Here is a 56,892-nt window from a genome sequence, read left to right on the forward strand (position 1 = left end):
AGGCCTCGTCGCGGTAGAGCATCCGCTCCTGGATCGCGGCCCGGAGGTACTCGGCGACGACGAACGGGTTCCCCTCCGACTGCTGGAAGAGGTACCGCACGAACGCCTCGGGCGGCTCGTCGAGGGCGAGCATGTCGCGCACCATCCGGCCGACCGACGGCCGGTCGAGCCGCCCGAGCGCGATGCGCGAGGCCCACGGCGCCGCGAGGAGCGACGAGAGCGCGGAGGACGTCTCCTCGGTGCGGTAGGTGCCGAGCAGGACGACGGGGTGGGCGGCGAAGTAATCGGCGTCGAGGTGCTCGAGGACGCCGCGCGAGTTCTCGTCGGCCCACTGGAGGTCGTCGAGCACGAGCAGGACGGGCCGCGTCGCCGCGAACGCGGCGAGCGTGTCGGCGAGCGCGGTCCGCAGCCGGTAGCGGGCCGCGTCCGGGGGCAGCTCGGGCGGCTCGGGGTAGCGCTCGTGGCCGCGGAGCTGGGCGAGCGACGGCTCGTACGGCGCGAGGACCCTGCCGCGCGGGCCGAGCAGCGCGTCATAGCCGCCGGGCCCGAGCTCGTGGCACCTGTCGGCCACCGCGAGCAGGAGCGGGCGGAACGGGTGCAGCGGCGCGGCCTTGACAGCGCCCGCGCGCCCGTCCGCCGCCGACACGGCCGCGCACGCGCCCGCGACCACGGTCATCTGGATGAGCGCCGCCTGGTGCGCCGCCTCGACGGCGAGGCGCGTCTTGCCGACGCCGCTCTCGCCGCCCACGAAGACGAGGCCGCCCTGCCGGCGCTCCTGGGCGCGCTCGAGCGCCTCGCTGAGCTGCCGCAGCGCCTCGCCGCGCCCGGCGAGCCGCGGCCGGTAGAGGTACGGCTGCGCCGCGGGCGCGCGCGCCTCGCCGCGCGGCGGCGCGTCGTCCGCGCCCAGCCTGGCCAGGGCGGTCGCGACGTCGTCGGCGTAGCCGAGCCGCTCCTCGGGGCGCTTCTTCAGGAGCCGCGCGATGAGGGCGTCGAGCTCGGGGGGCACGTCGACGACGAGCTCGGAGGCCGGGAGCGGCTCGGCGTAGAGGTGCATGGACAGCACGACAGAGCTCGAGTCGCCGAGGAACGGGACCGCCCCGGTCACGGCCTCGTAGAGCATGCAGCCGAGCGCGTAGAGGTCCGCGCGCGCGTCGACGAGGTCGCCGCGGATCTGCTCGGGGGACATGTAGTCGGGGCTTCCCATCAGCCGGCCGCCCGGCTGGAGCTCGTCGCGCCCCTTGTGGCCCTCGAACTGGAAGGCGAGGCCGAAGTCGAAGAGCACCGGCGCGCCGTCCTCGCGGATGAAGACGTTGTCCGGCTTGAGGTCGCGGTGGACGAGGCCGCGGCCGTGGACGTACGCGAGCGGCCGGCAGATCGCGCGGAGGAGCGTCAGCGCCTGGCGGAGCGCCCCGCCGGCCGCGCGGTGGAACGGGCGCGGCGCGAACGGCTGGTACGAGCGCGGGATGATCGAGACGGGGGACATCTCGGCCGTCGCTGTCGCGGCGAGGGTCTGCGCCGCGTACCCCTCGGACACGCTCACGGTGGGCTCGCTGTTCATGCTCGCCCCGCCGCGCCAGCGCTCCTGGTTGTGGTCGCGGAGCGTGCGCCCCTCGAGCAGCTCCATCGCGTACCACGGGATCCCGCCCTGGATGCCCTCGTCGAGGATCCGCACGACGCCCGGGTGCTCGACGCCGCGGAGCGCGTGGATCTCGCGGCGGATGCTCGAGACGAGGCTCTCGTCGCCCACCGAGACGGTCTTCAGCGCCGCGAGCGCGCCCGTGGCGCTGTGCTGGGCCCGGTAGACGACCCCCATCCCGCCGCGGCCGAGCGGCTCGAGCACCCGCCACGGCCCGACGGAAGCCGGGACGTCCGGGGAGGGCCTGGCCTGTGACGAGCTCGGCGTCGTGATCATCTGGGGACCGAGGCGTCCCTGGCCTGGGCCGGGATCCGCTCCAGGTGGTAGGCCCGAGGCGAGTTCCCCACATCGCCGCTGAGGCTGAGTACATCCACCCGTACGGCCTGCCATGATGTCACGGAGCGGCCGACCGTACAACAAGTCTGTATCGAGCCCCGATCATCGCACGGGCGCCGCGTCAAGGGCTCTTGCACCGACAGGGGACCACACGCGGCGCGGCGTGAGAGTGCCTGTCTTCATCGCGTGGTCCCGCCTGCGCGCCTTGCGCTCCTTGCGCGCCTTGCGCTCCTTGCGCTCCTTGCCGTGATTGCCCCGCGGACGGCGGGGCGAGGCGCGCGCCGCCCTCGCCGGCGCGCGGCGCGGGCGGCGCGTGCACGGGAGGGAGCCCCCGGTGGAGAGCGCGCCTCGGGCGTTCAGGGGCGCGAGGCGCGGTGGAGCCGGGACTCGGCGGACCGCCGCTCCGCCGCCAGCGTGAGCCGCCGCCGGCGGCGGGCGGCGAGCCGCGAATCCGCGGCGAGGCTGGCGGCGCGGCGCTCGGGCCAGAACGTCTCGATTCGTCGGCGCGCTCGGCGCGCCAAGAAAGGTTTGCTTTCCCCGCTTGGTGGATCCGGCGTCTCCGATGGGATTGTCCTGCTTCGCCGGGCGCGCGGCGCCGCCGCGCGGTCCGATCGTGCACAGCTGTGCTCGCGGTACATGCCTTGCTCCCGAGTGCCGCCACGGCCGCGCACGCGGCCGGACTTAGAAAGGGAGACAACGAATGAAGCGTACGATTCATCTCGGGGCCCTTGTGACCGTCCTGTCCCTCGCCGCGTGCGGCGGCGAAGGTGCAGATGCCGCCCCGACGGACACCGCCATGAGCAGCAAGCAGCTCAAGGATCTGACGGCCGATGACGTCCGATCCACGTGCGAGTCGCTCAAGGCGAGGGTGAAGCTCTCCAAGGAAGATGCCTGTGAGTATCTAGGCCTCATGGCCGGTCCCGCCCTCGGGAAGCCGTGCAGCGAGCTGAAGGACGAGTGCGTCTCCGCGGCCGACGAGTCGACCCAGGGGCAGGCCCCCGACGGCGACTGCTTGCCTCCGGACGACCAGCGCGCGGGCTGCACCGCCACCCTGGCCGAGTACGAGGTCTGCCTGATGGCCCAGACCCAGATGATCCGGGCGCTCACGTGCGACTCGACGCTGACCACGCTGGACACCGCTCCTCCGGATTGCGACGCAGTGGCGCGGAAGTGCCCGCAGATCGTCGCCACGGACGACGGCGAGGGGCAGGGCACCGAGAGCCCTTGATCGCGGCGCGGCGGCGCGGCTGAAGGAAGCGGCGCGCGACAACGCCGACTGTTCGCCGACTGAACGAATTGCGGGTAGGCGCGTCACGGCCGCTCAGCGGCCGTGAGCCCCCTTATCCCACCTCTGTTCGCCTGGATCTTTCGATTCCCACCGATATTCGCGCTCGTCCGCGCCTCCGACGGCATCTCGTCGTATGATGAGCGCCGAAGCCGGGGCGCCCGGGGAGGTTTCAACCTCGGCGCGCCGGCTCGAGCGAAGTCGCGGCTCCCGCCGAGGGTTCGCTCGAACCGAGGAGGATTTCATGAAGATCACCAAGCTTTCCGGAGTGTTTGCCATGCTGCTGATCGCCGCCGCGGCTGGATGCGGCAAGGGCGAGCAGCAGGTCGAGGCGAACGCGACGGCCGAGGTGACCGCCACCGCCGAGTCGGCGATCGGCGAAGGCGCCTACGTCGAGGAGCACGAGAGCGGCAAGGCCGCCTTCAACGTCGCCGCGGACGGGAACGTCAAGGCGGCCGTGACCGGGCCGGACGGCAAGCCGATCCAGGAGGACATCGGCGGCACGCTGCTGTGGAAGGACGCGTCCGGCGAGGAGAAGACCGTGCCCCTCACGTTCGACGCGAAGACCGGCCTGCTTGTCGCCGCCGGACCCAAGCTCGAGGCGGACCTCACGCAGATCGGCTACACGCTGAACGTCGCCGGCAAGCCGTGGAGCGGCACGCTGCACGTCCCCGCCGGCGGCACCGCCGAGCTCCACGCCAACGCCAAGGGGGCGGCGGATCTCGGGCTCCCGGAGGGGAAGCTCGGCCCGCACGGCGGGCGCATCGAGATCGTCGGCGACGACCGCCTGGAGCTCCTTGTCGACGAGGCGACAGGCGAGGTCCGCGTCTACGTGCTCGACGTCGACCTGAAGCCCGTCGACATCGGCGAGCGCAAGGTCACGCTCGGCGTGGTGGCCGAGGCGCCGCAGGTGGTCGTGCTCACGCCGGTGGCCGCGACCGCGACCGCGGGCGTGGCCGCGGGCGCGTACCTGACCGGCAAGCTCGCGCTCGCCGCCGATCCGCTGAAGGTGACCATCGCGGTGCGCAACGCGGGCCGCTCGGCGGTGGCCCTCTGCGGCTACCGGGCCGGGGCGGCGTTTGCCGTCCACGCGCGCGCCCCGCGCGTGAAGGTGCGCATGAAGACCGACTGGCACGCGCACGCCCACGCGCACGCCGACCTGAAGGCGAGGGCCGACATCGACCCGAAGATCCACGTCCACGCGGGGTCCGGCGCCGCCGCCAGGGCCAACGCGAAGGCCAACGTGCACGTCAAGGCGCCGAGCGTCCGCGTGACGCCGCCGAGCGTGAACGTGCAGATCAAGGCGCCCAGCATCTCGATCCCCAAGCCGAGCTTCAAGGCGTCGGCGTCGGCCCGCGCGAGCGCTGGCGCGAAGGTCGGGACGCACTGACGCTAGCGGGGGAGGGGGCCGGGCGGCGCGCGTCGCCCGGCGGGCCCTTCCCCCGGACGACGCCCCGGGCGCCGGAAGGCGCGATCTCCGGCGCTCAGGGCGCTGGCTCGACGACGGGCTTGCCCGGCTCTGTCACGAAGAAGACGAGCAGCTTTGCCGGCGCGGTGGCGCTCTCGTTCCGCGAGACGCTGTGGAGCTGCCCTGGCGCCTCGGACCAGGTCTGCCCCTGCGTGTAGCGGACGGGCGGCTGACCATCGAGGCCGGTCAGCACCGTTCCTTCCAGCACGTAGGCGAAGATCTGGCCGGGATGACGGTGCGCCGGCGACGAGCTGCCGGGCGGGAGCTCGACCGTCAGCACCCGCGCCTCGAGCCCCGGAGCGGCGGCCAGGGGCTCCGTCAGGAGGGTCGTGACGCGCGCCTGCCCGCCGCCCTCGTGGCCTTCCTCGCCGGCGTGCGTCCCTGCGGACCCCGGGGCGTCGGCGCACCCTCCGAGCGCGACAGCGGTCAGCGTGACAACGACGGCGATGTCCTGGCGCAAGCTCATGGCGACGTTCCTCCTCGTTCGGGATCGGGGCGACGGTAGAATCCCCGGTGGCCCCGGGCGAGGGCCGGTCCTGGCCGATCGGATGGATCCACTTCGGGGAGCGCACAGGTGACGCGGAAGACCTCGGCGAGGCGGCCAGGGCGGGGAGCTTCGCCCGCCGGCGCGGTGACGGCCGTCGTGCTCGATCCGACCTCGAGCGCGCCGCTGCACCGGCAGGTCTACGAGGCGCTGCGCGGCGCGATCTTCGCCGGGCGGCTGCGTTCCGGGAGCAAGCTGCCGTCGACCCGGGCGCTCGCCGCGCACCTGAGCCTGTCGCGCAACACGGTGCTGGGCGCGTACGCGCAGCTCCTCGCGGAGGGGTACCTGCGCGGCCGGATCGGCTCCGGGACGTACGTCGCCGACGCGCTGCCGGAGCGCCTCCTGCTCGCCCGGCGCGACCCCGCGCCGAAGCTGTCGCCCGCGCCGGACGGCGCTGCCCTGTCGCAGCGCGGCGCCCTCGTGGCCGGCGCGCCGTCGCCGTTCCGGCGGGGCTCCGAGCCGCTCGGGCCTGCCGGCTGGGCGTTCCAGGTGGGCGTGCCCGCTTTCGACGCCTTCCCTGCCGCCACCTGGGGCCGCCTGATGAGCCGGCGCTGGGATCGCTCGTGGCGGGCGCTCTTGCCGCGCCACGAGCCGCAGGGCCACGCGCCGCTGCGCCGGGCGATCGCCGACTACCTCGTGACGGCGAGGGGGGTTCGCTGCACGCCGGAGCAGGTCGTCGTGGTCAGCGGCGCGCAGCAGGCGATCTCGCTCGCGGCCGAGGTGCTGCTCGATCCCGGCGATGAGGCCTGGGTCGAGGACCCGGGCTACACGGCGGCGCGGAGCGCCCTGGTCGCGGCCGGGGCTGTCGCGGTCCCGGTCCCGGTGGACGGGGAGGGGCTCGACGTGGCGGCGGCCGTCCGGCGCTCGGCGTCCGCGCGGCTCGCCGTTGTGACGCCGTCGCACCAGTTCCCGCTGGGCGTCACGATGAGCCTCGGGCGCCGGCTCGCGCTCCTCGACTGGGCGCGGTCGTCGGGCGGGTGGGTCTTCGAGGACGATTACGACAGCGAGTTCCGCTACGCGGGCCGGCCGCTCGCCGCGCTGCAGGGCCTGTCGCCCGACGCGCGGGTGATCTACGCCGGCACCTTCAGCAAGGTGCTCTCGCCGTCGCTGCGGCTCGGCTACGTCGTGGTCCCGGAGGGGCTTGTCGACGCGTTCGCCGCGGCCAAGGCGCTGGCCGACGTGTCGTCCCCCTCGCTGGAGCAGGCGGTCCTGGCCGACTTCATGGTCGAGGGCCATTTCGCGCGCCACGTGCGCCGCATGCGCGTGCTGTACGAGCGGCGCCAGGCCGCGCTGGTCGAGGCGGCGGCGCGGGAGCTCCCGGGGCTCCTCGAGGTCCTCCCGGCGCCCGCCGGGATGCACCTCCTCGGCTGGCTGCCGCCCGGGCGCCCCGATCGCGCCGCGGCGGAGCGGGCCGTGGCCAATGGCGTCCGGTGCGCCGCGCTGTCCGATCTCCGCGTCGACGCCGCCGGCCGCGGCGCGCTGCTGCTCGGCTATGCCGCGGTGCCGGAGGACGCGATCGACGAGGGCGTCCGGCGGCTCGCGACGGCCTTGCGCTAGCGCTCCTGCTCGCTGGTGGATCCAGCGGATCGGCGCCAAGTGGCTCTCGTCGACGTGGCGCGGGCCGTCTAGACGTGCGCTGTGGACGCCCGCGCGCCGTCGCGGGGAGGGATATCACAGAGGATGAGGTGAGTATGCAGTCCGGCATCAGTTCACGTACCGAGGAGCGCATTGACTATGCGGGCGTCGCCCCCGAGGCGTACAGGGCGATGCTCGGGCTGAGCGCCCTCGTGAAGCGCTCCGCGCTGGAGGAGGCGCTGAAGCACCTGGTGCTCCTCCGCGCCTCGCAGATCAACGGCTGCGCGTTCTGCATCGACATGCACTGGAAGGACGCGCGGGCCGCGGGGGAGGGGGAGCAGCGGCTCTACGGGCTCAGCGCGTGGCGCGAGGCGCCCTATTACAGCGAGCGCGAGCGGGCCGCGCTGGAATGGACAGAGGCGGTGACCCTGGTGGCGGAGGACCAGGTGCCCGATCGCGTCTATGACGCCGTGCGCCCGCATTTCTCGGAGCGGGAGCTCACGGATCTGACCTGGCTCGTGGCGACGATCAATGCGTGGAACCGGATGGCGGTCGCGCTCCGGAAGGTGCCCGGCTCCTACAAGGCAGGGGAGCGGGCGAACGCTCACCCGGGCAGCGCGAAATAATCGATCTTCCCTGTCGAGGTCCGCGGCAGCTCGTCCATCGCGACGATCTTCTCCGGGACCATGTACGGGGGCAGCCGCTCCGCGAGGTACATCCTGAGCGCGCGGTCGTCCGCGTCGCCGCTGTCGGCCGTGAGCGCGACGAAGCCGTGCAGGGTCTTGCCGAGGCGCGGGTCCTCCACGGCGATCACGGCGGCCTGGCGCACGGCGGGGTGCGACGCGAGCGCGGCCTCGACCTCGCCCGGCTCGACGCGGTAGCCCCGGACCTTGACCATCCGGTCGATGCGGCCGCGGAAATAGAAAAGCCCATCCGCCTTGCGCTCCACCCGGTCGCGCGTCCGGTAGGGGCCGCCGTTCACCGTCGTCGGCCCCGAGACAACGAGCTCGCCCGTCCCGGGGCCCTCGATGACGCCGCCGCCCTCGTCCTCGGCGAGCAGCGCGCAGGCGGCGTGGGGGCACGCGAGGCCGATCGGGATCTCGCTCGCCCCGTCGAGCGCCGCGCGGTCGACGCGGTGGAACGTGCAGACGTTCGTCTCGGTCGGCCCGTACAGGTTGTAGAGCGCCGCGCCGGGCGCGCGCGCCGCCAGCGCGGCGAGCTCGCGCGGCGGGAACACCTCGCCGGCGAACAGGACGGCGCGCACCGGAGGGGAGAGCGCCGCGGCGGGCGCGCCCGCGTCCGCCGCGGGCAGCGCCGCGGCGAGCTTCATGAACATCGACGGCACGCCGTAGATGACAGTCGGCGCGAGCGCGAAGACAGCGTCGCGGAGCGCGCGGCCCGAGGCGAGGTCGCGCCGCGTCATCGTCGCGAGCGTCGCGCCGGCGCGGAACGTCGCGAGGTGGTCGAACCAGGCGAGATCGAAGACGAGCTCGGCCACGCGGAGGACCCGGTCCGCCGGCGAGAGGCCGATGAGATCGATGCAGAATGCGGTGAACGCGTCGAGCCCTGCCCAGGTGATGGGGACCGGCTTCGGCTCCCCGGTGCTGCCCGATGTGTGTAGGATGCACGCGACTTCCTGCGCCCCGCCACCGCCCCCGCCGCCCGAGCCGCCCGCGTCGCGCGCGCCGCCCGCGTTGGAGGGCGCCGTCGCGCGCACCACGCGGCCCTCGGCGTCGAGCTCCACGCGCGGCAGGCCTGCGCCAAGCGCGGCGTCGATGCCGTCCGCGAGGCCGGCGGCCGCCGTGTCGAGCACGAGCGCCCGGCAGCCGCGGGCCCGCGCGATCCGGCCGAGCCGCGCGGGCGGCGCGGTCGCGTCGAGCGGGACGGCCACGGCGCCGGCCGCGAGCACCCCGGCGAGCGCCGCCGGCTCGTCGTGCGCGCGGCCCGACGAGAGCAGCGCCACCGGGTCCCCCGGGCGCGCGCCCGCCCCGGCGAGCGCCGCGCCCACGGCCGCCGCGCGCGCGGCGAGCTCGGCGTAGGTCACCGCGGCGCCGCGCGACGCGAGCGCGACGGCGTCGCCGCGCGCGGCCAGGTCCTCGGCGCGCAGCCGGTAGGGGCCGGCCATCGCGGCCCCGCTAGCCCTGCGCGGCCGCGATGCGGCCGGCGACGAAGCGCGCCATCCTGTCGACCGTCGACACCTCGTCGAGGTCCACCTCCTCGTCCGGGATCGTCACGCCGAAGCGCTGCTCGATGAACACGAGCACCCGCGTCAGCGACATCGAATCGAACCCGGACCCGCCGGCGAAGAGATCCTCGTCCAGCGCGAGCGGCGCCTTGCGGAGCAAGATCTCCTTCACGATATGGTCGTGCAGCGCGCGCCGCACCGTGTCGACATCGACCGTCACGCGAACTTCCTTTCCTGTCCAGACGCTAGCTGGCCGCCGGCGTCGCCTTGCGAGCGAGGTAATCGATGAGATCGATCTTGGACACGACGCCGAGCACCGTCTCCTCGTCGACGACGAGCGCGATCCTCGCGTCGCTGAGGACGCCCTTCAGGAGCTCGACCTTCGTCGCCGGCGTCACCGTCGCGTAGTCGCTCTCGACGAGCCCGCTGACGCTCGAGTCGAGCGTGCCGCTCCCCTCGACAAGGTGCCGCAGCAGGTCGACCTCGTGGACCAGCCCGCGCAGCTTGCCGTCCTGGATGACCGGGAGCTGGCTTATCCCGTGCGACTTCATCATGTCGATGACCTCGCGGACACGCGCGTTCGCGTCGGCGGTGACCACCGACGCGCCGGGCTTGCCGGCGAGCAGGTCGCGCACAGTCCCGAGGCTCTTTTCCTCCTCGAGGAAGCCGTTCTCCCGCATCCAGTCGTCATTGAAGATCTTCGAGATGTACTTGGACGCGCCGTCGGGCAGAAGGACGAGGATGTTCTCCTTCTTCCCGCTCTGGCGCGCATACTTGATCGCGCCGGCGACCGCCGCGCCCGCCGAGCCGCCCACGAAGAGGCCCTCGAGCCGCACGAGGTCGCGCGTCATGAGGAAGCACTCCTTGTCGTCGACCCGGATGATCTCGTCGATGATCTGGAGGTTCATCGTGCTCGGGAAGAAGTCCTCGCCGATCCCCTCGACCTTGTACGCGAACGGCTTCGTGATCCGCTGGGTCTTCACGTAGTCGTAATAGAGCGAGCCCACCGGGTCGACGCCGACCATCTTGAGTTCGGGCTTCCTCTGCTTGAGGAACTTGCCGACGCCGCTGATGGTGCCTCCCGTCCCCATGCCGGCGACGAAGACGTCCAGGTCGTCCCCGCACTGCTGCCATATCTCGGGGCCGGTGGAGCCCACGTGGGCCTCGGGGTTCGACGGGTTGTGGTACTGGTTCGCGTAAAAGCAGTTCGGCGTCTCGTCGGCGATGCGCTTCGCGACCTGGTAATAGCTGCGCGGGTCGTCGGGCTCGACGGCGGTCGGACAGACAACGACGCGGGCGCCGTAGGCGCGCAGGGTCGCGATCTTCTCCTGCGACATCTTGTCTGGCATGACGAAGACGCACTTGTATCCGCGGATGGCGGCGACCATGGCGAGGGCGGCGCCTGTATTGCCGCTGGTCGCCTCGACGATGGTGCCGCCCGCCTTGAGCCCGTGCGCCTCGGCGTCGCGGATCATGTTCAGCGCGACCCGATCCTTGTGGCTGCCGCCCGGGTTCAGGTACTCGCATTTGACGTAGATGTCGCTCTGGAGCCCCTCGGTGACCCGGTTCAGCTTGACGATCGGGGTGTTGCCGACCGCCCTCGTGATGTCGCTGAGCGCGCCTCGCATCATGGGGGACCTCTTACCCGCCGCGCGCCGCAGCGACAAGGGGAGCAAGCGGCCGCGGCGGGCCGCGTTACATCGCCCCGCGCGTCGGTGGTTCTAGGCTTCACGGGCGCTCTCGCGGTGGTTGGAGAGCGCATGGTAGAGTGCCTTATCCATGGTCTCCCGCCGCGCCTTGCTCGCCACGGCCGGCCTGCTCTCCGCCGGCGCGCTCGCCTCGAGGCTGGCCCGCGCCGCGGGGCCCGCGGCCTCGCCAGTCCCTGCGTTTCCCCTGTCGATCGCCGTGGCCGAGGGCGAGGTGGGGCAACCGGTGCGCGACGAGGCCTGGGTCGACGCGCAGATCGCCGAGGCGGCCCGGCTGTTCGAGCCCGCCGGCGTGGCGCTGCGCAAGGTCGCCTCGCGCGCGCTGTCCCCGGGCTCCTCGCGGATCGAGACGCGCGAGGACCGCGACGCCCTCGCCTCGGCCATCGAGGCGCGCCGGATCAACGTGATGGTCGTCGCGTCGCTGCGGGACGTCGACGATCCGCGGCGCTTCCGGATGGGCGTTCACTGGCGCCGACGGGCGACGCCCGAGCGCCGGTTCGTCATCCTGGCGGCGAACGCGCGGCCCACCGTGCTCGCGCACGAGCTCGGCCACTTCTTCGGGCTCGGCCACAGCGGCACGGACGACAACGTGATGAGCTACACGCGCACCGGAGCGCCCGTCTCCTTCGACGCGGCGCAGATCGAGAAGATCCGGGCCACCGCGCGCAGGTACGCGGCGAGCAAGGCGCTCGATCCCGCCTAGCGAGGACGGGGCCTCGCCGAGGCCGATCGGGCCGCGGTTCCCGCTGCTGTCGAGTCGGTCCGTCCGTCAACCACCGCACGCGAGGACAGGGAAGGAGCATTTACAATGAAGCCCATGATGACCCACGTCGCGCTCCACGTTGGCGACCTCGACGCGACGATCGCCTTTTATCGCGAGTTCTGCGGGCTCAAGGTGGTTCACGATCGCAACGACGCCGGCACGCGGGTCGCATGGCTGGCCGAGGAGGGAAAGGAGCGGACGTTCGTCCTGGTGATGATCGAGGGCGGCCGCCGCGCGCCGCAGGCCCCGGAGGACATGAGCCACTTCGGGTTCGCGCTCGAGAGCCGCGCCGCCGTGGACGAGGTGGCGAGTCGGGGCCGAGCGCACCTCGTCTGGCCTCCCCGGGAGCTGCCTTATCCCGTCGCCTATTTCTGCGCCCTCAGGGATCCGGACGGCAACTATGTCGAGTTCTCCTATGGCCAGCCGCTCGGGCCCGGGGCCGAGGGGTGGGACGCCGAGCTGCTCGGCGCGCCGGGATGAGCCACCGACGATGCGATTCCGGGTCGTGCTCTCCGGGCTCCCCGGTCATCGAGCGCCGCTCACCCCCCGCCGCGCGCGAGCCCGAGCCGCCGCGCGACGCTCTCCGCTGTGCGCACGCCGCCGATCGCGGTCGCCAGGGTGCTCTGCCCGGGAAAGACCGAGTCGCCCACCATCCAGAGCCCGTCCTGCACCGGGCGCGGCCACACCGACAGGTAGTGCCCGAGCCCCGCGCGCCGCGGCACGCCGCCGACGGCGCCGCCCGCGCGCCCGGTGAAGCGCGCGAACGTCCGCGGCGAGGCCGTCAGCGCGTGCACGACGTTCTCGCTCCACTCGGGCGCGAGCGCCGCGAGCCCCTCGCGCATCCGCGCCTGGATCGCGCCGATGTAGCTGCCCTGCTGCCCGGGCGGGAGCGCGCGGTGCTTCGCGAGCGGGACGTGCGTCGACACGGTCAGCGTGCGGTGCCCCGGCGGCGCGCGGCCCTCGTCCGCGGCGCCGCTCACCGACACGAACAGGTGGTTGCCCTCGGTGAACGGCGCGCGCGGGTCCTGCACCAGCTCCAGGTGGTGCGCCGCGGCCGACGCGCCCTCGGGCGCGCGCGCCACGAGGTAGAGCATCGCCGCGCCCCAGCCCCCCTCGACGTCGCGCGCGAGCCGATCGAGCCGCGGCAGCGCGCCCGGCGCGGCGCCGAGCAGCGCGCGGAGGTCCTGCGGGAGCAGGTTCGCGATGACCTGGCGCGCGCGGATCTCGCCCGAGCGCGTCCCGGCGCGGAACCCGCCCGGCACCGGCTCGAGCGAGCGCACGCGGCTCGCCATGCGCACCTCGCCGCCGAGCCGCTCGACCGCCCGGACGAGCGCCCACGCGAGCGCGCCGATGCCGCCGCGGACGTGGCCCGTGCCGCGGAAGTAGTAGTCCATCGTCGCCATCGCGAAGGGCGCCTCGGCCTCGGCGACCCCGCACTGCACCGTGATCTGGCAGAGCCCGTCGAGGTACTGCCGGAGCGGGGCGAAGCCCGCCACGCCGAACCGCGCGAGCACGCCCTCGAGCGGCCGCCCGAGCACCGGCAGCAGCGCGGCGTAGCGGGGCGTGCTCGCCGCGTGGCGCACGAGCGCGCGGACGCCGAGCGGCGGCAGCAGGGCGGGGTCGTCGAAGAGCGCCCACAGCGTGTCGGCGACGCGCGCCTGGTAGGCGAAGAAGGCGCGGATCCCGCGCGCCGGGGCGCCGGGCAGGCCGGCGAGCGCGTCCACGAGGGCGCCGCGGTCGCGCCCGATCGCGAGGCGGAGCGAGGGCGTCCGCAGCTCGACAAGCGGGTCGATCCAGTCGACCGCGACGTCGAGGCCGTGGCGCGCGATCCACCGGCCGAAGAGCTGCTCCGGGGCGAGCCCGGCGAACAGCGTGGCCCCCGACTCGAACCGGTAGCCGCCGCGCTCGAAGGTGCTGGCGCAGCCGCCGGGGTACCTGAGCGCCTCGCACAGGACCACCTTCGCCCCCCGCTCCGCGAGCGAGAGCGCCGCGCCGAGGCCGCCGAACCCGGCGCCGATCACGAGGACGTCCGCGTCGGCGCCGCGCGGCGCGCCTTGGCTGGCCGGGGTCATGGCCGCTCCCTGTAAGGCGCCGGTGCGCTCCCGGGAAGCCGGTGCGCCCGCGACAGGCCGGTGCGCCCGCGACGCGCCGGCGCGCCCCCGGGAAGGTTACCGACCGGCCCCGGCCCTGCGCGGCGGCGTGGTACGCTGGCGCGATGGGCTCCGAGCCGAAAGGTCACGCGAGCGCCGAGACGGCGCTCCTCAAGGTCCGCTCCAAGGAGATCGCGTTCAGCCGCTTCCGCGTGCAGGTAACGGCCGGCCCCGACGCCGGGGCGGCCCAGGTGTCGGACGCGGCCGAGTTCGTGATCGGCACGGCGCCCGGCAACCAGCTCATCCTGACCGACCGCGCTGTGTCGCGGCACCATTGCGTGATCACCGTCACCCCGCGGGGCTTCTTGCTCCGCGATCTCGGCAGCAAGAACGGCACGACCCTCTCCGGCTTCCGCGTCGAGGCCGCCTACCTCCAGCCGGGCGCCGCGCTCGGCCTCGGGCAGTCGACGCTCCGCTTCGAGCCGCTCGCCGAGGAGATCCGCGAGCCGCTCGGCGACGAGGACAGGTACGGCCGGGTGCTCGGGCAGAGCGCCGCGATGCGCCGGATCTTCGCGGCGCTGCCGCGCATCGCCGCGTCGGACTCGACGGTGCTCATCGAGGGCGAGACGGGCACGGGCAAGGGCCTGCTCGCCGAGGCCATCCACGAGAGCAGCCCGCGCGCGGGCGGGCCGTTCGTCGTGATCGACTGCGGCTCGATCCCGCCGACGCTGATCGAGGCCGAGCTCTTCGGGCACGCCAAGGGGGCGTTCACGGGCGCGCAGTCGGCGCGCGTCGGCGCCTTCGAGGCGGCGCGGGGCGGCACGGTGCTGCTCGACGAGATGGGCGAGCTCCCGCTCGACATGCAGCCGAAGCTCCTGCGCGTGCTCGAGGAGCGGCAGATCCGGCGCATCGGCACGGTCGAGCCGACCAAGCTCGACATCCGCGTGATCGCGACGACCAACCGCGATCTCCGCCAGGAGGTGAACCGCGGCAATTTCCGGTCGGACCTCTACTACCGGCTGAACATCGTCCGCCTCCGCGTGCCGGCGCTGCGCGAGCGCCCGGACGACATCGCGCTGCTCACGGCGCACTTCTACCGGCAGTTCGCGCAGGGGCAGGACCAGAGCCCGCCCGGCGAGCTCCTCGAGACCTTCATGCGCCAGGACTGGCCGGGCAACGTCCGCGAGCTGCGCGGCGCGGTGGAGCGGGCGGTGCTGATGATCGATCCGGCGCTCTTCCGCGAGGCCGTGATGGGCTCGGAGGGCAGGGAGGGCAATCCCCCCGCGCTGGAGGCGCTCCGGGAGGACGATCTCAGCCTGTCGTTCCGCGAGGCGAAGGAGCGCGCCGTGGCGCGCTGGGAGCGGGCGTACCTGACGGCGCTCGTGCGCGCGAACGGCGGCAACCTCTCGCGCGCCGCGCGAGCAGCCCGGATGGACAGGAGCCACCTGCGCGAGCTGCTCCAGCGGCACGCCGTGTCGGCCACGGAGGCGTGACGGCGCGACAGCGTGATTGCGCGACAGCGCGACGGCCCGCCGGGAGATGGGGAGTCGATCCGTCGTGTGGACGCTGCCCTCGAACAGCGTAGCAGGCAGCGTGCTGTCCGGGGGCAGCGCCCCTTTCCGGGCGTGCGCTCTACCTACTGATTGGCCTTCTGCCGGTTCTCGCCCTGGAGCTCCTTGGCCTTGCCCTCGGCGGCCATCTGCTCGTTGTCGACCAGCTTGCCGACCCGGTTCTTGATGGCGCCGGCGGCCTCTTCGAGCGCTCCCTTCGCGCGTTCATCCGCCTTGGCGTCCTCTTGCTGGACCTTGCCCCTGACCTCCTTGGCGCGGCCCTCCGCTTCCATCTGCTCGTCGCCGATCAGCTTGCCGAGCCCCTTCTTGAGCTTGCCACCCAGCTCCTCCGCGGTTCCTTCATTACGGTCGCTCTCGTTGCTCATCGTACCCTCCTCTTGATTGGACATGCGCCGCGCCTTTCTGCGGCGCGCCATCGCTCTCCACCACGTGCAACCGCCACGCCACGACGGCGCGAGCCGACCCCATCGGGAGGGCGAGGGGGGACATTGAGGCAGGCTACCCCGCCCGCGCTCTCCCTTTCAGCTCGTTTGAGGCAATACGCCACGCACATCCGGTGGAAGCGTCCCCACCGGACGAGCTGGCCGTCCCGGCTCGCCAGGCCGCATTGCGTGCTGCAGCCGGATTCTGCGGTGGAATGGTGCCCCTGCGCTCTGCCCGCGGCGTCCTGCCCGACCGGGCGCCTGTAGGAGAGCGCGGAGTTCACGGCATGGCGCGGCGCTTGCTGAACAGTCTGCAAGCAACGAGGAGCGCTTCGCTCCTCCCTGGGAGGTTCATCATGTCGTTCATTCTCTTTCTCCTGTTTGGCCTCGTCGTCGGTGCTCTGGCGCGCCTTATTGTCCCGGGCCGTGAACCGGGCGGGTGGGTCGTCTCGATGATCATCGGCGTCATCGGCTCGTTCGTCGGCGGGCTGCTCGGCCGCATGCTCTTCATGTACCGCGAGGGCGAGCCGGCGGGGTTCTTCATGTCCCTCATCGGCGCCATCCTGCTCACCGCGGGCTATCAGGCGATCTCGCGGCGTCGCTCGGTGGTATGAACGGGTCGATTGACCCTCTGCTGAGGCGCTACGCCCGATACAGTCACAGGGCGCGACAGGGAGGAGCTCCTGTTCCGCCGCTGCGCCCTGTGACGTCGGGGAACACCTTGGGTCTATCGTACGAGGCGTGGAGAGAGCCTTGCTGCTCATGAGCCCGACTCGGGTTCTGCCGACGCAGCGCTCGCTCCCGCCCTTCACGGTAGGCCAGAGGGGGCCCTGTTCGTCGCATGACTCACCCCCCCGGGGTCGTGCGACGAGCAGGGCCTCCTCGGCACAGGGGCAGCGGAGGTCCCGCTCGTCGTATGACTCGCCCCCCAGGGTCGTGCGACAAGCAGGGCCTCTCCTGGCCGGCAGCCCGCGCCGGACGCCGCCGAGAACGGCCCGTCGGCGATCGGGGTCAGGGCATGCAGGCGCCCGCCGGCCGCCCGAGCGGGTCAGGCGTCGCGCCCGCTTGCCGGCTAAAACTTGACGCGGCAGGATGCATTGGGCTTGCTAGCGCGCTCCGCGCTTTTGCCCAAGGTCCTGGCCATGTCGTTCTCCATCTTGCCCCCGCCGATCACGCCCCTCGCCGCGATCCTGCCGTCCGAGCCGCTGCTCCTCATGGGCGCCGGTCCGGTGCCCATCCCGCAGGCGGTGGCGCAGGCGAACGGGGTCATCATCAATCACCTCGGCCCCACCATGGACCGCGTCATCCAGAACGTGAAGTACATGGCGGCCTACGCGTTCCAGACGCGCAGCGACAAGATCCTCGGCATCGCCGGGCCCGCGTCCGCGGCCATGGAGATGGCCGTGGCGAACCTGTGCTGGCCCGGGCGCAAGGTCCTCTGCCTGAAGGTGGGGACGTTCAGCGGCCGCCTCGGCGAGATGGCGCTCGGCGTCGGCGCCGACGTGACCTTCCTCGAGGGGCCGGCCGGGCGGCCCGTCACCCTCGCGGAGGTGCGCGAGGCGCTGAAGAAGCAGCGCTACGACGTGATCACGATGGCGCACGGCGAGACGTCCTGCGGCGTCCGCATGGTGGAGCTGCCGGAGATCTGCAAGCTCGCGAAGGCGCACGGCGCGCTCACGATCGTGGACGCGGTGGTCACGCTCACGGCCATGCCGGTGCACATGGACGAGTGGGGCATCGACGTCGGCATCGTCGGCGGGCAGAAGGCGCTGTCGTCGATCCCGGGCGTCTCGGCCTGCGCGTTCTCGCAGGACGCGTGGAAGGTTGTCGAGGAGCGCCCCTCGCCGCGCCCGCACTGGTGCTACGACGCCACGCGCGCGCAGCGGTTCTGGGGCTACCAGCAATACCACTACACGGCGCCCGTGCCCGGCGTGCTCGCGCTGCACGAGGCGCTGCGCCTCGTCTGCGAGGAGACGCTCGAGCGGCGCTTCCGCCGCCACGAGATGAGCTCTCTGGCCATGCAGGCGGGCATCGAGGCGATGGGGCTCGAGCTGTTCGCGGCGAAGGACGTGCGCCTCAACAGCGTGCTCGCCATCAAGCTGCCGAGCGGCGTCGATAGCGCCCGCATCCGCGAGTACATGACCAAGGCCTTCCGCGTCGAGATCTCGGGCGCCTTCGGCCTCAACATCGTGCGCGTCGGCCAGATGGGCGAGCAGTGCCGCTCGCACAACCTGTTCAAGACGCTCTACGCCATGGGGATGAGCTTCCAGCGCGAAGGCGTGAAGCTCGACGTCGCCAAGGGCATGGCCGCGCTCGAGCAGGGGCTCGCCGGCGACCGCGACTACTTCGTCGACTAGCCCCTCAGGACGGGAGCTCCTCGCTCGCGGCGCCTTGCCGGCGGTCGGGCGGCGCGCCGCCCCGCCGGACGAGCGCCTGCTCGCGGCGCTGCCCGGCCTCGATCCGGCTCCTGTGCGCGTCGAGCAGGTCGCTGCGCGTCAGTATCCCGAGCACCTTGCGGGGCGCCTGCCTCGACACGACCGGGAGCCTGCCCACCCCCTCGGTGATCATGTGATCGGCGGCCTCCCGGAGGGAGCTGTCGTCGAACACCACGGCGGGCGGCCGCCGGACGAGGTCGCGGATCGGGAGATCGCCGGCCTGCTGGGCGAGCACGTCGCGCGTGGTGATCACGCCGATGAGCTCTCCTCGGCCGTCCACGACCGGGAAGCCCTGGTGGCGCGACCCCTTGCCCTGCGACACCAGGAAGGCGCGGACCGCCTCGACCGTATCGTCGGCCGCGAGCGTCACGGCGGGGCAGGAGGCAGCCTCGCGCGCGGTGATCTGCGCCAGGTGATCGGCCGCGTACTCCGCCATCACGCGCGCGCCGCGGCGGGCGAGCTTCTCCGTCATGATGGAGTGCCGCATCAGCAGGCTCGAGACGAGGAAAGCCGCGCTGCAGCCGCCGAGCAGCGGCAGGAGCCCCATCGGCTGCCGGGTCGTCTCGAAGGCGAAGACCACCGAGGCGAGCAGCGCGCGGGAGGCGCCCGCGAAGATCGCCGCCATGCCGACGAGCGCGGCGACGCGGGCGTCCGCGTTGAGCCAGGGAAAGAGCGAGCTGGCGGCGAGGCCGAGGGCCGCGCCGAGCCCGCCGCCGATGGTGAAGAGCGGCGCGAGCGTCCCGCCCGAGGTGCCGCTGCCGAGCGCGATCGACCAGGAGACGAACTTCAGCACCGAGAGCGACACGAGCGCGGCGAGCGCCAGCCGGCCGCTCAGGATGTCGTCGATGTTGTCGTACCCGACGCCGAGCGTCTGCGGCGCGAAGTAGCCCACCGCGCCGATCGCGACGGCGCCGATCGCCGGCCACCACATCCAGTGCAGCGGCAGCCGCTCGAACGCCTCCTCGATCGCGTAGACCGCGCGGGTCGCGCCCATCGCCGCGACGCCGAGGACGGCGCCGAGCGCGATGTAGAAGGCGAGCGCGGGGCCGGTCGAGGGCGCCACGGCCGCCATCTCGAACGCCGGCGCGGTCTCGCCGACGGCCAGGCGCGCGGCGGCCGCCGTGGCGGCGGCGAGGGCGACGGGGATCACCGAGCGCGGCCGGTACTCGAAGAGCAGGAGCTCGATCGCGAGCAGCACGGCGGCCACCGGGCTCCCGAAGGTCGCCGACATGCCCGCCGCCGCGCCCGCGGCGAGCAGCGTCTTGCGCTCGTCCGCCGTGATCCGGAGCACCTGCCCGACCAGCGAGCCGAGCGCGCCGCCGGTCGCGATGATCGGCCCCTCCGCGCCGAACGGCCCGCCGGTGCCGATCGCGATCGCGGAGGAGAGCGGCTTGAGCAGCGTTATCCGGGGCGGGATGCGGCTCTGGTTGAAGAGCACCTGCTCCATCGCCTCCGGGATCCCGTGGCCGCGGATCGCCTGCGAGCCGTAGCGCGCCATCACGCCGACGACGAGCGCGCCGACGATCGGCACGACGAGCACGAGCGGGCCCACCTGGTGCTCGGCGGGCGACGCGGGCGCGGCGGAGAGCCGGCCGAAGAACGCGAGGTTCGTGATGACGGCGATGAGCTTGGTGAGCAGCTCCGCCGCGAGGAACGCGACGCCGGCGATCGCGATCGCGAGGCCGCTCACGAAGACGACCCGCCGGTCGACGGCGGCCGCGGGGGCGGGGACGCGGAGGTCCTCGAGGGCCGGCCCCATCGAAGGGGCGACCGGGAGGCTCCCGGAGGCCGTGTTGGTATGTGGGGCGTTCGCGCTCGACATGTCAGCTCTCCTCGTGATCCCCCGCCCCGGTGCCGGAGCGGGCTTCGTCGCCATCGAAGAACAGGGGGGGGGCCTCGTCCCCGGCGCCGAGCGCCCGGGCGAGGGTGGTGAGGCTCTGCGCGAGCCCGCGGCGCTCGTCGGCCGGCAGGCGGTCCACGGCGGCGATGAGCTCGGCCTGAACGGTGCGCGGCGCGCGGCGGAGCAGCGCGCGGCCGGCGGGGGTGAGCGCGATCTCGGTCCTGCGCGCGTCCTCGAGCGAGGCGCGCCGGGCGACCAGCCCGCGCTCCGCGAGGCGCGTCACGACGACCGACACCGAGCTCTGGTGCGTCAGCGTGCGCTGCGCGAGCTCGGCGATCGACGCGGCCGCCGCCTGGTCGAGCTGCTGCAGCACGAAGAGCTGCGCGCTGCTCACGCCGAGCTGCCGCTCGCACGCGCGCGACGAGACGCGCAGGCGCTGCACGATGGCGCGCATCGCGTCCATGACCCGCTGCGCGTCCGGCCCGCCGTACGACCGCTGCGCGGCGCTCTTTCGCCGCCCGGGCGGCGATGCATGGGAACCCATACAATTGCGCCGGAAGCTACGCCGCCGATCGGGCAAGCGCAAGCGGGCCAGGGAGCGCCGCGCAGAACAGCGCAGGCCGCGCCGGGGAGAGGGGCGCGCTCGAGGCGCGAGCCCGCCCGGGCGCCGCCGCCGGCGTCCCGCTAAGGCCGCTCGGCGTCGATCACGCGCAGCAGCGCGCTCGGACGCCGCGACGTCGGCGCGGGCTGCGCGGCGATGCCGAGCCCGTCGAGCACCGCCGGCGAGGCGAACACGCCGTGCGCCGTCCCCTCGGGCACCCAGGCGGCGAGCTCCAGCAGGTCGCCGCCCGCCAGCGCGCCGTCCGCGCCCGCGACGAGCTCGCCGGCGTGCACGCAGAGGCGGACGTGGACCCTCGGGTCGCGCCCGGCGCGCGCGTCGAGCTGCCGCATCAGCGACAGCGCCGCGTCCACCGCGCGGCGCCGCGCCGCCTTGTCTGCCGCCGGATCGAGCGGCCTGTCGGCCGTCACCAGCGCGGCCGTGCCCGCCTCGACGGCCGCCCCGAACCCCGCGTCCGCGAGCGCGCCGAGCGCGAGCGGCAGGACCGCCTCGAAATCGTCGAGCAGCTCCGCGTCCGGCTCCTCGAGGGTGCCGGGGTCGGCGTGCACCTCGACGTGGATGCCCACCGCGGCGCGCCGCTCGCCGGCGCCGCGCGCCCGTGGCGCCGCGATCGCCGCGCGCAGGCCGGCGATGAACTCGCCCACCGACGCCTGGCGCTCCGCGGGATCCTTGCTGAGCGCCTGCAGCACCACGCGGTCGAGCGACGGGCTCACGCGCGCCCGCGCGCTCGGGCGGGGCGGGCTCGCGAACAGGTGGAGCTGGCGCAGCACCACGAGCGACGTGCCCGAGAACGGCGGCTCCCCGGCGAGCATCGTGTACGTCAGCGCGCCGAGCGCGTAGATGTCCGACCGCGCGTCGACGGGGCGGCTCATGAGCTGCTCGGGGGACATGCACGAGGGCGAGCCCACGACGTGCCGCGACGTCGTGAGCGCGGGCCCGGGCGCGTCGAGCAGCTTCGCCACCCCGAAGTCGAGCAGCACCACGCGCGGGCGGTCGCTCCCGGCGCACAGGAAGACGTTCGACGGCTTGACGTCGCGGTGCACGATCGCCAGCGCGTGCGCCGCCTGGAGCGCGCTGCACAGCGGCTCGAGCACGGCGAGCGCCTCCTCCGGCGGCAGCCGGCCGCGGCCGCGCAGGAGCTGCGCGAGGTCGGCGCCCTCGAGCAGCTCCATGACGAGGTAGGGGCGCCCGTCCGCGAGCCGGCCGACGTCGAAGATCTCGACCACGCCCGGGTGCCGCACCCGCCGCGTCGCCTCGACCTCGCGCTCGAAGCGGGCGAGCAGATCGGGGTGCAGGGCGAGCTCGGGGTGCATCACCTTCACCGCCGCCGGCGTGCCGCGCTCCGCGTGCTCCCCGCGGTAGACGACGCCGAAGCCCCCCTCGGCGAGGGCGCTCCCGAGCCGGTAATCGCCCGCGCGATCCGGCGCCTCGCGCGTGGGCTCGCCCCCGGCGGCCGCCGCCTGCCCCTCGCCCACGGGGAGGGCGACAGTCGTCTCGCCGGCGAGCCCTGCGACCTCGGGCGGCGCGCTCTGCTCGGGCGGCGCGCTCTGGAGGGTACGATCATCGGCGCGTGCCATCTGCCAGCGGGCGCGAGACTATCACAGGGAAGGTCGGCGCTCGCGCGCGCCCCTCCGCCGGAGCCGTCATCGAGTGCATCGCTGCCCCTCCTGTCACCGGCGCCGCGAAGGCGGCGATCCGTGCCCCCTCGACGGGTCGACGCCCCCGCCGGCGAGCGAGCGCGGGGCGGCCACCCCGCCGCGCGTCGACGGCATCTCGCTGGGCGAGCGCCTCGGACAAGGCGGGTTCGCCGCGGTCTGGGCGGGGATCTCGGGCAGCGACGGCGCCGAGGTCGCCGTCAAGGTCGGCTTCTCCGCGACCCCGGCGCTCGAGGAGCGCTTCCGCCGCGAGGCGGAGGCGCTCCAGCGCATCGGCCCTCCGCACGCTCCGCGGCTCCACGGGCGCGGTCGGCTCGACGACGGCCGCCCCTACCTCGTGATGGAGCGGCTCTCCGGCCGCACGCTCGCCTCGGAGCTCGCCTCGCTCGCCGAGCCGCCCGGCCCGGACTGGGCCGCCGCGAGGGCCGACGCCGTGCTCGCGGCGCTCGAGGCCGCGCACGCCGAGGGCGTGATCCACAGGGATCTCAAGCCGGAAAACCTCTTCCTCGCGCGCTCCGGGGGCGCGCCCTCCGCCCCCGGAGCGCGCGTCGTTCTGATCGACTTCGGCCTCGCGAAGCGCGCCGTGGGCGCTCCCGGCGGAGAGGCGCAGCTCACCCGGACCGGCGCGGTCCTCGGGACCCCCGACTACATGGCCCCCGAGCAGATCCGGGGCGAGGCGATCGACGAGCGCGCCGACCTCTACGCGTTCGGCGTCGTCCTGTTCGAGCTGCTCACGCTGGAGCTGCCGTTCGCGGGCGACGCCGGCGCCGTCGAGCACGGCCACCTCGCGCTGCGCCCGCGGCGCCCGGGCGAGCTCGCGCCGGTGCCCGCCGCGCTGGAGGCGCTGACGCTCGCGTGCCTCGCCAAGGACCGCGACCGCCGCCCCGCGAGCGCCTCGGCGCTGCGAAGCACGCTCGCGGCGGCGCGCGCCGAGGCGGCGCTGTCGGTCGCCGCGCGGGCGGTCGCCGCGCCGGCCAGGCTCATCGCCGAGGGGGGGCACCCGGTCGTCCTGCTCGTCGCCGACACGGTCGCCCCGGCGGCGCCGGTCATCGCCGCCGTGACCGGCCGCAACGGGTTCATCGCGCGGCAGCGCGGCAGCCGCTATGTGGCCGTGTTCTCCGGCCGGAACGCCGATCACCCGGCCGAGGCCGCGCTCGCCGCCGCGCGCGAGCTCGCCGAGCGGCACGGCGCGCGGGCGGCGCTCCACCTGGCCTCCGTCACGCTCCGCCGCAAGGCGCGCAGCGCCGCCGCGGCGTACGGCGCCGCCGTCGAGCGCCCGGAGACATGGCTGCCCCCGGAGCCCTGGTCGGGCGTCGCGCTCACCGCGGAGCTGGAGCGCGCCCTGCCGGCGCGCGACGACCCGGGCCCCGCCTCGTCGCGCGCCGCGCCCTCGGCCGAGCTCGAGGCGCCGCTCGCCGGCCGCGCCGACGTCGTCGCGGCGCTCTCCGCGAGCGCCGGGGCGGCCTTCGACGGGACGTGCCCGGGCCTGTTCACGCTCCTCGGCGAGCCAGGGCTCGGCAAGAGCCGCCTCGTGGCGGAGGCCGCCGCCGTGGCGCGCCGCCTGACCGCCCGGGCGCCCGCGGCGCGGGTGATCTCCCTGCGCGCCGCGCAGCCGCTGCCCGGGGAGGCGGCGCGCGACGCGGCGGAGCTCCTGCGCCAGGTGCTCGAGGCGCCCGCGGACCCGCCGGCCGATCCCGCCGCCTTCTGCCGCGAGCGGCTCGGCGACGCGCTCGGCTCGGCGACGTGGCCGGCGGTGGCGGCGGCGCTGGGCTGGTCGCCCCCGGCGGGCGGCGGCGCGCCCGCGTCGCTCCACCTCGGCGTGGTGCAGGCGCTCGGGGAGGGGCTGCGCCGGCTCGCGCGCCGCGGCCCGGTGGCGGTGCTCCTCGACGACGCGCACCGGGCCGACGACGCGCTTGTCGACGCGCTCGAGTACGCGACGCTCGACGGCCCGGGCGTCGCGCTCTGGGTCGTTGTCGCCGCGCACCCCCGCTTCGAGCAGGTGCGCCGCGCGTGGGGCGCGCGCACGCAGCGCCACCGCCGGGCGGCGCTCGCGCCCCTCGACGAGGAGGCCGGGATGGCGCTCGCCGCCGAGCTCCTGCGGCCGGCCGAGTACCCGCCCGCCGCCACGCTGCGCCGGCTCGCGGGCTGGGCGGGCGGCAACCCCGCCTGCCTCTCGGAGCTCGTGCGCTCGCTGAAGCGGGCCGGCATCGTGCGGCGCCGCGCGGGCTCCGGCAGCCACTACGTCGCGACGGCGGAGCTCGACGCGTTGCCTCCGTCGCCGGCGTGGCAGTGGCTCGCGGAGCGGCAGATCGACGCCCTGCCGCCGGAGCTCGCGGCCTGCGTCAGGCTCTGCTCGGTGCTGGGCGTCTCGTTCGGCCGCGCGGAGCTCGAGCAGGTCCAGGACGCGATCGAGCGCGCGGGCGTCGCCGGCACGCCGATCGACGCGGGCTACGGCCTGAGCGCGCTCGCCGAGCGGGGGATCCTCCAGCGCGGCGCGGGCGAGCGCTGCTCGTTCCAGAGCGCGGTGTTCCAGGACGCGGTCCACGAGCTGCTCGACCCGGCGCAGCGCGCGCAGATCCACCGGCACGCGCTCGCGCACTTCCGGTCCAGGGTCGAGGCGGAGGGGCCTCGCCCCGAGCTCCTCGAGCCGCTCGCGCGGCACGCCGGCGGGTGCGGGGCGCTGGAGGAGGCGGCGGACGCGTGCCTTCGGCTCGGCGACGCCGCGCTCTCACGGCACCGCCACGTCGAGGCGGACCAGCGCTACACCGCGTGCCTCTCGTTCGCGGCGGAGGGCGATCCGCGCGTGCGCGTTCTCGCGCGGCTCGGGCGCGGCAAGAGCCGCTACGGGGTCCACCGCCCGCGCGAGGCGCTGGAGGATCTCGCCGCCGCGCGGGCGCTCGCGGCGCAGCTCGGGGACGCCGCGCTCCTGGCCGACGCCCTCCTCGTCGAGGCGACCGTCCTCGACTGGGCGAACGATTTCGAGGCCTCGGCCAGGCGGGTGGAGGAGGCGCGCCCGCTCGTCGAGCGCGCCGGATCGCCGGGCCTCGCCGCCCGGCTCGTTGTGGGGCTCGGGCGGACCTGCATGCGGCAGGGGCGCATGGCGGAGGCGGCCGATCTCCTGGGCCAGGGCGTCGCGGCCGCCGAGGCAGCGCGCGACTACGAGGCGCGCGTCGTGGCGCTCGTCCTGCGGTCGGCGGCGCTCGTGTTCGCCGGGCGGCTGGAGGAGGCGGAGGCGACGTTCCAGACGGGCATCGCGCTGGCGGCGCAGGTCGAGGACTGGCCCCACGTCTGCGCGCTGTACGTCAACCGCGCCTTGCTGTGGACGACCAGGAACGAGCTGCTCCTCGCGATCGACGACATGCGCCGGACGATCGCCCTGGCGCGGGAGATCGGCAACCCGCTCTTCGAGCGGATGGCGACGCACAACGTCGCCGAGCTGCTCTACGCCAACCACCAGGACGAGGAGGCCCTCCCGCTCGCGCGGCGCGCCCTCGTCCTCGAGGAGCGGTTCGTGGAGGTCCCGGTGCCGGAGAGCTCGCTGCTGCTCGCCCGGATCCTTATCGCGCGCGGCGGCCACGACGAGGCGGCGCGCCTCGTCGACGGGATCGGCCGGCGCTGCCCGCCGGACGCCGCGACGGCCCCCTCGCTGTCCGCGCTCTTCCGGATGCTCGGGCTCGTCCTGGAGCAGCTCGGCGCTCGGCGGGACGCCGCGCCCGACGCGCCCGACGCCGGCGCGCTGGGGCGTCGCTGGGACGCGCTGCTCGACGAGGCGCGCGGTGGGCTGCTCCCGTTCGAGCACCTGGAGCTCCTCCACTGGCGCGCGGCGATGGCGATCCGACGCGGCGCGCGGGACGAGGCGTCCGGCGCGCTCGCGCAGGCAGGGGCGCTCCTCGTCGCGTGTCCGATCTGGCAAGCTCGCTTCGACGACATGTGGCGGCGCTTCCGCGAGGTGGAGGCGCGAGCCTCCATGGGCTGAGGGCCAGCGCCTCCGGTCGTCCATGGCGCCGCCCGGGCGCCGCCGCCTTCGCGCGTCGAGACGCGGCGCTGCTCGGGCCGGAAGCGGCGGTCCGGAGGACGGCGGCGGCGCCGCGCGTCGGTGGCACGATCCATGGACCGAGCGAGCGCGTTCGCATGCCGCGCCAGCGGCGGAAGGAAGCGCATGCTCAACGCCCGATCGTCCCTTGCTGTCGTTGCCGGTTCTCTCCTCTTCGCGTCCGGTTGCGTCGCGGCGCCGCAGGACGGCGCAGACGACGAGCTCGCTGTCGCGGAGGACGCGATCATCTGGACCAACGGCGACGTGCCGTCGTTCTTCTGGCAGACCTCCACGCAGTACTTGTTGCAGCGGCTCGCGACGTCTCCGCTCGTCGACCCCGCGACCGGCCTGCTCACGCCCACGCGGCTCCTGGCCAGCGACGCGGGGCGCAAGGTCCTCCACTACGTCGTGGGCTGCGCGCTCCCTCGCGGCACCACGGTGAGCACGTCGATGCCAGCGGTCTCCTTCAAGGGCGCGATCGGCCTCGCGCCGACGTGGAAGGCGGGGAAGCTGGGCGCCCTGTCGTCGCAGCGCTGGGTGACGGCGTGTCTGCTCCAGACCCTCAACGGGATCGGCGCGAAGGTGCCGATCCGCATGGTGGGCAGCCACGGGGGGCTCACGGACGCCTCGGCGCAGGACGCCGTGGACTACTCCATTCCGGACGCCACGATGTTCGGCAACATCTTCGACCCCGCCAAGGTGGAGGTCTTCGCCTGCGCGGACGACGGCGCGGCGGCGGCGTGCGGCCTGAGCTGGAGCGCCTTCGCGAACCTGCGCATCTGCGACGGCTCGTCGCTCTGCGGCATCACCCTCCTCGGCGCGTGCCAGGACGAGGCCGGCGCCGACTGCTCGATCAACAGCGTCGGCAAGCTGGTCTGCAGGACGCCGGGCAACACCGTGTACGCGGAGGCGATCTCGACGTTCCTCGATGAGACGGGCTTCACCGCGCTTTACCCGTCGTGCAGCCCGCCGCCCTGAACCCCGCCCCCCTGCGCCCGCGCGGGAAGGAAAGGGGCGCGGCCCTCCGCGCTGGAAGGGCGCCGGTCCCGCGTCGTCCTCGACGGGATGGCCGGCCTGTCGGCGGCTGCTTTTCGGGCGGGCCGGGCTGCATATCGCGTGCGCGCGAGATTCACGCTAAGAACCGGGCCCTCCCATGACCTTCCAAAACCTCATCCTCGCACTGCAGAAGTTCTGGGCCGAGCGCGGCTGCCTCGTCGTGCAGCCGTACAACTCGGAGGTCGGCGCCGGCACCTTCAACCCGGCGACGTTCCTGCGTGCGCTCGGCCCCGAGCCCTGGAACGTGGCGTTCGTCGAGCCTTCCCGGCGGCCGTCGGACGGTCGCTACGGCGAAAACCCGAATCGTCTTCAGCAGTTCCACCAGTTCCAGGTGATCCTCAAGCCGAGCCCGATCGACATCCAGGACCTCTACCTGGAGTCGCTGCGCGCGATCGGCACGAACCCGCTCGAGCACGACGTCCGGTTCCTCGAGGACGACTGGGAGTCGCCGACCCTCGGCGCGTGGGGGCTCGGCTGGCAGGTGTGGCTCGACGGGCTCGAGATCTCGCAGTTCACCTACTTCCAGCAGATCGGCGGCATCGACTGTCGCCCCGTGTCCGGCGAGCTCACGTACGGCCTCGAGCGGATCGCGATGTACCTGCAGGACAAGGACAGCATCTACGACGTCGTCTACTCCGACGCCGGCGGGAAGGTCGTGCGGTACGGGGATCTCTACCAGCGCGCGGAGTGGGAGTGGTCGACCTACAATTTCGAGGAGGCCGACATCGCCGAGCACTTCGCGGCCTTCGACGTGTGCGAGGCCGAGGTGAAGCGGCTCCTGCACCGGGGCGCCGATCCGGCGGCGAAGGGGGCGGCGATCGATCCGCGCAAGGCGCTGGTGCTGCCGGCCTACGACTTCGTCGTGAAGGCGGCGCACCGCTTCAACGTCCTCGACGCGCGCGGCGCGATCAGCGTGACCGAGCGGCAGCGCTTCATCGGCCGGGTCCGCGCGCTGGCGCGGTCGGTCGCCGAGACGTACCTCGCGCAGCGCGAGGCGCTCGGTTTCCCGCTCCTCGGCGAGCAGCAGGCGAAGGCGGCGGAGTAGCGCCGCGCGCGGCGGCGCGCGGCGCCTCAGCCGGGCGGGCTGTCCGGCAGGAAATCCCGCCGCGTGCAGATCGCGACGACCGGCAGCCCCGCCGCGCGGATCGTCTCCGCGCCGCCCTCGAGGCGGTCGACGAGGGCGATCACGCCGACCACCGAGGCGCCCGCGGCGCGCAGCTTCTCGACCGCCTTCAGCGTCGAGCCGCCGGTCGTGATCACGTCCTCGAGGATCGCGACGGGCATCCCGGGCACGAGCCCGCGATCGCCCTCGACAAGGCGGCGCGAGCCGTGGTCCTTGACCTCCTTGCGCACGTAGAGCGCGGGGAGGGGGCGGCCGCGCAGGAAGCTCGTGAGCGACACCGCGCTCGCGAGGGGGCACCCCCCGAGCTCGACGCCGGCGACGGCCTCGCAACGGGGGAGCGCGTCGAGCGCCTCGAACATCAGCGCGCCGACGAGGGCGTGCCCCTCGGCGGTCAGCACCGACTGCTTGCAGTCGATGAAGAAGTCGCTCTCGCGCCCGGACGCGAGCACGACGCGCTTCTGCTCGAACGACCGCTCGCGCAGCAGCGCGACGAGCCGCTCCCGCTCCGAGGCGCCGGCGGCGCTCACCGCCCGCCCCGCTTGCGGAGCGAGGCCTTCGCGGCCCCCTTCCTGAGCGCAGGGACGACGGGCGGCGGCGGCCCGCCGGCGCCCTCGGCCGCCTCGGGCTCGTCGCCCTCGCCGCCCGCCGAGGCCGTCAGATCGGCGTCGTCCTCGTCGTGCGCCGTCGCGAGGCGCGGCTCGGGCGCCACCTCGACCGGCGCGGGGCGCGCCGCCGGCGCCGGGCGCGCCGGCGGCGCCGGGCGCGGGGCGGGCGCGGGGCGCGCCGCCGCAGGCGCGACGCGGGGCGCAGGCCGGGCTGCCGGCGCCGGCGCGCGGGCCGGCCGCGCGGCCGCGGGAGCGGCGGCGGCGCGCGGCGCGGCCTCTGCCGCCGCGGCGCGCGCCGGGGCCGCCTGCGCGGCGAGCGGCGCGCCGGTGGTGACGTTGCCGCGCACCAGCGCGCCCGCGTGGATGCCGATCTGCGGCGCGCCGAGGTCGCCGACGACGCGCGCGCCGGGCTCGAGGATCACGGCCTCTTCCCCGGAGATGTTGCCGGCGACAGCGCCGCGGACGACGACGCGCCGCCCGCGCACGTCGCTCTGGATGAGCGCGCCTTCGCCGATGGTCACGTCGCCGGTCATGACGACGCTCCCCTCGACGCGCCCGAGGATCTCGAGATCCCCGTCGCCCTGCACGTTGCCGCGGATGGCCGTGGTCGGCCCGATCGAGGACTGGGAGGTCATCGGCTACACGTCCATGTCGACGTTGCCCTTGAACGAGGCTCCGTCCGCGATGGTGAGCCGCGACGCCTTCACGTCGCCGACGAGGCGACCGCCCGCGAGGAGGTCCACGCGGTCGGCCGCCGTGACGTTGCCGGTCACGTTGCCGCCCACCTGGAGCGACGCCGCCCCGATGTCCGCTTCGACCAGCGCCCCAGCGTCGATGGTCAGAGGCCCCTCGACGGTGAGCCGCCCGCGCACCGTCCCGGCGACGATCACCTCCTCGTCGGAGGTGATCTCGCCCTCGATCGTGAGCCCGTTTCCGATGATCGTACCCGCCACGTTCGTGCTCCTCGTCGCGCCCTCGGGGCGCGATGCTTCATCCGTCAACGCGCGCTGCCGCCCGACGCGCGCTACCGCCCCGCCGCTTGCCGGGTGCCCTGACCGCGCCCGCCGGCCCGCTCCGAGAGCTCGGCCGGGAGGTCGAACTCCGCCTCGATGCGACCGGCGAACGCCGCGCCCTCCTCGAGGATCACCTCGCTGCCCCCCACGTTTCCGGCGTACTGCGCGGTCGCCCGGATGGTGACGGGGCCGCGCGACGCCACGTCTCCCGTGAGCTGCCCGGCGACGACGAGCGAGCTCGCCTCGACGTCCCCGGTGACCGACGCGCCGTCCTCGATCTCGAGGTCGCCGGCCAGGCGGATGTCCCCCTCGACGCTCCCCTCGACCCGGAGCGAGCCGTCGCCGTGGACCCGCCCGCGGATGCGGGCGCCCCGGCCGATGAGCGATTCGGCAGCGTCCGATTCGCTGCGCGTGGTTGTCGAGCCTCGGGCCATTCTCGTCTCCCGTGCGCGGTGGGGGCCGCGCGAGCCGGGGCGCGCACCAGAAGCCCGGCTCGTCCGCTGGAGCTGGGCGAGCGACGTCGCCCGGGCCCCGCGGCGGCGCGGACGCTACTCCAAGGCGCCGCGCCTCGCAACCAGGGGGCAGCGAGCGGCGACGGAGAGCGCGGGAGGCGCGGTTCAGACGGGCAGCGGGGGACTCGGGGCGCTGCGGGATGCTTCCTGACGGCCTGGCTCTGGTGATAGGGTGCGATTCGACTGGGCTTTCCATGCGCGCGATGCGTCTGGCGTGCCGGACGACGAACCGACGTGGACGGCTCGGCGCGCGTCGTCGTGAGGCGAACGCGGACGAACGCAACCTGGGGGTGTCCTATGCGGAAGATAGCTATCGTGGGGTCCGGACAGGCTGGCCTGCTCGCGGCGCACGGCCTGGTGAAGGCCGGCCATGACGTGACGCTCTACTCGGATCGCACGCCAGAGCAATGGCTGAACGAGTCGAAGCCGACCGGCACCGCCGCGCGGTTCGACATGGCCCTCGCGTTCGAGCGCGAGCTCGGCCTCGCCTTCTGGGAGGACGCCGCGCCCAGGGGCGAGGGCGCTCAGCTCACCGCGTGCGCCGCCCCGGGCAACCGTCTCCTCACGCTGGCGGGCCGACTGGAGCGCCCGTTCATGGCGATCGATCTCCGGCTCCAGAGCCACCGGTGGATGCTCGAGCTCGAGGCGCGCGGCGGCAAGATCGTCATCGAGCCCGTCTCCGTGGCGCGGCTCGACCAGATCGCGGCGGAGAACGACCTCACCATCGTCGCTGCAGGGCGAGGCGACCTGTGCAACCTGTTCGAGCGCGACCCGGCGCGCAGCGTCCACACCGAGGCGCAGCGCAACCTCGCCATGATCTGCGTGACCGGCCCGAAGCTCGGGTTCGACGGCGTCCCGCTGCTCCCGGTCAAGTTCAACCTGTTCGCGGGCGTCGGGGAGGCGTTCTGGGTGCCCTACCACCACAAGGACGTTGGACCGAGCTGGAACTGTATCATCGAGGCGATCCCCGGAGGGCCGCTGGACCGGTTCCAGGGCGTCAAGACGGGGGAGGAGGCGGTCGCGATCACGAGGCGGCTGGTGAAGGAGCTCATCCCCTGGGACCATGAATGGTTCAGCTCAGCCGAGCTGTCGGACAGGCACGGATGGCAGGTGGGGCGGGTCGTCCCGGCGGTGCGCAAGCCCGTCGGGCGGCTGCCCTCCGGCCGGATCGTGACGCCGCTGGGCGACACGGCGCTCTCGCTCGATCCGATCGGCGGCCAGGGCGCCAACAGCGGCAACAAGATGGCCCGCAACCTGGTCGAGTGCGTCGCGCAGCACGGCGATCGCCCCTTCGACGCCGGATGGATGACGCGCACCTTCGATCGCTTCTATGCCCGCCACGGCGCGCCCACGGACAGGTTCAACAACCTCCTCCTCGCGGCCTCGGCCGGGGTGTTTCACCTCCTCTTCGCGCAATACGGCAGCGATGGGCGGGCAGACAACACGAGCAGGCAACAGGCGCTCGCGAATGCGTTCGCGAACAACTTCGCCGACCCGGCTCAGCTGACGCCGATCCTCGAGGACGTGGGGCGGGTGCGCGCGTTCATCGGGCAGAAGACCGGGCGCCCGTGGCCGCTCGCGCTCGCCGCGGGGGGCGTCGGCGTCGGCATCGCGCAGGTGCGGCAGCGCCTCGGGCTGCCGCCCGGGCACCCGGGGGCGCAGGCGCACGCCGGGGGAGCGCTCGCGTAGCACCGACAACAGGCCTTCCACCCTTCGGATCGCCTCCGGATTTGCAACACCGCGGCGCGCCTCACGCTCACGGAATGCGCGCAGAGCTCTCATCACCCCAGCGTGTGAGACCATCGATCACACGAGCACACAGACTCGTTGCATGCGCATGAAACTCTTGCGCTGTGATCGTCGCGATGCCACGTGTTCTCTTTTTCATACAGTTGTCGCGCACAGTGCAGCGTTCTCGGTTATACTCCACACTGGTCCCGGAGTTTCAGGATGTGGTCCGGCAGGGTGCCGTCTCCGGAGGCCTCCTCGCTTCTAGTTGCTACAGCGCCGTCGACGGCGCTGGCACGTGCTTAAGAGGAGTTGGACCATGCGATTGCTTACGATGACCGTTGCTTTGTCGATGGTGGCTCTGGCCGGCGCGGCGTGCGGAGGCGCCTCGAACAGCAGTGACGGCGGCGGCAGCTCGGGCGGCGGTAGCTCGCAGAGCGGCGGCTCGGCGGGCACCGGCGACTTCGGGGTGGGCGCCGGCGCTGGCCCGGGCGGGAATTCCGGCGCAGGCAGCAGCGGCGCTGTCGGCTCGACGGGCGCAGGACAGGCGTGCGCCGCCCAGTCTGCCCAGACCGGTCTTCAGCAGGTGTATCTCGCCTTTGCGTTCGACGTGTCGGGCAGCATGGGCGCGAACAACGAGGCGTGGCACGACAAGGCGCTCAAGTGGGATCCCGTCGTCGCCGCCACGAAGCAGTTCTTCTCGGATCCCGAGTCCACCGGGCTCATGGCGTCGCTCACGTTCTTCCCCGGCCCCGATCGGCGGCGGATGTGCAGGGCCGGCACGTACGAGAACCCGGATGTCCCGATGACGTCGCTGCCCTCGCAGGCGTTCGGCGAGGCGATCGATGACGTCACGCCCCAGAGAGAAGACGACTGGCGCATGGGCACGCCGACGGCGTTCGTGGTGGAAGGCACGGTCGATTTCATCCAGGAAGAGCGGCAGCAGAGCCCCGGCAAATACGCGGTCGTGCTCGTGACCGACGGCTACCCGCAGCTCTGCGAGGGGTCGGACTCGATCGAGGCGGTCGTGGAGCATGTCCAGGCGGCGCGCCAGAACGGCATCGCGACCTACGTGGTCGGCGTCGCGAACCCGCCGGTGCGGGGCGCGCCGGAGAACGTCGAGAACCTGCAGGACATCGCCGAGGCGGGCGGCACGGGCGAGGCGTTCATCATCGACACCGGCGACCCGGCGGAGACCACGGCCACGTTCAAGGCGGCCATCGACCAGATCCGCGGGACCGCGATCACGTGCACGATCGCGATCCCGCCGGCGCCCGATGGCAGGACGTTCGACAAGCAGAAGGTCAACGTGACGTACACGACCGGCGCGAGCAACACCCCGACGAACCTCCTGTATGATCAGGACTGCGCGGCCGAGAGCGCATGGCGCTACGACGACCCCGGGAATCCGACGTCGATCGAGCTCTGCGCCAGCGCGTGCTCCACGGTGCAGGCCGACCCCGCGGCGTCGCTGAGCGTCGAGTTCACCTGCGAGGACGTGATCGAAGTCCCGCTGTGATCGGCAGCGCTCCCTGGCCAGCGAGGCCCGTCGACAACGGCCCTCGCTGGCCACGCGCGCCGCTCACGCCGACGGGCGCTCGACCGTGGACATCGCCAGCTTGCCGAGTGCCAGGCTCGTTCCTGGGGGCATGATGAGAAGAATTTGAACCACAGAGGCACAGAGGGCACAGAGGAAGAGAGAAGGAGAGGGGAAGAGATTTTTTTCTCTCTCTCTCCCTCTGTGCCCTCTGTGCCTCTGTGGTTCCCTCTCTCTCATGAACCGGAGATGAGCTCGCGCGGCGCGGATCGACGGCGCCTCGCGGATACCACCGTTTCCCGCGCACCGTCGAGCGCGCTCATGATCCGCGTCGCGGTGGCCGACAGGCCATGTCACAGGCGCCCGCGGCGCCGCGCCAGGATCTTCTCGGCGGCGGAGAGCGGCCGCTCCGCGCGCGCGGGCTCGTGGGCTCCCGGAGCCGCTGTCCCGCGCGCGCTCTGCCCCGCCTCCGGCGCTCCGGCCGCTCCGCGCTGATCCGGCCGCGCGGCCGCCTGCCCCGCCGTCCATGCCGGCTGCGCCGCCCCGTCGGCCGGCGGCGTCCACGCCGGCTGCGCCGGCTTCCCGGCAGGCGCCGCCCACGCCGGGCCTCGCCCGTCACGCTCGCCGCGCCCCTCGCCCTGCGTCTCCGGCCTCTCCGGCGCGCTCCCGCGCCGCTCGCGCCCGCGCTCCCGCGCCGACAGCAGCGCCCCCACCGTCGCTCCCGCGCCGGCCGCCTCGGCCTCCGCGCCCCACTGGCGCGCCCGCAGCCGCTCCGCCGCCCGCGCGAGCCACGCCGCCGCGGCTTCCGGCAGCGCGAGCCGCCGCGCCGCCACGGCGAGCAGCAGCGCGAGCGCGGCGAAGAGCACGAGCGGGGGCGTCGCGTCCCTGTACGCGAAGCGCCGCGACGCCCGGTCCTCGAAGATGCCCGCGAGCGTGTCGCGCCGCTTGCCCCCGGTGAACTCCGCGATCCGCCCGAGCAGCGACAGATCGCTGCCCGTCGGGCGCAGCTCCTCGCCGGCCGTCATCGCCGCGCCCGTGGTCCCGACGGCCTCGCCCGTGAGCTCGTCCCGGGCCACCACGACGAAGGTCCCCGGCCGCGACAGCGGCAGCGTCGCCGTGTACGACCCCGCGCCCGTCGCCTCGAGCGGCAGCTCGCGCGAGAAGCCGTCGGGCCCCGCGACGTGCACCACCAGCCGGCGGAACGACTGCGCCCGCCCGTCGTCGCCGACAACGCTCGCGCGCACCGACAGCTCGCCGCCCGACACGCCCGCCTCGAGGCGCACCCGCGGATCCTCGGCCTTGCGCGTCACGTCGCGCGCGGCCTGCGCGATCATCCGCGCCGCGCCGGGCCACCGCGTCCACGCCGCACCCCAGCGGTCCTTCAGATCGCTCGTGAACGCCGCGGCCCGGCCGAGCCCCGCCGACCACACGGCGAGCACCGGATCGCCCTCCGGCCCCGACAGCAGCACCGTCGCCCGGCTCTTCGGGATCGTCACCACGTACCCCGCGAGCGGCGGCGCCTCGCCGAACGGCACGCCGGCCGTGATCGACGAGGGCGCGCCCAGCGCGACGTGGAACGGCTCCTCCACGAGCGCGCTCCTCGCCGCGAGGATCGTCTCCTGCGTGAACACCGCCGGCAGCCGCGTGGCGTCCTCCACCAGGTAGAAGCGGCCGTTGCCCAGGCGCGACAGCGTCTCGAGCTCCGGCACGTCGCTGCCCTGGCCCAGCGCCACGACGCTCGTCGTGATCCCGCGGCGCACGGCCGCCTCCACCCACGCGCGGCAAGGCCCCATGTTCTCCGCGTCCGAGCCGTCGGCGAAGAGGAGCACGTGCTTCAGGTTCGAGGCGTCCTGGTCGAGCGCGCGGTAGGCCGCCTCGAGCGTGATGTCGACGTAGATGCCGCCGCCGCCCGGGCCCACCGCGCGGATCGCCCTGTCGATCGCGGCGTTGTCCACGACCGGCCCGAGCGGCACGCTCCACCGCACCGCCGTGTCGACGTGCGCGACGCCGAGCCTGTCGCCGGGGCCGAGCAGCGCCGCCGACCGGGCGGCGGCCTCGTTGGCGAGCTCGAGCTTCGTGTGGGCGCCGGCGCTCGCCGACATCGAGCCGGAGATGTCGATGCCGATCACCTCGGCCAGGCTCCCCCGACGGCGCTCCTGCTTCAGATCGAACGAGACGGGCGAGACCTCCTCGAGCGGCGTCCGCGCGTAGCCGCCGGGCCCCATGCTCCGGTCGCCGCCCATCAGGACGAGGCCGCCGCCGAGGTCGCGGACGTAGCTCGCGAGCGCGTCGATCTGCCCCGGCGAGAGATCCGAGGCGCGGATGTCGCTGAGCACAACGACGTCGTAGCCGGCGAGCCCGCCGATGTCGGCGGGGACGCTGTCGAGGCCGCCCTCGGCCACCCGGAACGCGCCGCCCTCGAGCGCCCGCGCGACGAAGGCGCCCTGCCCGGCGTCGCCCTCCAGCACGAGCGCCGCGGCGGCGCCGCGCACGCGCAGGAACGCGCTCGCCGCGTTGTCCTCGGCGGCCTCGTCGAGCCGCGGATCCTTCGCGGTGATCTCGACGTCGTAGCGGTGCAGCCCCGGCCCCGGCGCCTTCTCGCGGATGCGCAGCACGTCCTCGCCCGCGGCGATGGAGGCGTCGGCGCGGGCGATGAGCTCTCCGTCGCGGCGGAGGCGGATCTCGACCTCGGCCGGCGACGGCGACGACGTGACGAGCCGCAGGTCGAGCGCCTCGCCCTCGTCGGCCCGCGCGGGCGCGCGCAGGGCGACGACGCGGATGTCGGGGACCGCCCGCTGCTCCAGCGGGATCACGTCGATCGGGAGGCCGGCCGCGACGGCGGCCGCGGCCGCGGCCATCGTGTCGCCGCGGGTCGCGACGCCGTCGGTGACGAGCACGACGCGCGCCGCGGAGTCGGGCGGCACCTCGGCGAGCGCGCGCCGGATGCCCGCGGCGAGGTCCGTCCCGTCGCGGCCGAGCGCGACCCGCTGCGGGGCGGGGAGCTGCGATCGTGGGCGCGGCGGGTCCTCGGTGGCCGCGCCGGCGGCGAACGCGATCGTGGCGATCCGGTCGTCGTCGCGCATGCCGAGCTCGGCGATGGAGAGCTCGTGCGCGACGCGCTTGTCGGCGTCCGGGACGAGATCGATGGAGCGGCTGCGATCGACGGCGACCAGGACGGTCAGCCGATCGAGCGGCCGGCCGATCTCCGGCCCGGCCACGGCCATGGCCGCGGCGAACGCGGCGAAGGGGGCGAGGAGATCGCCGAGCCGCGCGCGCCACGCCCCCTGCGCGCGGGCGCGCGGCGACGCGAGCGCGAGCGCGAGGTACCGGAGCGCGACGAACGACGTCGCGCCCAGCGCGAGCAGGGCGCCCCAGGGGCGCGCGAGCCGCAGGTAGACCTCCGGCAGCAGGCCGCACCAGACCAGGCCGACGTGGAGCGCCGGCAGGGCGCCCGCGAGCATCCACCCGAGCAGGATCGGGCGGCGGAGCGCGCCGCGGCGCAGGGCGAGGCGGAGCAGCGCGGCGAAGGCGAGCGCGCCGGCCGCCGTGGCGACATAGGGCAGGGCGCGCAGCGCGGCCGCCGGGATCAGGCAGGCCTCCGTTCGATCCGCATGCGGGGGTGCCGCAGTAAACCACCTTTGCGGCGCGCCGGGGCACGCCGGTTCAGCGGGGTGTGGCCGACTGCCCCATCGGGGCAGCCGTGCGGCGCCGCTGTCGGTGTCTTGCGTGTTTCATGCGGCATTTCGGCCGTTCCTGGAAACCTTTCCAGCTTTGCCATGGATGGCACGCTGTCTGCTTCCGACCCAGCACGAACCGAACACGAACCGGTTACGACCGCGGCGGGGCCGCGTGGCAGGGGGCAGGAGAGATCATGTCGCGCATCGAGATCACGGACGCCTGGAGCAGCACGGACGACAGCTCATGGGACCTCGGCGAGGGGTTCGGCGAGTCGCCCTGCAGCGTGCACCACCAGGAGGGTGATCTCATCGCGGGCAAGTACCGGCTGCTGCGCAAGATCGGCGAGGGGGCGATGGGCACGGTCTGGGTCGCGACGAACGTCGCGATCGAGTCGACTGTCGCGATCAAGCTGATGCGGCCCGAGCTGCGGTCGCCGGAGCTCGTCGAGTACTTCCAGCGCGAGGCGCGGGCCGCGGGCCGGATGAACCACGCGGAGATCGTGCGGGTGTTCGACCTCGGCGAGACAGCCGCGGGCGATCCGTACCTGGTGATGGAGCTCATCGAGGGCGAGTCGCTGCGGAGCGTGCTGGCGCGCGAGGGGTGGATGACGCCGGAGCGCGCGATCGCGCTGCTCCTGCCGGTGGCGGGCGCGATGCACGCCGCGCACGACAAGGGGGTCGTCCACCGCGACCTCAAGCCGGACAACGTGATGCTGGTGCGCCGCGCCGGCGGCCGGATGCAGCCGAAGGTCATCGATTTCGGCGTCGCCAAGCTCCTCTCCGAGCGCGAGGAGAGCCCGGCGTCGGCGAGCTTCGAGGTCTTCGGGACCCCGGACTACATGCCGCCGGAGCAGGCGCTCGCGGCGCCCACCGTCGATCGCCGCGCCGACGTCTGGTCGTTCTGCGCGATGCTGTACGAGCTCCTGTCGGGCCGCCCCCCGTTCTCGTCGAGGAACGCGCTGGACGGCCTGCGGGCGGTCCTGCAGGACGCGGTGCCGTCGCTCGTCGACACGTGCAACCTCGACGCGGATCTCTGGGCGATCCTCGAGCGCGGGCTGCAGAAGGAGCCGACGGCGCGCTGGTCGAGCCTGCGCGAGCTCGGCGAGGCGCTCGCCGCGTGGCTCTTGTCGCGGGGCTTCCGCGAGGATGCGCGCGGGGTGTCGCTCCAGGGAGAGTGGCTCCCTCACGACGAAGTTTGTGTGCCGGCAAACTGTGGCGTAACGCCACGCCTTTCATGGGTGGAAGAGCGGGGCCGGCCAAGCCGCCGCTGGTCGTCGCGCCGCCGGGGTCATCGGCTGCAGCGGGGGCGGCCCCACGGCGAGCAGGCGGCCTGCCACTGAGGGGCGCCGAGGGCCGGCCGGGAGGCCGGCGCTCGCTGCCGCGGTGTATGCTCGCGGCAGGTCGCGCATGAACCTCGCGGAGAAGCTCGTCCAGCCCGCCACGCTCGCCGATCTCGACGAGCTGCCGCCCGACTGGCGGGGCGAGATCATCGACGGCACGCTGTACGCCTTTCCACGCCCGCGCTTCGTTCACGCGAACATCGAGGGCCTGATCACGGCCGATCTGAAGAACCCTTACCAGCGAGGCAAGGGCGGACCGGGCGGGTGGTGGATCCTCCCCGAGCCGGGCATCCAGCTCGATCGCGCGCCCGAGATCTCGCCCGACGTCGCAGGCTGGCGCCGGGCGCGCATGCCGAGGCCGCCGCGACCCAGGGAGCCGATCACCCTGGTCCCCGACTGGGCCTGCGAGATCCTCTCGCCGCGCACGGCGGGCTACGACAACCTCGTCAAGCGCCGCTTCTACGCCGAGATCGGCGTGCCTCACCTCTGGTACGTGGATCCCGTCCGGCGGACGCTGCTGGTCAGCCAGCTCGAGAACGGGCGATGGATCGAGCTGGGGCTCCACGGTCGAGACGAGAAGGTGCGCGCGACGCCGTTCGAGGACGTGGAGATCGACCTGGCCGAGTGGTGGGAGGGGCTCGACGAGGGCGAGGACGACGAGGCCTAGAGCACCGAGCACGTGGATCGACCCGAAATGAACCGCCAAGGACGCCAGGAACGCCAAGAAGCGAACAAGATCTTGGCGTCTTTGGCGTCTTGGCGGTTCGAATTTCTGCTCTTTCGAGCGGTCTCAACCCGTTTGGCGCTCTAGAACACCGCATGACCAGGATAGAGGCGTTTGTCCCGACAGCGATGCTCTTCCAGATGATCGCCGACGTCGCTCGTCCTCACAAGGCGCGCCTCGTGCTCCAGCGTTTCGAGACCGCTCATCACGGCGCGGCGCTCTCCGTCGTCGAAGCGACCCCCCTCGCGGCTGACGAGTACCTGAGCGGCGGCTACGAGCTCGGGTACCTGGCGCTGCGGAAGGCGCCCGCGAGCGAGCAGGACTGGAGCTTCGTCGACCGCGAGGCCGCCGATCTGCTCGAGTTCGCCGGCGCGCGTCAGCGCGGTGAGGATCTCGAGCAGGTCACGATCCGCCCTCTGGCCAAGAAGACCAACGTGGCCAGGTTGTTCGCCGCGACGAGGGCGGCGATCGCGGCCGCCTGCAAACAGGGGGTGATGCTCAACGGTCAGCTCTACCCGAAGATCTTCTACGCGAAGGAGCTCGAGGCTCGAAGTTCTCGGTTGTGGGTCGATATCGAGACGAAGACCATATCAGCCAGGGTGGTCGGGTAGGAGCCTGGCGCCGCCGCGGGACGACGGGCCGAGGGCGAGTCGCTTCGGAGCGTGCTGGCGCGCGAGGGGTGGATGACGCCGGAGCGGGCGATCGCGCTGCTCCTGCCGGCGGCGGGCGCGATGCACGCCGCGCACGACAAGGGGGTCGTCCACCGCGATCTCAAGCCGGACAACGTGATGCTGGTGCGCCGCGCCGGCGGCCGGATGCAGCCGAAGAACATCGATTTCGGCGTCGCCAAGCTCCTCTCCGATCTCGATCAGGTTCCGGACCGTTGAACCAGCTGCGCGATGGCGCGCGCGCTTGCCTCGTTCACGGGTGAGAACACGAACATCGAGAGGCCGTCGCTGCCTTCGACGTGGAACACCGACGACTCGAGCACGATCTCGCCGACATCGGGACGGACGAGCCGCTTCTGGAACCCGCCGTGCGACCGGATCTCACCTTCGTCCCAGAGGCGGCGAAAGTCGGGGCTCGTCTCCATCAATTCGTCGATCAGCGCCGTCGCCTCGTCAGATTGGCCGGCACGCTGCGATGGCGGGCACGAACAAGGCGTTCGTCGGCACGAACGGCACGCTGGTGGTCTCGAAGCCCGGCAAGGTCGCGCTCGAGACGGACGAGTCGCCGGCGAGCTCGCCGCTCACGGTCCGGTTGCAGGCAGAACGCCTCGTTGTCGATGCTGCGAAGCGCGGAGTGCGTGGCAGTGTCATCCGGCTGGCTCCGACGGTGCACGGCGCCGGTGACAAGGGCTTCATCGCAATGCTGATCGATATCGCGCGCGAGAAGAAATCCGCTGGTTACGTCGACGATGGCAACCATCACTGGCCCGCGGTGCATCGCGACGATGCGGCGCGGTTGTACCGGCTTGCCGTCGAGAGCGCACCGCCGGGAGCCGTGTTGCACGGCACCGCCGAGGAGGGCATCACGATGCGCGCGATCGCGGAGACGATCAGCAAAGGCACCGGTGTGCCGACGAAGAGCGTGCCGGCCGAGGAGGCAGGCGCTCACTTCGGATGGATGTCGATGGTCGTCGGGCTCGATAACCGGACCTCGAGCGAGGCGACGCGTGAGCTACTCGGCTGGAAGCCGGAGCAACCGGGCCTGCTCGACGACATGCGCGCTCACTACTTCTGATCTACCGTGCAGCCCTTTTCTGGCGGGATCTCTGACGCGCGAAGCTAGCCGACAGGGCTGTCGTGGCCCTGCGGCCGCCGGGGCACGCGCGTGAAGTACCAGACGTCGAACACAACGAAGGCGAGCGCCGCGAGCGCGAGCAGCCACGTCCACTCGGTGTGCGCGTCCTGGCCCTCCGCGCTGGAGACGGCGACCTCGCCGCCGCCCGCCGCGACGAGCTGCCTCGGCGTGAGATCGCTCTCGGCGACGCTCGTCAGGTTGGCCGGCACCAGCACGGACCCGGCCTGCGGCCCCTGCCACGAGACGCGGTAGAAGCCCGCGCGCGGCGTCTCGGCGATCACGGCGAGGCCGGCGCGCTGCGCGACCTCGAGCCGCTCGCCGGCGGGGCCGAGCACCTCCAGGTCCCTCGCGGTCGCCGGGACGCTCACGCGCAGCGGCTCGCCGGTGCGCGCCGGGCCCGTGACGCCGTTCGCGCGGTGGGCGCGCGCCTGCTCGAGCAGGTTGCGCACGAAGAGCACGAAGGACGCCTTCAGCGGCCAGTCGCTCTCGCCCACGTCGAAGCCGAGCAGCGTGCCGGTCCGCGAGGCGGTGGAGATGTCGGTCGCCACCGTGCCCTCCTGGGCGCGGAGGAGCGCCCGCGTCGCGGCCTCGGGCTCGAGCGACGAGGCCGCGTGGAGGTGCACGCCGTCGAGCGTGACGAAGCGCAGCCGCGGATCGGCCGTGTCCCACGACGTGAGCGTGGGCCGCTCGAGCGTCGGGCCGACGACCGTGCCGAAGCAGCGCCCCGGCGGCGGGTTCACGATGAGCAGGTCGCCGCCCGGCACGTCGGGCGGGCACGCGCCGTCGATCACCACGAAGGTGTCGGGATCGAGCGCTGGCGCGCGAAGGAGATCCGCGAGCGAGCCGGCCGTCACCGAGGTCATCGGATCCGACGCGAGCGCCCGCGCCAGCCACGGCGATCCGCTGGAGGACGTCGTCCCCGCCGGCCCGCCCGGGCCCGGCCCCGCCTCGCCCGCGCCGCCCGACGCGAGGAACACAGGGAGCTTGTCGCCCGCCGGCACGCGGCCGTACGCGACGTCGTCGACCTGCATCGCGTCCCGCGGCGAGAGCTCGAAGAGCAGCCCCTTGCGGTAGTCGCCGGGCGACGGCCGGAACGTGAGCACGACGGGCAGGCGCTCGCCCGGCTTCACCAGCACGCGCCGCGAGCTGAGCACGTCGGAGGCGTTGTCCTGCCGCATCGTCACGTACAGATCGCGCGGCTGCGCCCCGAGGTTCGCGACGACGAGGAACGCCTGCACCTCCTCGCGCGCCTCCGCGCGCGGATCGTCGGCCCCGCCCGCGGGCCCGCTCCCGGAGCGCACGTCGACGCGGACGATCGCGGCGTTGTCCACCGGGGCGCCGACGGTGATGACCTCGAGCGGGAGCGACACCCCGCGCAGCGCGTCGGGGCGGGCCAGGTTGCCGTCCGTGATCACGACGATCCGCCGGGCGCCGCCGAGCTGCCGGAGCCTGTCGGCCGCGAGCGCGACAGCGGCCCCGAGATCGCCCTCCACGTCGCGCGCGGCGACGGCGTCGACCGCCGCCCTGAGCCGGACCAGATCGCGATCCAGCGCCGCGACGAGGCGCGCGTCGCGCCCCGCCTCCAGGATCAGCGCGTCGCTGCCCGGCGTGAGGCCCGAGAGGAGATCCCTGGCGAGCTGCTTTCCGAGCTCGATGCGCGTCGTCGCCTCGCCGGACGGCGATCGCGCGGCCGCGGACATCGAGGCGCTCGTGTCCAGGATGATCGCCACGTGGTCGCCGGTGAGCGCGCGCCCGCGCGACGCGGGGCGGGCGAGCGCGAGCGCGAGCAGCGCGAGCGCGAGCACCTGTAGGACGAGCGGGAGCTGGGCGATGAGCCTCCGGAACGGCGCGCGCGCCATGAGGTCGCGCTGCGCGGCGGCCCAGAGCCACGTCGAGGGGACGCGGCGGCGGCTGCGCTTGATCTTCAGGATGTAGAGGAGGACGAGCGGGCCGAGCAGCGCGAGCAGCCACAGGCCGCCGGGCGCGAGCAGCGAGAGCGGAGAGCCCGCCGAGGCCTGCGCGAGCGGCGCCGCCACCTCAGTCGATGCTCCGCGAGACGAAGCGGCGGACGGCGCCCTCGAGCGGCTCGTCGCTCCGCGCGCGCACGTACGTCGCCCCGTGCCGGCGCGCCCAGGCGCGCAGCGCCTCGCACAGGCCGGCGAAGCGCGCGGCGTAGGCGGCGAGCGCCGCCGCGTCCATTGTCACGTCGACGAGCGCCCCGGTCTCGGCGTCCTCCAGCGTGAGATCGCCCTCGAAGCTCGGATCGAGCTCCTCGGCGGCGACGACCTGGACGACGGCGACGTCATGGCCCGCCTGCGCCGCGCGCCCGAGCGCGGCGGTGACGGGGCCCGGATCGAAGAAATCGGAGAGGACGCACAGCAGGCCCGGCCGGGCGCTCTTGCGCACGACGGCGTCGATCGCCCGCGCGAGGTGCGTGCCGCCGGACGCCCTCACGCCGTCGAGCGCGCGGAGCAGCGCGGCGAGCCCGCCGCGCCCGCGCACAGGCGCGTGCTCGCGGGCGATGCCGTCGCCCGCCACGAAGAGCTGCGCGCGCTCGGAGCGCGCGAGCGTCATGTAGCCGACCGCGGCAGCGAGCCGCCGGGCGGCGTCGAGCTTCGTGGGCTCGCCGAACTCGAGGGACGCCGACGCGTCGCAGACGATCCGGGCGATGACGTCCTCCTCGGCGCGGAACAGCTTGAGCACCGGCTCGCCGGTGCGCGCATACGCCGCCCAGTCGATGCGCCGCATGTCGTCGCCGGGCGCGTAGGCCCGGTGCTCCTTGAACTCGGCCGACCCGCCGCGGCGCCGCGCGAGGTGCTCGCCGGCCCCGCCGGAGCGGGCGCGGATCTCGAGCCGCCGCTGCAGGACCTCGAGCTCGCGGACGAAGCTCGCGCCGAGGAGCGGCTCGGGGGAGGAGGGGAGCATCGGGCACGAGTAGACCGCGTCGCGGCCCGCGGTGCCAGCGGGGTCGCGGGGGAGGGCCGCTCGCGCGCGAGACGGGCAGAGACGAGCGGCGGACGGGCAGAGACGAGCGGCGGACGGGTGGAGTACGGCCAGAGAGGGCGTGAACGAGCGGCGGACCGGCTCGGCGCGCCGTTGCCCTGCGACGCCGGACCGGCTCGGCTCGCCGTTGCCCTGCGACTCCGAGACAAACCGCCACCCTGGGGCACCGCGCCACATCCGGATTCAGCGCCACCGTTCATTTTCCGTCCACAAGCGCAGCTCCCTCCATGGCTCGCTTTATGCGACCCGGCGCGGCGGTCCAGCAGTTCGTGCGTGGGCTCGACCGGGTAGAGCCGTCGATCGCCCGATACCGATGTTCCACCTGAAGAGGAGGTATCGTGAAGGCCCTTGTTTTCCACAAACCTTCCGACGTACGCGTCGACAACGTTCCGGATCCCAGGATTGAAGAGCCCACCGACGCCATCGTGCGCGTCACCGCGACAGCGATCTGCGGCTCCGATCTCCATATCTACAACGGCTTCTTCCCCCAGCCGCGGCCGATGGTGCTCGGCCACGAGTTCATGGGCATCGTCGAGGAGGTCGGCCCGCAGGTCACGAAGCTGAAGAAGGGCGACCGGGTGGTCGTCCCGTTCCCGATCGCGTGCGGGCATTGCTTCTTCTGTCAGGCGGAGCTCCCCGTCCACTGCGAGCGCTCGAACCCCAAGCACTACGGCCCCGAGGGCGGCGTGATCGAGAGCAAGGGCGCCGCCCTCTTCGGGTACACGGACCTCTACGGCGGCTACGACGGCGGCCAGGCCGAGCTCGTGCGCGTCCCCTACGCCGACGTCGGGCCGCGGAAGGTGCCCGACGGGCTCACCGACGACCAGGTCCTCTTCGCCACCGACATCCTCCCCACCGGGTGGACGGCGATCGAGTGGGCCGAGCTCAAGGGCGGAGAGACTGTCGCGGTGTTCGGCTGCGGGCCTGTCGGCCTCGCGACAATGAAGATCGCCTGGCTCCGCGGCGCGGGGCGCGTCATCGGCGTCGACAGGGAGGAGTACCGCCTGAAGAAGGCCCGCGACGTCGCCCGGGCCGAGACGATCAACGTCGATCAGGTGAATGTCGTCGAGGCGATCCGCTCGATGACGGACGGGCGCGGCGCCGACGTGTGCGTCGACGCCGTCGGGATGGAGGCGCACCGCACCGTCCTCGAGAAGGCCGCCAACGTCATCCATGGCCAGGTAGGGACGATATCGGCGCTCAAGCTCGCCTTCAGCGCCGTGCGCCGCGGCGGCGTCGTGCCGGTCGTGGGCGTCTACGGCGTGCCGTACGACAACTTCCCCCTGGGCCAGCTCTTCGACAAGGGCCTCAGGATGCGGGCCGGCCAGGCCCCGGCGCAGAACTACATCGATCAGATCCTCAAGCACATCCAGGAAGGCCACCTCCGGGCGGACGACATCATCAGCCACCGTCTCCCGCTCTCGCGCGCCCCGCACGGCTACGAGGTCTTCAACAAGAAGCTCGAAGACTGCGTCAAGGTCGTCCTCACGCCCTGACGCCCCCGCCCTCCGATCGCCCCGCGCGCGCTCGACGGCGCGCGCCGCGGCCGTCCGGCTGACACCGGCGTCAGGGGCGCGCCGCGACGCTGCGGTGTAACTCATCGAAAATACAAGACTTCCCTCCGGGTACGTCGCTTGCTGAGCGCCGGCCTTCAGCAAGCCGTCCGCTTGCCTGGGCACCCGTGCTGGCCCGTCATCGCACGGAGGGATAGCTCCGATGGCTCGACATCTGCGCTCGCGCTCGCTCCTTCACCCCTTGTGGCTCGGCGCCCTGGCGCTGCTCGTCCTCAACGATCACGCCCTCAAGGGCTCTGGCCTCCTCCCCGGGTGGCTGACCGGAAAGCTCAGCGACTTCGCCGGGCTGCTGGTCGCGCCAGCGGTCCTCGCCGCGCTGCTCCGCGCCTCCTCGCGCCGCGGCTTCCTCGGCGCCCACCTCGCCACCGGCGCCGTCTTCTCGGCCATCAAGCTCGCTCCGGCGGCCGCCCGCGCGGTCGAGGCGCTCATGGCGCTCACGCCGCTCCCGTGGCGCATCACCGTCGATCCGACGGACCTCATCGCGTTGCCGATGCTCTTCCTCTCGTACCGCGTGCTCGGCTCGTACCGCATGCTCGGCGAGGCCGCGCGGGGGCCCGAGCCCGCGCGGCGGCCGATCGCGCACCGGCTGGCGCTGATGGCGGGCAGCCTCGCGTGCGTGGCCACGAGCCGCGCGCCGGAGCCGGAGCCGTGCGGCGGGACGAACGGGTGCGTGCCGCCGGCGCCCCAGGAGCTCGCGTCGCTCGTGATCGGCAACACGACCGAGACCGAGCAGCTCATCCGCGTGCGCCGGCTGCGCGCGTCGGTGCGGGTCGACTGCGGCGTCCTGCTCGCCGACCCGACGGGCGCCCTCTCGCGCGAGCTGTTCGCGGACGCCGAGACCTGGCTCATCCAGCCGGGCCGCGCGCTGCCGCTGGGCAACGCGGGGTGCGACGCCTACCTGATCGACGCCGGCGGGCTGCCGCTCACGCTGCTCGCGTGGTCCGCGACGCAGTTCCCGGAGCAGGTCCTCACCACATCGACGCAGAACCCGCAGCCGGCGCGGGTGATCGCGCTCCAGCGCGCCGGGTCGCGGCTCGAGCTCGCCGAGCACCCCGCTGTGTTCGACGCGCCGCCCGTCGAGCCTCCGCCGCCCGCCGGGGCGTGCAGCCCCTCCGTCGAGGGGAGCCGGCTGGACTGGACCGTGCGCGACGAGGTGACCGCTGTCGTGGCCAGCGTCACGTCGTCGCCGGACGGGTGCCACGCGATCGCGCTCGGTCCCGACGAGAGGGTCTTCTACCTCTGCATGCCCGCCGAGGCGCTGCCGATCCAGGCCGGCGACATCGTCAGCCTGCGCTCCGTCATGATCACCGGCGGCCTCTACCCGGAGCTCCGGCAGGGCGAGCAGGCGCGCGCGCGCGGCGTCGCCATCGAGAGCGAGGCGTACGCCGTCGTCGCGCTGCAAGGCAACGTGCTCGCCCGCCCGTGGATGCTCGACCGGGGCGCGACCGCCCGCGATTTCACTGTCGAGCTCCAGCCGATCGCGGGCTGCGGCGGGTTCCACGACGCGTGCGGCAGCCTGGTCGCGCCGCTGGAGGTGTCGCTCCTCGGGGAGGGCATCTCCGGGGTCGTCTCGCTGCGCGCCGGCGAGAGCGAGGAGCTCAAGGAGGGCGTCGGGACGCTCCACCTCGTGCGCGCGGAGGACATGCCCGTCCGCGACACGGAGTGCTTCTCCGCCCCCCTCGATCAAACACGCCTGCTCGAGTCGGTCTTCGTCGCCGCCCCCGCGGCCCCGTAGGAGGTCACGCCATGAAGCTTCGAATCCATGATGTTCTCGCGCTCGGCGCCGCTGCCCTGCTCGGCGCGTCCGGATGCAGCGCGGACGACGCGTCCGGGGTCGCGGCGCCCGGGGTGCCCGGGCCGCCCACCGGCAGCGTGGGCGTTTCCCAGGGCGGCTCGCAGGACTTCGGCCTGTTCCGCCAGATCCTCGAGGACGGCGAGATCCCGGGGCCCGACACGCTCGACGATGTCGGCTTCTTCGCCGAGCACAAGCTCGACTACCCGTCCGCGACCTGCGGCGAGGACGTGTGCATGCACGGCCTGCTCGGGATCATGGGCAACATGATCAGCGGGTCGCCCTGCACGCTCATCCAGATCGGGATGAACTCGCCGGTGGATCTCGGCGCGCTCGAGCGGCCGCCGCTGCACCTCGTCGTCGCGGTCGACACGAGCGGCTCGATGGAAGGCGACCCGCTCACCTACGTGAAGGCGGGGCTCGTCGAGATGATCGACGCCCTCGAGCCGACCGACAGGATCTCGCTCGTCCGCTACGCGGACGCCGCCGAGGTCGTCCTCGATCGGGCAGAGGCCTCGGACCGGGACGCGCTGGCGGAGGCGTTCGAGGGCCTTGTCGCGGGCGGGTCGACCAACCTGTACGACGGGCTCTTCACCGCGTTCGCGCTCGCCGAGCGGCACCTCGATCCGGCATGGCAGAACCGCGTGATCTTCCTGTCCGACGGCGTGGCCACCGTCGGGCTCACGTCGCCCGAGCGGCTCAAGACGCTCGCGGCGGGCTACGCGGAGATGGGGATCGGCGTCACCGCCGTCGGCGTCGGCAGCGAGTTCGACGTCGGCGTGATGCGCGGGATCAGCGAGGTCGGCGCGGGCAACTTCTACTTCCTGGAGGACCCGAAGGCGGTCGAGGAGGTCTTCACGGAGGAGGTGAAGACGTTCCTCGTGCCCCTGGCGCTCGACGTCGATCTCGACGTCACGCTCGGCGACGGCTACGTCGTGCGCGGCGCTTACGGCACGAACGGCTGGCGCGTCGGCGAGGGCGGCGGCGCGGTGCACATCCCGAGCCTGTTCCTCGCCGGGCGGACCAGCGCCGCGGAGCCCATCGGCGCCGGCCGGCGCGGCGGCGGCGGCGCGATCCTGCTCGAGCTCGTACCGAGGGAGGACCAGAGCCGCGTCGAGGATCCTCACGCCGTCGGCAGCCTCGAGCTGTCCTGGAAGCACCCGCTGACGGGCGAGGCGCGCTCGCAGCAGGTCGACATCGAGGCGCCGAGCACGCCCGACGCGCCGCCCGAGGGCGGCTATTTCTCCGACGCCACGGTCGAGAAGGGCTTCGTGATGCTGAACCTCTTCGCCGGGTTCAAGCTCGCCGCCCAGCTCGCCGCCGACGCCGATCCGCGCACCGCGCGCCGCACGCTCGAGGCGCTGCGCCCGAGCGTGGAGGCGTGGCTCGATGAGCGCCCGGATCCGGACGTGGAGGACGACCTGCGCTACGTCGACCTGTTCATCCAGAACCTCATCGAGGCGGAGGCGAGCGTGCAGCCCTACACGCCGGCCGACCCGCCGGACCCCTGGCCCGCCGACTGATCGCGGGAGATCGCTCCCCGGCCGCGCGTATCCATCGACGTGGAGCGAGGCGCGCGCGTGCGCGGAGGAGATGGCGCTTCCCTCGGAAAGCGCCCTGTGTAGAATGCTTGGTTTACCGTCGCGGGGAAGGAAGTTTATTCATGCGAAGAGTCAGTTTCCTTGGGTTGGCGGCGATCACCGCCTGTCTGACGGCCGCTCTCCCGGTGAGCGCGGGTGTCGAGGAGTGCGGCAATATCCGGTTCGACGGGCTGTCGAGCTGCAAGGTGCGCGTCACGGCGGAGTGCGCCGCGGGCTGCACCGAGCTCGGGATCTACAAGACGGCGTGCGCCACGAAGCTCGTGCCGGTGTGCAAGTCGGAGTGCACCCTCTCGGCGGAGGCGACCTGCACGGACGGCTGCACGACGCAGTGCAAGACGGACTGCGACAACGGCGTCAACGTCATCTGCTCTCATAACTGCTTCGCCGAGTGCACGACGACGCGCGACGCCGAGTGCACCGGCGCGACCGACGCCGCGCAGTGCGCCGCGACGTGGGACGCGAACTGCGACGCCGAGTGCGACGCCCAGTGCGTGACCGTGGACGGAGGCTGTTATCAGCACTGCATCGAGTGCTGCGGGGGCTCGTGCACGGCCGACGCCAACATGGACTGTCAGACCACCTGCCAGGACGAGATCTTCGAGGAGTGCGAGCACGAGTTCCGCGCCGACTGCAGCGCTTCCTGCAGCGGGGACGGCGCGCTCTTCTGCGATGGCGAGTACATCATCTCCGGATCTCAGATCCCGGCCTGCGTGAACGCGCTGCTCGAGCAGGGCGTCGAGGTGGAGGTCAAGGCGGAGGTCACCCTCGGTCCCGACGGCATCAACGGGGACATCGCCGCCGGCCTATGCGCCTTCAGCCCCCCGCGGAACAAGGTCTCCCTGGCCGCGCCGTTCGTCGGGCTCGCCGCGGCGGCGGGCTGGGTCGCGCGGCGCCGCCGTCGCTCATCGCGCTGACCCTCTCCAGATGATCGTGCGGCCGACCCCCCGGGCGCTGCTCGCGCTGCTCGTCCTCTGCTCTACCGGGTGCGGGAGCGAGGACGCCGACGCGCTCGTGGTGGTCGGCCTCACGACGGACATGGCGGTCGGCTTCGAGATCGATCGCGTCGAGCGCACCACCCGGGTGGATGGCGTCGTCACGCGCGCCGAGCGCCTCTCGTATGGCGGGGGCGAGCTGTCGCTCCCGTCGGAGCTCGCGCTCGAGCCAGCGCGCGACGGCGCGGAGGTCGAGCTGACAGTCGAGGCGTTCCGCGGCGGCGAGGGGTCGCCCTTCGTGACGCGGAGGGCAGCGACCCGCGCTGTCAGCGGGCGAGCGCTGTTCCTTCCGGTATCGCTCGACGCGGCGTGCTCCGCGATCTCCTGCGCGGCCGGCGCTACCTGCGCGGCGGGGGCGTGCGTCGACCCGTTCATCGACCCGTCCGCCCTCGAGGACCACGTCCCGACGTGGATCGCGTCGGCGAGCGATGCGTGCAAGACGCCTTCCTCGGGCGACCCGGCGGTCGTGATCGGTCAGGGGGAGAGCGCGTTCGCCCCGCTGGAGCACGGCGACGTGGTGCCGATCGAACCGGGACCTCAGGGGGGCCACCACGTCTGGCTCGCGCTGCGCGTCACGGGACTCCGTCAGATGGGCTCGCGCCTGACGGTGGGCGGGTACTTCCCCGAGCTCGCGTTCGAGCTGCGCCCGTTCACCTCGGTGGTCACGCTGCGCAGGGCGGGCGACGCCGGCTGCGAGATCTACGGGATACGCTTTCAGGTGGACCGTGGCCTCCCGGTGGCGTCCGTGCGGGGTCGAGCGCTCGACGTCGAGGCCGTGCTGGAGGACCCGGACGGCGACGTCGGGACCGCGGCGCAGCGGATCGTCATCGCGCCGTGACGAAAGCCGCCCCCCCTCGCGAGGGGGCGCGGGCACGTCGCGACCTCCCGGCGCGGCCTCCCGGGGCCGGCGGCTCACCCCCGCTTGCGCCGTCGCGCCGCCGCGGTCGCCGCGAGGCCCGCCACGGCCATCACGCCGGCCCAGCCCGCGCCCGCGCCGCCGGCGCGGCACCCGCAACCGCCGTCGGCGCTCGGCCCGGCGTCTCCTCGGGGCACGCCTCCGCCCGTGCCCGCGCCGATGCCTGCGCCGGCGCCTCCCCCGCTCGCCGCCGTCGTCCCGCCGGCCCCGCTCGCGCCGGCGCCGCCTGCGCCGCTGCCAGCGCCGGGTGAGCCGGCGTCCGGCGTGCAGTCCTCGTGGCCGGTCATCAGCGCGATGCGCGGCCAGTCCGCCGGGCAGAGGGCCCCGACCCGCGTGCTCGCGCCGCACTCGAGCGGGCCGAGGAGGCACGCCTGGTGGAGCAGCGGCTCGAACGTCGCGCCGCCGTCGAGCGAGCGGCCGATCGTGAAGCCGTCCAGGAACTCGCTCGCGCACGCGTGGAGGCCCGCCTCCGTCCAGGTGAAGCAGCGCGGCGCGATCGTCGAGACCCGCTCGAAGGCGAGCGTCGACGAGGGCGCGCGGAAGACGCCGTCGATGTCGCTGCCCACCGCCACCGCGGCGCCGTCGGGCGAGATCGCGAACGCGCGCACGAAGCCCGCCGTCTCGAACACGGGCTCGAACGTCGCGCCGCCGTCCCTCGACACGAACAGCCGCCCCGGCGCGCTCGCGATGCGCACGTAGAGCACGTCGGCGTCGCGCGGATCGACCCCCGCGATGTACGGCTCGCGCCCGGCCGCGCTCCCCGGGACCGACGCGGTCTCCCACGTCTCCCCGCCGTCGACCGACCGCACGAGCACCCCCTTGACCGATCCGCCGCCGCTCGAGAGGCCGCTCACGTAGACGCGCCGCGGATCCGACGGGGCGACGTCGACCGTGCGCGCCTGAAAGCCGGCCGGGAGCGGCGTCCCCGCGCTCGCCCAGCGCGCGCCGCCGTCGCGCGACGCCCAGAGCCCGGGCCTGTCGCCCGCGGCGATCGCGACGACGTGCGACGGGTCGCCCTGCCGGACCGAGAGATCGACAAGCGCTCGCCCGGCGAGCTCTGCGGCGCCCGTCCAGGCGCAGCCGCCCTCGGCGCCGACAGCGAGCCCGTCGCCCAGCGCGGCGAGCACCGTGCCGCCCGCCGCGACAGCGATGGGGGGCGCCTGGCCGCCCGTGTCGTCGTACCCGACAGCGCCCTCGCAGATCCAGCGCCAGCTCGCGCCCCCGTCCCGCGTCGCGAGCAGGCCGTACGTCATCCGGGCCACCGCGCGCGCCGGGTCCGCCGGGTCGAAGACGATCTGGTCCGCGGACGGGAAGACGCCGTTGGCGGCGGCGGGGGAGGGCAGCGCCGCGAGCGCGGCAGCGAGCGGCAGCGCGGCGCGCGCCGGGCGAGACATCGGCCGGCGGACAGGCACGGAAGCAGACGGCATCGAGGATCGATCCTATCGCGGGGCACGCGCGCCGCGCGCCCGCCAAGAAGCGCCCACGCGCCCCCGGCGCCCCGCTAGACTCGCCGCAATGCCGGAGCGCATCGTCGTGTCCTTTCGAGGTACCGCGGCCCTCTCGCAGCCGGGCAGCACGGACGCGGTCGTGCCGGGGCCCGGCCGCGCGGCGGCGCCCCGGCCGCGCGCGGCGGGGCCGCCGTCGCGCCACCGGAGCGCGCCGCACGACGGGGGCGCGGCGGCGCGCGGCGAGGAGAGCTACCTCGCGAGGGCGCTCGCGCTGAAGAAGCGCGCCGAGGCGCTCGGCGCGACGCTGTGCGCCTGGAGCGCGCAGACCTTCTCGTTCGAGTTCACCCCCGAGGACATCGAGGAGGCCGTGCTGCTCGCCGCGCTCGCCGCCGAGGACGTGTCCGTGCACCCCGACGCGCGCTTCGCCGCGGGCATCGCGCAGGGGGAGATGACCTACGTCGGCGAGGCGGGGCGCTTCACCGCGCTCTCCTGGGGGCAGCCGCTGCTCGTCGCCGTCACGCTCGCCCGCGTCGCGCTCCCGGGCGACGTGCTCCTCGATCCCGCGCTCCCCGCCGTGCTGTCGGGCGAGCTCATGACCCTCGGCCTCCACCGCGGCATCGACGGCGCGCGCCGCGTGCGCGGCCTGCGCCTCGACGCGCAGCAGCCGCTGCGCAGGCAGGTCGTCGAGAGCGTGGCGCGCGTGTGCGACCCGCCGCTGCTCGGCCGCGAAGGCGAGCTCGCCGAGCTCGCCGTGCCCCCCGGCGCCCTCGCGATCGTCCGCGCCGACGCCGGCGCCGGCGGCTCGCGGCTGCTCCTCGAGCTGCTCCGGTTCCTGTCCCCGTCGCGGAGCCTCTTCGTCGCGCCCCTCGGGGCCTCGCGCGAGCCGTTCGGCGCGCTCCGGCGCGCGCTCGCGCGGGCGGCGCCCCGCACGGAGAAGGCCCGCGCCCGCGCGCCGGCGCTCCCGGACCGGCTGAGGCCCGCGCTCGCGCGGATCCTCGCGGGCGAGGGCGCCGAGCCGTGGACGGCCGCCGAGGTGCTCACCGCGTGGCTCGCGCCGTCCGACGCCCGCTTCGGCCTGCTCGCCGTCGACGACGCCGCCGAGGTCGACGCCGCGAGCCTCGACGCGATCGCGATCGCCATGGAGATGGGCAGCGGCTTCCGCGCCGTCGTCCGGATCGGGCGCGCGGACCCGCTCCCCGCGCCGCTCGCCCCGATCACCCCCGCCGCCACCGTCACGCTCGGGCCGCTCTCCGCCCCGATCGCCCAGGACCTCGTCCGCCGCCTCCTCGACGGCTGCATCGACGAGGCGGCCGCGCGCCGGTGGGCCGCGCGCGCGCCGGCCTTCCCGCTGGCCCTGCGCGAGCTCCTCTGCGAGGCCCTGGAGAGCGGCGCGCTGCGCTGGATCGGCAGGAGCGTCGAGCCGCGCCGGCGCAGCGCCGGGCGGGGCCGGCCCGCGCGCACGATGACCGGGGCCGAGCTGGCGGCGCCGCCCGCGGTCCGGCCGATCGAGGGCCGGCTGCGCCTGCTCGCGGTCGGGCACCGCACGATCCTCACCGCGCTCGCGACGCTCGGCGGCGACGCGTCGGACGCGGCGATCGACGCCCTGTGCGACGGCACCGGCGCCCCGAAGGTCGCCTCGAGCGAGGCGGCGCTGCTCGGCGCCGGCTGGGTGTTCCGCCCGGAGCCCGGGTGGCTGAAGCTCTCCTCGCGCACGCTGCGCGACGCCGTGCTCGCGGCCGTCCTGCCGGGCGAGCGCGCCGCGTGGCACCTCGCCGCGGCGCGCGTCGTCGAGGAGCACGCCGGCGTGCTCGGCCTCGCGGACGCCGCGTGGCACGCGGCGAGGGCGGGCGACCGGCGCTCCGCGGCCGACCTCGCCGCGCGCGCCGCGCGCGCCGCCGGCGAGGCGCTGCTCGAGTCCTCGGCCGCCGAGCTGCTCGCGTTCGCCGACGAGCAGGAGACCGCGCGCGACCACCGGCTCGACGAGGCGCCGGACAGCACCTCGAGCCAGCCGCCCACCTTCCGCACGCCGATCGAGGTGGTCGGCGACGCGCCGGATCCGCAGCGCGCGCTCTCCGCCGGGGATCTCGCCGACCTCGAGGCGCGCCGCGAGGCAGCGGACAGCGCCGCGCGCCGGCGGGGCTCGACGCTCCCGGCGGGGGCCGACGACGGCGCGGGCGCCTCCTCGGGGAGCGGCGTGCCCCGGGCGCCGTGGCTGGGCGACCGCCGCGCCGGGCTCCTGGACGAGGCGCCCTTGGACTTCGCCGACGTGACCGCCCTGGAAGGGGAGCTCCCGCCCGGTGACGTCTCGGGGGATCCGCTCGCGAAGACCTCGGAGTCGCCCGTCCTGTCGATGAACGACATCGCGGTCCGCCTCGCCGAGCTCGCCAGGCAGGCGCTCGTGCAGGGCGACCTCCGGACGCTGGAGCGGCTCGTGGGCGAGCTCCGCCGCACCGGCGAGCACGCCGATCTCGTCGAGCGCATGAGCGGCCTCATCTCGCTCGGGCGCGGCGCGAAGGACGAGGCGCTGCGTCGCTTCCGGATCGCCGCCGAGGCCGAGGCGCCGCCCGCGCAGCGGGCGCGGGCGCTGCTCGCCCACGGCGTCGCGCTGGCGGCCGCGGGCCGGACGGAGGGCGCCCTGCTCGAGGGGCTGAGCGCCCTCGCGCGCGCCCGCGAGGCCGAGGATCGCCGCGGCGAGCAGGCCTGCGCGCAGTTCCTGGCGCGGCTCGCGGCCGCGACAGGGCACGAGGACGCGGCCCGCACGTGGGCGCACGTGGCGCGCCTCGCCGGCGCGGCGCCCCCCTCGTGACGGCGCATTGACAGCGTCGCCGCGGCTGTCCATACCCGCGGTCATGTCGTCCCGAGCGCCCTCCGGCGAGCCGGCCCCCGACGCGGAGGCCGGCGAGGACCGCGCCGCCGCGCCAGCGCGCGAGGACCGCGCCGCGCGCGCCAGCGTCAGCGCGCGCTCCGGCGTCAGGGCGCGCGCAGCCCTCGCGCTGCTCGCGCTCGCGCTGTCGCTCGGCGCGGTCGCCGGGGTCGCGTTCCAGCGGTACGCCGCGGTGCACCTGCGCGCGCTGCCGAAGGTGCCGAGCTGCGTCCGCGGGGCGCGGGTCGCGCTGCGCAGGCCGGTGGCGGTGTCCGGCACCGAGCCCCGCCAGACGGCGTCGGGCGAGACGGTCTACCTCACGCTCGGCGAAGACCGCGCCGTCGCCTGCGCGCTCCAGTTCGACGAGCCGCTCGCGCGCCACCTCGCCGCAGCGCTGGCCGAGCAGGAGACGGCGCCGCGCGCCGCCCGGCTGGTCGAGCTCGTGCGCGACCGCGTGCCGGCGGACCCGGCGCACGACCGCGCGGCCTCCGCGGCCTACATGATGGCCTCGGCGACCCTGCGCGGCATGCCCCAGGACGCGCCCGAGGTCCGCGCCGCCGCCGAGGAGATCGAGCTGCGCCACGCCTGCCGCTTCGCCTTGCGGCGCTCCTGCCCGACGCGCCCGTGGCCGCCGCTCCTCGTGTGGCTCACCGGCGTCCCCGCGGCGCTGAGCCTGCTCGCGCTGCTCGGCCTCGGCCTCGCCGCGAGCGCCGCGCGCTACCGGCGCTGGGCGGAGCGCCGGGGCCGCTGATCGACAGGGCGCGCGCGGGAGCTCGCAACGGGCCGGCGCGCCGGAGATCCCGGCGCGCTTCGATCCCCGAGCAGCGGCGGGGCGTGGAGCTGCTCAGCCCTCCTGCTGCGCCCTCTTCGCCGCGCGCGTGGCGGCGGCCGCGACCGCGCCTTTTCGCATGAAATCGATGACCGGCGCGATAAGGCCGTTGACCGTCTTGTCCATCGCCGCGTGCGCCTTCGCGATGCGGTACGCGGCCGACAGCACCTCTCGGAACTTGGTGGCCAGGTAAAGGGTCGTATCGGACACCTTCCCGCTCAGGGGTTCGAGCGTCTCGCCGAGCTCGAGGAAGAGGCTGTGCTTCTCGATGCGATCGCGGAGCAACTGGGTTTCGAGCTCGCCTGGGTTCATCCCGTCGTCCTCGTCCGCCAGGGACTCGAAGAGCGCGGGCTTCTTTTCGGCGACGTCGAGGATCTTGAGGAGCATGGGGTGCTCGCCGTCGCGAAGCCTCGGCGCGACCTTCCGCTGCTCGGCGGTGAGCGTGACGAGGCCGGGGAAGATCTCATCGATTTCGGCCACGAACAGGCTGACCTTCTCCTTGGCTTTCCGGTGCCGGGCGCGAAATTCTTCAATGGGCATGTCTTCCCAGGTCGTCCATATGGATGGCTTCGTTCTCGGCATGACCCCTCCGT

At 74.0% G+C, this 56,892-nt stretch carries 44 protein-coding genes and 2 pseudogenes (2 of these 46 only partly in view); 26 read left to right on the forward strand and 20 right to left on the reverse strand.

The features are described from left to right. A protein-coding gene (locus tag WMF42_RS02410; protein WP_437689959.1) for a serine/threonine-protein kinase crosses the window boundary here: on the reverse strand, positions 1-1,912 show its 5' portion. It extends 2,021 nt beyond the left edge of the window; the window shows 1,912 of its 3,933 coding nt (coding positions 1-1,912); the start codon lies at positions 1,910-1,912; its stop codon lies beyond the left edge, outside the window. Positions 1,913-2,672: 760 nt separating this feature from the next. Between WMF42_RS02410 and WMF42_RS02415 the strand changes: the two genes are divergently transcribed. Then, the gene (locus WMF42_RS02415) at positions 2,673-3,200 is read left to right on the forward strand and encodes a hypothetical protein (protein WP_437689960.1); all 528 of its coding nucleotides are present in this window, start codon (positions 2,673-2,675) and stop codon (positions 3,198-3,200) included. Between the two features lie 301 nt (positions 3,201-3,501). Beyond that, positions 3,502-4,647: a hypothetical protein gene (locus WMF42_RS02420; protein WP_061605751.1), complete on the forward strand. Its 1,146-nt coding sequence runs from the start codon at positions 3,502-3,504 to the stop codon at positions 4,645-4,647. 94 nt (positions 4,648-4,741) lie between these two features. Here WMF42_RS02420 and WMF42_RS02425 read toward each other — a convergent pair whose 3' ends face one another. Beyond that, positions 4,742-5,191, reverse strand: a complete 450-nt coding sequence (locus tag WMF42_RS02425; RefSeq protein ID WP_434045316.1) for a cupin domain-containing protein — start codon at positions 5,189-5,191, stop codon at positions 4,742-4,744. A 108-nt stretch (positions 5,192-5,299) separates the two neighbouring features. Here WMF42_RS02425 and WMF42_RS02430 point away from each other — a divergent pair, with 108 nt between their 5' ends. Continuing rightward, positions 5,300-6,826 carry a PLP-dependent aminotransferase family protein gene (locus WMF42_RS02430; protein WP_437689961.1) on the forward strand — a complete coding sequence of 509 codons (1,527 nt, stop codon included), beginning with the start codon at positions 5,300-5,302 and terminating at the stop codon, positions 6,824-6,826. A 134-nt stretch (positions 6,827-6,960) separates the two neighbouring features. Beyond that, complete coding sequence (locus tag WMF42_RS02435) at positions 6,961-7,470, forward strand: carboxymuconolactone decarboxylase family protein (protein ID WP_061605753.1); 510 nt, start codon at positions 6,961-6,963, stop codon at positions 7,468-7,470. Here WMF42_RS02435 and WMF42_RS02440 read toward each other — a convergent pair. The 3 genes from WMF42_RS02440 to WMF42_RS02450 are packed head-to-tail and all read right to left on the reverse strand — an operon-like array spanning position 7,449 to position 10,660. Continuing rightward, positions 7,449-8,969 carry an AMP-binding protein gene (locus tag WMF42_RS02440; protein WP_437689962.1) on the reverse strand — a complete coding sequence of 507 codons (1,521 nt, stop codon included), beginning with the start codon at positions 8,967-8,969 and terminating at the stop codon, positions 7,449-7,451. The genes WMF42_RS02435 and WMF42_RS02440 overlap by 22 nt on opposite strands. A 10-nt stretch (positions 8,970-8,979) precedes the next feature. Further along, positions 8,980-9,249, reverse strand: a complete 270-nt coding sequence (locus WMF42_RS02445; protein ID WP_061606606.1) for an acyl carrier protein — start codon at positions 9,247-9,249, stop codon at positions 8,980-8,982. Positions 9,250-9,274: 25 nt separating this feature from the next. Further along, the gene (locus tag WMF42_RS02450) at positions 9,275-10,660 is read right to left on the reverse strand and encodes a cystathionine beta-synthase (RefSeq protein WP_061606607.1); all 1,386 of its coding nucleotides are present in this window, start codon (positions 10,658-10,660) and stop codon (positions 9,275-9,277) included. A 148-nt stretch (positions 10,661-10,808) separates the two neighbouring features. On the opposite strand from WMF42_RS02450, the gene WMF42_RS02455 reads away from it, so the two are divergent. Together WMF42_RS02455 and WMF42_RS02460 are read left to right on the forward strand one after the other, a co-directional pair. After that, positions 10,809-11,438 carry a hypothetical protein gene (locus WMF42_RS02455; protein ID WP_437689963.1) on the forward strand — a complete coding sequence of 210 codons (630 nt, stop codon included), beginning with the start codon at positions 10,809-10,811 and terminating at the stop codon, positions 11,436-11,438. A gap of 105 nt (positions 11,439-11,543) precedes the next feature. Continuing rightward, positions 11,544-11,978: a VOC family protein gene (locus tag WMF42_RS02460; protein WP_061606609.1), complete on the forward strand. Its 435-nt coding sequence runs from the start codon at positions 11,544-11,546 to the stop codon at positions 11,976-11,978. Positions 11,979-12,037: 59 nt separating this feature from the next. On the opposite strand, the gene WMF42_RS02465 is transcribed toward WMF42_RS02460, so the two are convergent. Continuing rightward, positions 12,038-13,570, reverse strand: coding sequence for a phytoene desaturase family protein (locus WMF42_RS02465; protein ID WP_437689964.1), 1,533 nt, complete (start codon positions 13,568-13,570; stop codon positions 12,038-12,040). Between the two features lie 143 nt (positions 13,571-13,713). Here WMF42_RS02465 and WMF42_RS02470 point away from each other — a divergent pair, with 143 nt between their 5' ends. Then, positions 13,714-15,081, forward strand: a complete 1,368-nt coding sequence (locus tag WMF42_RS02470; RefSeq protein WP_061606617.1) for a sigma 54-interacting transcriptional regulator — start codon at positions 13,714-13,716, stop codon at positions 15,079-15,081. A 143-nt stretch (positions 15,082-15,224) separates the two neighbouring features. On the opposite strand, the gene WMF42_RS02475 is transcribed toward WMF42_RS02470, so the two are convergent. Further along, positions 15,225-15,524 (reverse strand): CsbD family protein, encoded by a 300-nt coding sequence (locus WMF42_RS02475; RefSeq protein ID WP_061606610.1) that lies wholly within the window; start codon positions 15,522-15,524, stop codon positions 15,225-15,227. Between the two features lie 413 nt (positions 15,525-15,937). Between WMF42_RS02475 and WMF42_RS02480 the strand changes: the two genes are divergently transcribed. Next, a complete protein-coding gene (locus WMF42_RS02480; RefSeq protein ID WP_061606618.1) occupies positions 15,938-16,195 on the forward strand; it encodes a GlsB/YeaQ/YmgE family stress response membrane protein in 258 nt (85 codons plus the stop codon). A gap of 528 nt (positions 16,196-16,723) precedes the next feature. Then, positions 16,724-17,938: a pyridoxal-phosphate-dependent aminotransferase family protein gene (locus WMF42_RS02485; RefSeq protein ID WP_061606619.1), complete on the forward strand. Its 1,215-nt coding sequence runs from the start codon at positions 16,724-16,726 to the stop codon at positions 17,936-17,938. 4 nt (positions 17,939-17,942) lie between these two features. On the opposite strand, the gene WMF42_RS02490 is transcribed toward WMF42_RS02485, so the two are convergent. The 3 genes from WMF42_RS02490 to WMF42_RS02500 all read right to left on the reverse strand — a co-directional run bounded on the left by WMF42_RS02490 (position 17,943) and on the right by WMF42_RS02500 (position 22,052). Beyond that, the gene (locus WMF42_RS02490) at positions 17,943-19,838 is read right to left on the reverse strand and encodes a chloride channel protein (RefSeq protein ID WP_437689965.1); all 1,896 of its coding nucleotides are present in this window, start codon (positions 19,836-19,838) and stop codon (positions 17,943-17,945) included. Position 19,839: 1 nt separating this feature from the next. Continuing rightward, positions 19,840-20,400 carry a MarR family winged helix-turn-helix transcriptional regulator gene (locus WMF42_RS02495; RefSeq protein WP_437689966.1) on the reverse strand — a complete coding sequence of 187 codons (561 nt, stop codon included), beginning with the start codon at positions 20,398-20,400 and terminating at the stop codon, positions 19,840-19,842. A gap of 140 nt (positions 20,401-20,540) precedes the next feature. Continuing rightward, positions 20,541-22,052, reverse strand: a complete 1,512-nt coding sequence (locus WMF42_RS02500; protein ID WP_437689967.1) for a serine/threonine-protein kinase — start codon at positions 22,050-22,052, stop codon at positions 20,541-20,543. A 73-nt stretch (positions 22,053-22,125) separates the two neighbouring features. Here WMF42_RS02500 and WMF42_RS02505 point away from each other — a divergent pair, with 73 nt between their 5' ends. The 3 genes from WMF42_RS02505 (at position 22,126) to glyQ (ending at position 28,264) form a co-directional block, all read left to right on the forward strand. Next, entirely contained in the window at positions 22,126-26,106 is a 3,981-nt protein-coding gene (locus WMF42_RS02505) for a serine/threonine-protein kinase (protein ID WP_437689968.1), read from the forward strand. 183 nt (positions 26,107-26,289) lie between these two features. After that, a complete protein-coding gene (locus WMF42_RS02510; protein ID WP_155798138.1) occupies positions 26,290-27,141 on the forward strand; it encodes a hypothetical protein in 852 nt (283 codons plus the stop codon). Between the two features lie 175 nt (positions 27,142-27,316). Next, positions 27,317-28,264 carry a glycine--tRNA ligase subunit alpha gene (glyQ, locus tag WMF42_RS02515; RefSeq protein ID WP_061606615.1) on the forward strand — a complete coding sequence of 316 codons (948 nt, stop codon included), beginning with the start codon at positions 27,317-27,319 and terminating at the stop codon, positions 28,262-28,264. Between the two features lie 26 nt (positions 28,265-28,290). On the opposite strand, the gene pyrE is transcribed toward glyQ, so the two are convergent. The 4 genes from pyrE to WMF42_RS02535 form a co-directional block, all read right to left on the reverse strand. Then, a complete protein-coding gene (pyrE, locus tag WMF42_RS02520; RefSeq protein WP_061606616.1) occupies positions 28,291-28,869 on the reverse strand; it encodes an orotate phosphoribosyltransferase in 579 nt (192 codons plus the stop codon). Further along, positions 28,866-29,582: a bactofilin family protein gene (locus WMF42_RS02525; RefSeq protein ID WP_437689969.1), complete on the reverse strand. Its 717-nt coding sequence runs from the start codon at positions 29,580-29,582 to the stop codon at positions 28,866-28,868. Before WMF42_RS02525 ends, pyrE begins: the two co-directional genes overlap by 4 nt. A 3-nt stretch (positions 29,583-29,585) precedes the next feature. Continuing rightward, the gene (locus WMF42_RS02530; RefSeq protein WP_061611987.1) at positions 29,586-29,900 is read right to left on the reverse strand and encodes a bactofilin family protein; all 315 of its coding nucleotides are present in this window, start codon (positions 29,898-29,900) and stop codon (positions 29,586-29,588) included. Between the two features lie 71 nt (positions 29,901-29,971). Beyond that, positions 29,972-30,394 (reverse strand): bactofilin family protein, encoded by a 423-nt coding sequence (locus WMF42_RS02535; RefSeq protein ID WP_061611986.1) that lies wholly within the window; start codon positions 30,392-30,394, stop codon positions 29,972-29,974. Between the two features lie 375 nt (positions 30,395-30,769). On the opposite strand from WMF42_RS02535, the gene WMF42_RS02540 reads away from it, so the two are divergent. Together WMF42_RS02540 and WMF42_RS02545 are read left to right on the forward strand one after the other, a co-directional pair. Further along, positions 30,770-32,161 (forward strand): styrene monooxygenase/indole monooxygenase family protein, encoded by a 1,392-nt coding sequence (locus WMF42_RS02540; RefSeq protein ID WP_061611985.1) that lies wholly within the window; start codon positions 30,770-30,772, stop codon positions 32,159-32,161. A gap of 358 nt (positions 32,162-32,519) precedes the next feature. Beyond that, a complete protein-coding gene (locus tag WMF42_RS02545; protein WP_437689970.1) occupies positions 32,520-33,719 on the forward strand; it encodes a vWA domain-containing protein in 1,200 nt (399 codons plus the stop codon). A 371-nt stretch (positions 33,720-34,090) separates the two neighbouring features. On the opposite strand, the gene WMF42_RS02550 is transcribed toward WMF42_RS02545, so the two are convergent. Next, positions 34,091-37,198, reverse strand: a complete 3,108-nt coding sequence (locus tag WMF42_RS02550) for a VWA domain-containing protein (protein WP_437689971.1) — start codon at positions 37,196-37,198, stop codon at positions 34,091-34,093. A 410-nt stretch (positions 37,199-37,608) separates the two neighbouring features. On the opposite strand from WMF42_RS02550, the gene WMF42_RS02555 reads away from it, so the two are divergent. The 4 genes and pseudogenes from WMF42_RS02555 to WMF42_RS02570 all read left to right on the forward strand — a co-directional run. Continuing rightward, positions 37,609-38,754, forward strand: a complete 1,146-nt coding sequence (locus WMF42_RS02555; protein WP_437689972.1) for a serine/threonine-protein kinase — start codon at positions 37,609-37,611, stop codon at positions 38,752-38,754. A 67-nt stretch (positions 38,755-38,821) separates the two neighbouring features. Next, positions 38,822-39,421 carry a Uma2 family endonuclease gene (locus WMF42_RS02560; RefSeq protein WP_437689973.1) on the forward strand — a complete coding sequence of 200 codons (600 nt, stop codon included), beginning with the start codon at positions 38,822-38,824 and terminating at the stop codon, positions 39,419-39,421. A gap of 152 nt (positions 39,422-39,573) precedes the next feature. Then, positions 39,574-40,089: a hypothetical protein gene (locus WMF42_RS02565; protein ID WP_437689974.1), complete on the forward strand. Its 516-nt coding sequence runs from the start codon at positions 39,574-39,576 to the stop codon at positions 40,087-40,089. Between the two features lie 39 nt (positions 40,090-40,128). Beyond that, a pseudogene (locus WMF42_RS02570) lies at positions 40,129-40,365 on the forward strand (protein kinase domain-containing protein); the annotation flags it as partial. Here WMF42_RS02570 and WMF42_RS02575 read toward each other — a convergent pair. Then, a pseudogene (locus WMF42_RS02575) lies at positions 40,347-40,604 on the reverse strand (MmyB family transcriptional regulator); the annotation flags it as partial. The pseudogenes WMF42_RS02570 and WMF42_RS02575 overlap by 19 nt on opposite strands. Before the next feature lie 17 nt (positions 40,605-40,621). On the opposite strand from WMF42_RS02575, the gene WMF42_RS02580 reads away from it, so the two are divergent. Beyond that, entirely contained in the window at positions 40,622-41,221 is a 600-nt protein-coding gene (locus tag WMF42_RS02580; protein WP_437689975.1) for a hypothetical protein, read from the forward strand. Between the two features lie 44 nt (positions 41,222-41,265). On the opposite strand, the gene WMF42_RS02585 is transcribed toward WMF42_RS02580, so the two are convergent. Continuing rightward, on the reverse strand, positions 41,266-43,317 hold the full coding sequence (locus WMF42_RS02585; protein ID WP_437689976.1) for a VWA domain-containing protein: 2,052 nt from the start codon (positions 43,315-43,317) through the stop codon (positions 41,266-41,268). Position 43,318: 1 nt separating this feature from the next. Then, positions 43,319-44,206, reverse strand: a complete 888-nt coding sequence (locus WMF42_RS02590) for a DUF58 domain-containing protein (protein ID WP_437689977.1) — start codon at positions 44,204-44,206, stop codon at positions 43,319-43,321. Positions 44,207-44,622: 416 nt separating this feature from the next. On the opposite strand from WMF42_RS02590, the gene WMF42_RS02595 reads away from it, so the two are divergent. The 5 genes from WMF42_RS02595 (at position 44,623) to WMF42_RS02615 (ending at position 51,081) form a co-directional block, all read left to right on the forward strand. Further along, positions 44,623-45,780 (forward strand): zinc-dependent alcohol dehydrogenase, encoded by a 1,158-nt coding sequence (locus WMF42_RS02595; RefSeq protein WP_061610919.1) that lies wholly within the window; start codon positions 44,623-44,625, stop codon positions 45,778-45,780. 220 nt (positions 45,781-46,000) lie between these two features. Beyond that, entirely contained in the window at positions 46,001-47,593 is a 1,593-nt protein-coding gene (locus WMF42_RS02600) for a hypothetical protein (protein WP_437689978.1), read from the forward strand. An 11-nt stretch (positions 47,594-47,604) separates the two neighbouring features. Then, the gene (locus WMF42_RS02605) at positions 47,605-49,173 is read left to right on the forward strand and encodes a vWA domain-containing protein (RefSeq protein WP_437689979.1); all 1,569 of its coding nucleotides are present in this window, start codon (positions 47,605-47,607) and stop codon (positions 49,171-49,173) included. A gap of 140 nt (positions 49,174-49,313) precedes the next feature. Beyond that, complete coding sequence (locus tag WMF42_RS02610) at positions 49,314-50,165, forward strand: hypothetical protein (RefSeq protein WP_437689980.1); 852 nt, start codon at positions 49,314-49,316, stop codon at positions 50,163-50,165. Between the two features lie 10 nt (positions 50,166-50,175). Next, positions 50,176-51,081 carry a hypothetical protein gene (locus WMF42_RS02615; RefSeq protein WP_437689981.1) on the forward strand — a complete coding sequence of 302 codons (906 nt, stop codon included), beginning with the start codon at positions 50,176-50,178 and terminating at the stop codon, positions 51,079-51,081. A gap of 74 nt (positions 51,082-51,155) precedes the next feature. Here WMF42_RS02615 and WMF42_RS02620 read toward each other — a convergent pair whose 3' ends face one another. Beyond that, on the reverse strand, positions 51,156-52,586 hold the full coding sequence (locus WMF42_RS02620; protein WP_437689982.1) for a WD40/YVTN/BNR-like repeat-containing protein: 1,431 nt from the start codon (positions 52,584-52,586) through the stop codon (positions 51,156-51,158). A gap of 88 nt (positions 52,587-52,674) precedes the next feature. Here WMF42_RS02620 and WMF42_RS02625 point away from each other — a divergent pair, with 88 nt between their 5' ends. Beyond that, positions 52,675-55,413 (forward strand): hypothetical protein, encoded by a 2,739-nt coding sequence (locus WMF42_RS02625; protein WP_437689983.1) that lies wholly within the window; start codon positions 52,675-52,677, stop codon positions 55,411-55,413. 43 nt (positions 55,414-55,456) lie between these two features. Beyond that, positions 55,457-56,221: a hypothetical protein gene (locus WMF42_RS02630; RefSeq protein WP_437689984.1), complete on the forward strand. Its 765-nt coding sequence runs from the start codon at positions 55,457-55,459 to the stop codon at positions 56,219-56,221. A 93-nt stretch (positions 56,222-56,314) separates the two neighbouring features. Here WMF42_RS02630 and WMF42_RS02635 read toward each other — a convergent pair whose 3' ends face one another. Next, positions 56,315-56,892, reverse strand: the 3' portion of a protein-coding gene (locus WMF42_RS02635; protein ID WP_437689985.1) for a hypothetical protein. 76 nt of this gene lie beyond the right edge of the window; the window shows 578 of its 654 coding nt (coding positions 77-654); its start codon lies off the right edge, out of view — the gene reads right to left on this strand; it ends in the stop codon at positions 56,315-56,317.

The sequence above is a fragment of the Sorangium sp. So ce176 genome, assembly GCF_051519835.1.
GTDB classification, from domain to species: Bacteria; Myxococcota_A; Polyangia; order Polyangiales; family Polyangiaceae; genus Sorangium; species Sorangium cellulosum_G.

Coding starts and splice junctions, on each gene's coding strand:
- WMF42_RS02415 (WP_437689960.1), top strand. CDS start 2,673: ATGAAGCGTACGATTCATCTCGGGGCCCTTGTGACCGTCCTGTCCCTC.
- WMF42_RS02420 (WP_061605751.1), top strand. CDS start 3,502: ATGAAGATCACCAAGCTTTCCGGAGTGTTTGCCATGCTGCTGATCGCC.
- WMF42_RS02425 (WP_434045316.1), bottom strand. CDS start 5,191: ATGAGCTTGCGCCAGGACATCGCCGTCGTTGTCACGCTGACCGCTGTC.
- WMF42_RS02435 (WP_061605753.1), top strand. CDS start 6,961: ATGCAGTCCGGCATCAGTTCACGTACCGAGGAGCGCATTGACTATGCG.
- WMF42_RS02440 (WP_437689962.1), bottom strand. CDS start 8,969: ATGGCCGGCCCCTACCGGCTGCGCGCCGAGGACCTGGCCGCGCGCGGC.
- WMF42_RS02450 (WP_061606607.1), bottom strand. CDS start 10,660: ATGATGCGAGGCGCGCTCAGCGACATCACGAGGGCGGTCGGCAACACC.
- WMF42_RS02455 (WP_437689963.1), top strand. CDS start 10,809: ATGGTCTCCCGCCGCGCCTTGCTCGCCACGGCCGGCCTGCTCTCCGCC.
- WMF42_RS02460 (WP_061606609.1), top strand. CDS start 11,544: ATGAAGCCCATGATGACCCACGTCGCGCTCCACGTTGGCGACCTCGAC.
- WMF42_RS02465 (WP_437689964.1), bottom strand. CDS start 13,570: ATGACCCCGGCCAGCCAAGGCGCGCCGCGCGGCGCCGACGCGGACGTC.
- WMF42_RS02470 (WP_061606617.1), top strand. CDS start 13,714: ATGGGCTCCGAGCCGAAAGGTCACGCGAGCGCCGAGACGGCGCTCCTC.
- WMF42_RS02475 (WP_061606610.1), bottom strand. CDS start 15,524: ATGAGCAACGAGAGCGACCGTAATGAAGGAACCGCGGAGGAGCTGGGT.
- WMF42_RS02480 (WP_061606618.1), top strand. CDS start 15,938: ATGTCGTTCATTCTCTTTCTCCTGTTTGGCCTCGTCGTCGGTGCTCTG.
- WMF42_RS02485 (WP_061606619.1), top strand. CDS start 16,724: ATGTCGTTCTCCATCTTGCCCCCGCCGATCACGCCCCTCGCCGCGATC.
- WMF42_RS02490 (WP_437689965.1), bottom strand. CDS start 19,838: ATGTCGAGCGCGAACGCCCCACATACCAACACGGCCTCCGGGAGCCTC.
- WMF42_RS02495 (WP_437689966.1), bottom strand. CDS start 20,400: ATGGGTTCCCATGCATCGCCGCCCGGGCGGCGAAAGAGCGCCGCGCAG.
- WMF42_RS02500 (WP_437689967.1), bottom strand. CDS start 22,052: ATGGCACGCGCCGATGATCGTACCCTCCAGAGCGCGCCGCCCGAGCAG.
- WMF42_RS02510 (WP_155798138.1), top strand. CDS start 26,290: ATGCTCAACGCCCGATCGTCCCTTGCTGTCGTTGCCGGTTCTCTCCTC.
- glyQ (WP_061606615.1), top strand. CDS start 27,317: ATGACCTTCCAAAACCTCATCCTCGCACTGCAGAAGTTCTGGGCCGAG.
- WMF42_RS02525 (WP_437689969.1), bottom strand. CDS start 29,582: ATGACCTCCCAGTCCTCGATCGGGCCGACCACGGCCATCCGCGGCAAC.
- WMF42_RS02535 (WP_061611986.1), bottom strand. CDS start 30,394: ATGGCCCGAGGCTCGACAACCACGCGCAGCGAATCGGACGCTGCCGAA.
- WMF42_RS02540 (WP_061611985.1), top strand. CDS start 30,770: ATGCGGAAGATAGCTATCGTGGGGTCCGGACAGGCTGGCCTGCTCGCG.
- WMF42_RS02545 (WP_437689970.1), top strand. CDS start 32,520: ATGCGATTGCTTACGATGACCGTTGCTTTGTCGATGGTGGCTCTGGCC.
- WMF42_RS02550 (WP_437689971.1), bottom strand. CDS start 37,198: ATGCTCGCGGGCGCCCTGCCGGCGCTCCACGTCGGCCTGGTCTGGTGC.
- WMF42_RS02555 (WP_437689972.1), top strand. CDS start 37,609: ATGTCGCGCATCGAGATCACGGACGCCTGGAGCAGCACGGACGACAGC.
- WMF42_RS02560 (WP_437689973.1), top strand. CDS start 38,822: ATGAACCTCGCGGAGAAGCTCGTCCAGCCCGCCACGCTCGCCGATCTC.
- WMF42_RS02565 (WP_437689974.1), top strand. CDS start 39,574: ATGACCAGGATAGAGGCGTTTGTCCCGACAGCGATGCTCTTCCAGATG.
- WMF42_RS02580 (WP_437689975.1), top strand. CDS start 40,622: ATGGCGGGCACGAACAAGGCGTTCGTCGGCACGAACGGCACGCTGGTG.
- WMF42_RS02590 (WP_437689977.1), bottom strand. CDS start 44,206: ATGCTCCCCTCCTCCCCCGAGCCGCTCCTCGGCGCGAGCTTCGTCCGC.
- WMF42_RS02600 (WP_437689978.1), top strand. CDS start 46,001: ATGGCTCGACATCTGCGCTCGCGCTCGCTCCTTCACCCCTTGTGGCTC.
- WMF42_RS02605 (WP_437689979.1), top strand. CDS start 47,605: ATGAAGCTTCGAATCCATGATGTTCTCGCGCTCGGCGCCGCTGCCCTG.
- WMF42_RS02610 (WP_437689980.1), top strand. CDS start 49,314: ATGCGAAGAGTCAGTTTCCTTGGGTTGGCGGCGATCACCGCCTGTCTG.
- WMF42_RS02615 (WP_437689981.1), top strand. CDS start 50,176: ATGATCGTGCGGCCGACCCCCCGGGCGCTGCTCGCGCTGCTCGTCCTC.
- WMF42_RS02620 (WP_437689982.1), bottom strand. CDS start 52,586: ATGCCGTCTGCTTCCGTGCCTGTCCGCCGGCCGATGTCTCGCCCGGCG.
- WMF42_RS02625 (WP_437689983.1), top strand. CDS start 52,675: ATGCCGGAGCGCATCGTCGTGTCCTTTCGAGGTACCGCGGCCCTCTCG.
- WMF42_RS02630 (WP_437689984.1), top strand. CDS start 55,457: ATGTCGTCCCGAGCGCCCTCCGGCGAGCCGGCCCCCGACGCGGAGGCC.